This window comes from Kribbella sp. NPDC104218 (genome assembly GCF_055584105.1).
Genome location: NZ_JBVJMQ010000002.1, coordinates 323,624 through 381,294, shown reverse-complemented (window position 1 = coordinate 381,294; position 57,671 = coordinate 323,624). Strand labels below are relative to the sequence as shown.

Below are 57,671 nucleotides of genomic sequence, written 5' to 3'. Positions count from 1 at the left end.
GAGTGCGGTGGTGGCGAGCGACAGCGTGTTCATCCGGATCCGGTCCGGCATCGGGAGGTCGGTGGGCAGCTTGTAGGTCAGGCTGTCCCACAGGGTCTCGTTGTCGTGGGCATCGACGTACGTGACCACCTCGTCAGGCTGATCGGCGTAACCGGCGGGGGAGCCGTTGTAGTCGACGCCGTCACCACGGACGGTCGCTCCGGTCTCCGCGGAGCGGAACGTGAACGACCGCAGGTTCGCGGCCAGGCCCAGCTGGACCAGGTCGGTGTCGTGCGCCAGCCGTTTCGCGCGCTCGGCTTCGGAGCCGTTGATCGGGTCGCCGTTCGGGTCACTGGCCGCGCCGGAGCCGAAGCCCTGGACGCGCGGGTTGTCGTCGAACGGGCCACCGCCGCGGACGGCGTCCCGGAGGCGGTCGGAGAACGTGCCGATCCCGGTACCGCCCAGGTTGCCCTGCCGGGCCTGGACGAAGAGAGCGTCGTCCGCGACCTCGCCGAAGTTCCAGCCCTCGCCGTACAGGTAGACGCGTTTGCCGTCGACGCCGTCCTTGGCGAGTGTCAGCTTGTCGAGTGCGGCCCGCACCTTCAGCATGTTCGCCTTGGTGTGGTGGCCCATCAGGTCGAAGCGGAAACCGTCGACGCGGTAGTTGCGCGCCCAGCTGACAGTGCCGTCGACCATGATCTTCTCGGCCATGGCGTGCTCGGTGGCGATGTTGCTGCAGCAGGTCGAGGTCTCGACCTTGCCGGTCGCGTTCAGCCGCTGGTAGTACCCGGGCACCACCTTGTCCAGCACGGACGTCGGCGCCTGGCCGGCTGCGGGTGTGTGATTGAAAACCTGGTCGAGGACGACGCGCAGTCCGGAGCGGTGCAGTCCGCCGACCATCGTGCGGAACTCGGCCACTCGGGCCAGACCGTCCTTCTGAGTTGCGTACGAGCCTTCAGGTGTCAGCCAATGGAAGGGGTCGTAGCCCCAGTTGAAACCGTCCTTGGCGGCTACTGCGCTGACGCAGGCCTGCTGCTGGTCGGAGTCCGCCGGTAGCGCCTTCAGATCGCACGCAGGTGTCTGTTGGCCGGTCTCCGGGATGGAGGCGATGTCGAACGTCGGTAGCAGGTGGACGGTGTTCAGACCGGCCGCTGCGAGCTTCTTGAGGTGCTTCGTCCCGTTGCCCTGGTCAGCGAAGGCCAGATAGGTCCCTCGGTGCGCTGCGGGCACGGTCGGGTCGCTGATCGAGAAGTCCCGGACATGCAGCTCGTAGATGGTCGAGTCGACCGACCGGGCCAGTTTGGGAGCCGGAGTGTTCGACCAGAGCGCAGGCTTGCCAGCTGGGTCGTTCAGGTCGACTGCGACCGAGTGCGTCGAATCTGTCGTCAGCGCGACCGAGTAGGGATCGGTGACGACGTTCTTCTCGACCTTGCCGGTACTGGGTGCGTAGACCGTCACCTCGTAGCGGTACAACGAGTTCTTGCGTCCGCCCCTGACACTCCACGATCCGTCCTCGTTGGAGCGCATCGGCAGCCGCTGCGACCCGATGAGCAGGTTCACGTTCTGAGCGGTTGGCGCCCACAGCGTGAAGGTGGGGGTGCCGCCGCTCCAGCTCACTCCGTAGGTGCGGTTGGCCGCACCCTTGTAGACGTCGTCGAGCACGCCGGGGATCTGCACGCCGGTGGCGTCCAGGAGCCGACCGGCATCGTCGTACTGCGCTAGTCCCAGCTGGCCGGTCAGGATGCGGCGTACGTCCGCGTGGCCGAGTCTGAGTGTTGTATAGCCCGGTCGGACCGTTCTGGCGTCGTACCGCAGGCCGGCCGACGTACCGCCGATGTCGTCGGCATCGATCTTCAGACCGCCGGTGGTCGACCAGTGCAGTCGCCAGCGAGACCGCTCCGGGTTCGGGACCGCCGGTACGGCGAGGGTGTGGCGATCGAGCCAGTAGGCCTTGGCCTGGCTGAGGTCCGGCTGCGCACCGGGCTTGGACGTCGTCACAGTGAGCGTGTGGGTCGCGATGGCGTACGAGAACGTGACGACCAGCCCGTCCGCCGGGACTGTGACCGGCACGTTGTTCGCCGGGTAGCTCTCGTCCCAGGAAAGGTTGTGCGCGACCTTGGCCTCATAGGCGCCTGCTCCGATCTCACTCGTCGACCAGGTGTACGTACCGTCTCCATCGGTGTCCGTCAGCCAGGGTCGCATGCAGGCCGGATCCCAGTCGCCCGGACAGCCCAGCTCGGACTGGAACGAGCCTGGCACCGTGATGATCGGCCCTTCGGCACTGGACGTCGCATAGTGCCGTCCATGCTCGTAGTAGAACGTAATCGGGCCGTTGGGCGCGGTGTAGGAGATGTTGGCGCCGTTCTGGTTGCCTCCGGCACCGTAGTTCTCGTCCCAGTTCTTGTTCAGCGCTGCCTTGTACGCATGTTCGCCCGCGGGGATCGTGTAGGTGTGTTTCCACACCTTGTCCTTCGGGTCGAGTTCGAGCTGTGCCTGGTCGCAGTCCGGTGACCAGTCCGCCGGGCAGCCCATCTCGCTGTTGTGGTCACCGGGCACGCTCACATTGGCCGGTTGGACGACCGGTCCGGTGCTACCGCCGCCTCCCGGCTTCGGGGCGTCGCCGACCACGCCGTACGAACCGGAAACCGAGTAGTGGCCGGCGGAGTCCCGCAGGACGGCGCGGTACTCGAGCAGCGTCCCCTTCGGCACGCCGGCCACGTCCTGGAAGACGCGGTACGGCGCGTTGTCGTCAGAGCCGAGTCGCTTCCAGTCCGTCGTACCGACAGGGCGGTAGCCGAATGTCACAGTGACTGGGGTGTTAGCCGGAACGGCCGCACTGATCTCCGCACGGCCGCCGACCGTCCCACCGGGCTCGGGTGCACTCAGATAGACCGCAGGCGCCTTGTGCGGCCGCGGAACCTTGTTCCGTGCTTGGTACACGCTCACCGAGAGAGGCGCTTGGCTGAGCAGCACCCGCCCTTCACGGTCAGTCCGCACGGCCTTGGTGCCGCCGTACACCGGCTTCAGCCAGGTGTTCGGTCCGTACGTCGGAACGGTCGCTGTCTTGGCTGTGGTCGAGTTGTTGGCCACAACGACGTACTCGACGTTGTCGGCACCTAGACGACTGAACGCGTACAGGCCGGCGGAGTTGGACGAGTAGCGATGCACCTGGCGTCCGTCGGACAGCGCGGGGTACTTCGACCGCAGCTTCGCCAGAGCCGCGATGTGCTTGTACATCGGGGCATTGACGTCGAACCGGTCCTTGCTGCCGATCGTCGTCGTGCCAGTGCCGTCGACCACCTCGTCGTCGACGTAGTCCGCGGTCTTGGTGGCGAACATGTCCTGGCGGGCGTCCTTGTCGCCGCCCGGTCCGGTGAAGCCCTGCTCGTCGCCGTAGTACACGACCGGCTGGCCGCGGGTCAGGTACATCAGGGAGTGCGCCAGCTTGTCCCGGGCGAGCAGCTCCGGGCCGTTCGCACCGCCCTGCTTCAGGAACGTTCCGACGCGGCCCATGTCGTGGTTGCCGAGGAACGTCGGCAGTTGGTACGCATTGGAGTCGGCGTCGGTGTAGTAGTCGTCGTTCGCGTAGAAGTCGCGCAGCTTGGCGCCGGCATCGCCCTTGGCGAACGTCACCGCGTTCTGCTGGAAACCGAAGTCGAGCGTCGCCTGCAGCGCGCCGGCGGTGGTGTAGGTCGACATGAACTTCGGGTCCGCGTCGAAGACCTCGCCGAACATGAAGAACTTCTTCGACCCGGCGGCCTTCGCGGCGGCCAGGACCGCGGGGGAGAACTTCTGCCAGAACTCCAGGTTGACGTGTTTGACCGTGTCGATCCGGAAGCCGTCGATCCCGAGCTCGGCCCAGGTCTTGTAGACGTCGATCATCCCGTCCCGGACCCGCGGCTGCTCGGTGAACAGGTCGTCCAGCCCGACGAAATCGCCGTACTCCGCCGATTCGCCGGCGAAGGTGGAGTCGCCGCGGTTGTGGTAGAGCGTCGGGTCGTTCAGCCAGGCCGGGACCTTCACGGTCTCGTCGGCCGGGGTCTTGAAGACCGGCACGTTCGGGAACGAGGTGTTCCGGTCCAGCGCCGGGAAGGTGTCACCGCCGGCGTAGGCCTTGTCGTCGAACACGTTGCCCGCCGCATCCTTGTAGGGCGACGCCGACTTCGGGATGTAGCCGTACTGACCGGACTCGTACGCGATCACGTCCGCGGTGTGGTTGGTGATGATGTCGAAGAAGACCTTCATCCCCTTGCGGTGCGCCAGATCGATCAGCCGCTTCATGTCCGCGTTCGTGCCCAGGTGCGGGTCGATCTGGGTGAAGTCGGTGATCCAGTAGCCGTGGTAACCCGCGCTGACATCAGCACCGGCGCCCTGCACCGGCCGGTTCTTGAACGACGGAGTCAGCCACAGCGACGTCGTACCGAGCGACTTGATGTAGTCGAGCTTCTGGATGACGCCGGCCAGGTCACCGCCGTGGTAGAAGCCCTTGTCCGTTGGGTCCAGACCGGTCTGCAGCCGGTCGCCGGTCAGACCGCCGGCGTCGTTGCTCTTGTCGCCGTTGGCGAACCGGTCCGCCATCAGAAAGTAGAAGCGCTCCTTGGTGAGGTCCTGACGCAGGCTCGGCGCTGACAGCGCCTTGTCGGCCGGAGTCACCGCCGGACCGGCCAGCTGCACCGGTTTGACCGACACGACATGCGTCTTGTCGTCGTAGCTGAAGGACAGCTTGGCCGGCCCCTCGATCCGCAGTGGGATGTTCGGTCCGTTCAGGACGCCGCCCGCGCCGTAGTTCTCGTCCCAGCTGCCGTTGACCGCGACCTTGTACTCGTACGTCCCAGCCGGGACGTCGAACACCTTCGCGTACGGCGCCGCACTCCCGAGACTGCTCGCCGGGCAGGCCGGATCCCAGTCGGCCGCACACCCCAGCTCGCTCTGGAGCGACCCGGCCAGCGTGACGACCCGCTCCGCGCGCACCTCCGCCTGTGCCGGGACCTGCAGCCCCACAGCGACCATCGCCGCCGCGGCGAATCCCGCTGCCCACCGCCTGAAACCACGCATTGCGCATCCCCTCCCGTGCCGGTCCCCGGGGACGCTAGCCCGCTGTCAAGGGGCAAGGAAGGCTTCGAACGTCACAAAACCGACAGTCCTCATCGAAAGGATTGCAGAGAGGTATAGACCGGTATTTTCCTGGAGACACCCACCCGCTCGAAGGGATGTCGGTCCATGAAACTGCCCTGGTTACTCGTCGCCGCGCTCACCGCGAGTTTGCTCACGCAGGCCGCGCCGGCCGCCGCGAGCAGCGACCTACCCACCCTCACGCCCGCGCCGCAATCGGTCAGACGCCTCGGCCCGGACCTGCCCAGCGCCGGGCTCACCGTCGTCAAGGAGACCGGCGTCTCGACGCAGCGCGCGGCGTCCGCGCTCGCGGCCTGGTCGCTGCCGTCGGCGGCGGGCCTCAAGCCGGGCGGCTACGTGCTCGGCGTCGGCAAGCACGAAGGGAAGCAACTCGCGGTTCTGGTGGGCCGCGACGCGGCCGGCACCTTCTACGGGGAGCAGACCCTGGCGCAGCTGACCGCGGCCGGCTCGATCCCCAGCGTCGCGATCGTCGACGAGCCCGCATTCGCGCTCCGCGGCGGTATGGAGTCGTTCTACGGTCAGCCGTGGCGGCAGCCGGACCTGCTCAACCACCTGGACTTCCTGGGCCGGCACCGGATGAACGCGTTCATGTACACGGTCAGCGGTGATCAGCACACCGCCGGCACCAAATGGCGGGAGCGCTATACCGGTGCGGACGTCGACCGGATCCGGGAGGCGATCCAGCGCGCCAAGGCCAACCACGTGGAGTTCATCTACCGGGTCAATCCGGAGGCCAACGCCGCCCCCAGCCCGGACCACGGGATCTGTCATGCGGAGGCCGCGGAGAAGGACGCGCTGATCGCCAGGTACGAGCAGCTCTGGGATCTCGGTGAGCGGGTCTTCGCAGTCGGCTGGGACGACGTCGGCGGCCAGTTCCGCTGTCCCCTCGATCAGGACACGTTCGGCTCGGACGCCAGTCCGCTCGGCGCCGCCCAGGCGCATGTGGTCAACGACATCTACAACCGGTTCATCAAGACGCACCCCGGCGCCCGGCTGCTGACCGTCCCGACCGACTACTGGGGTAACGGCCGGACGGCGTACCGGACGCGGTTCGCCGCGCTGATCCCGCGCGACGTGGACATCTTCTGGACCGGCCGGGAGGTCATCTCGCCGACCATCACCACGGCGGACGCCGCTGAGGCGTCGGCGGCCTTCGGCGGCCGCAAGCTGCTCATCTTCGACAACTACCCGGTCAACGACTACGCCCCGAACGCCCAGCACCTCGGTCCGCTCGTCGGCCGGGACGCCGGGCTGCCGCAGCACGCGACCGGCTTCATGATCAACGAGATGCAGGAGGCGGAGCCGTCACTGATCGCCTTGGGCACTGCGTCGGAGTACGCCTGGAATCCGGCCGCGTACGACCCACAGGCGGCCTGGAACCGAGTCATCACCGAGCTGGGCGGTCCGGTCGCCGGTGCGTTGCGCCGGTACGCCGAGGTCCACACTGGGTCCGCATTGAGCAGTGATTCGTCCGCTCCGCTCACTCCGCTTGTCCGTGCCTTCACCGCTGCCTACCGCAACGGCCAGGACCTGACGGCGTCCGCGACTGCGCTGTCGGGCTTCTTGAACCGGCTGGCGGCGGCGCCGGGCGAGCTGCGGGCGCAGCTGCCCAGCAGGTCGTTCGTGCAGGACTCCGAGCCGTGGTTCGCCAGAACCGAGCGCAGAGCACAGGCGGGTGTGGCTGCCGTCCAAGCGCTGCAGGCCAAGGCTGCCGGGGATGTCGCGGGATACCGGGCGAAGCGCGAGGTGATGCACGCGGCACTGGCCGGCGGCAACACCTCCTTCCGACTGGCCGTTCCGGGCAGTCTGGACGATCTGCTCGATCTGGCTGGCGTCTCGCGCGGTACTGATGTCGTCAAACACGACAGCGGCGCCATGTCTGTCTACGAGCGGGGTCGGAACGGCCGGGTGCAGAGTGCTTGGCAGACGACTGCTGGTGGCAACTGGAGCGGCCTCTCGGACCTGCCGCCGGTAGCGGCCGCAGGAAAGCCTGAGGTGGTAGTCCGCCGGAACGGTGCCCTGACCGCGTTCGTCCGGGCCACCGACAACCGGATCTGGTCCAGCGAGCAGAGCACTGCTGGCGGTGGCTGGAGTGGCTGGTCACGGGTGCTCGACGTAGTGGTCGGCGGCGACCCGACCGCCGTCGTTGGTGACGACGGCGGGATCAGCTTGTTCGTCCGCGGTTCTGACGGCGTCCTGCAGACCTTCTGGCAGAACAACGGCTGGCGGTCCGGATCGCTCGGCGGACCGAAGATGCTCGGCAAACCGGCAGCGGATGTCAGTCTGGACGGCACGCTGGTCGCTGTGATCCGCGGCACGGACAACAGGCTCTCGACCCGCTGGCAGATCGCACCGGGTGGGGACTGGAGCGACTGGAAGACCGTGCCGGGATTCTCCACCTCCGACCCGGACCTGGTGATGAGCTACGACGGCTCGTTCAGTCTCTTCTACCGTGGTCAGGACAACGGCGTGTGGACCAGCTGGCAGCCGCATCGCGGCGCGTCGTACAGCGGGCCCAGCCGGATCGGCGGGATCACCGCGCAGGGCAACCCGGACGCGATGCTCGACAACACCGGCGGCCTGACCCTGACGGTCCGCGGCTCCGACAACCGGGGCTGGACGATGTGGCAGCTGTCTCCGGGCGGCGAGTGGCGCGCCGGCTGGCTGAACGACCAGGTGGTCGCGTTCTCCGACGTCCGCATGATCGACTCGGTCGGCGGCGCCGGGTCCGCGTTCACGATCGATGCCAACGGCAAGCTCCGGACCGCGTGGCAGTCCGCGCTCGGGTCCGGGTGGGCCGGCTGGGCCGACCTGGGCGGCTCACTCAGCTGAACAGGGCGGGCAAGGTGCTCTCGATCGGAGTGCGCAGCACACTCGTCGCTTCGTCGTCGTACGGCGTCTCCTGCGCATTCAGGATCACCAGCGGCTTGCCCGCCCGCAGTGCCACATCACACAGACCGGCCGCCGGGTAGACCTGCAGCGACGTCCCGATCGCGAGGAACACCTCGGCGGCCTCGGTCGCGGCCACTGCGGCGTCCAGCACGGCCGGATCGAGCGACTGCCCGAACGAGACCGTTGCGGACTTCAGAATGCCGCCGCACAGCTCACAGGCCGGATCGTCCTCTCCCGCATCCAGGCGGGGGAGGACGTCGGTCATCGGGATCCGCCGCTCGCACGACAGGCAGTCGACGTACCGGACCGTTCCGTGCAGCTCATGCACCAGCTCCGGCGCCGAGCCGGCTCTCTGATGCAGGCCGTCGATGTTCTGCGTGACGAGCCCGGTCAGTCGCCCCTGCCGCTCCAGCTCGACCAGCGCCTGGTGACCGGCGTTCGGCTCGGCGGTCCAGGCCGGCGCGGCGACGCGGAACTTCCACGCCTCCACGCGGACCTCGCGCCGGGCGACGTACTCGTCGATGTCGAACATCGCCTGCGCGGCCGAGTTCTTCGTCCACAGGCCCTGCGGGCCCCGGAAGTCGGGAATCCCCGAGGCGGTCGAGATCCCGGCTCCGGTCAGGACAGCGATACGTGCGGCGTCGATCACGCCTTGGACTGTAGCCAGTCCGTCGCCAGGACCGACATCATCACCTCGTCGACCCACTCGCCGTCCCACCGCAGCGCGTCGCGGAAGACGCCCTCGACGACGAAGCCGGCCTTCTCGTAGGCCCGCTGGGCGCGCGGGTTGAACGCGTACACGCCGAGGCTGATCCGGTGCAGGCCGACCGCTTCGAACCCATGGCCGACGATCAGCCGGGTCGCCTCTGTCCCGAGCCCGCGGCCCTGACCGGCGGGGCCGATGAGGATCCGGAAGTTGCAGGAGCGGTTGTCCGGATCCCAGTCGTTCAGCACAGCCTCGCCGACGACGTCCCCCGAGGCCTTGTCCACGATCGCGAGGTCCAGGCGGTCGGTCTGGTCCTTCCGGGTCCGCATCCACTCGCGGGCCCGCTCCTCGGAGACGTCCTGGTGGCTGCCGGTGAGCCGGCGGACGTCCGGGTCGTCCATGGCTGTCTTGAGCGCGTCGTAGTCGCCCTCGTCGAGCTGGCGCAGGATCACCAGGTCGCCGGTCAGCGTCGGTTTGGCAGCGAAGTCGGTCACATCGCGGAGTGTGTCAGCTGACCCGCCGGACCACATACGTATTTTCCGCCGCGCTGACCAGCTCCTGCGCCCGCATCCGGCACCAGGCCGGGATGTCCGTCGCGGCGGCCGGGTCATCGGCCAGCACAGTGATGGTGTCGCCGACAGCCACCGTCGGTAGCGCCTTGGCCAGTTTGATCACCGGGAGTGGGCACAGCAGCCCACGGCAGTCCAGCTCGAGGTTCACATCCCCACCTCGGCCCGGATCCGCTGCACGATCCCCGGCAGCACGCTGCAGAAGCGGTCGATCTCGGTGTATGTCGTCGTCCGGGCCAGGGAGATGCGGACGTTGCCGTGGGTGAGCACACCCATCGCGGCCAGGACGTGGGACGGCCGCAGCGTGCTGGACGTACAGGCGGAGCCGCTGGAGACAGAGAAGCCCTCCGCGTCCAGAGCGGTGACGAGCGCCTCGCCGTCCACGTAGAGGCACGAGAAGGTGAGGACGTGGGGGAGACAGTCCACCGGGTCGCCCACCACCTCGACGTCCGGGACATCAGCGGCCACTCGCTGACGAACCTCCGCGATCCAGGCCCGGTGCTGGGCGTTCAGCTCGCGCGCCTCGGTTAGCCGGGCCTGGAGCGCCGCAGCGGCGGCCAGCAGGTTCGGAACGTCGGGGAAGCCGGGGGAGAGGCCGTCCTCCCGCTCGTCCATCGGCCAGGCCGGCGTGAACCGGACGCCCTTCCGCACCGCCAGCAACCCGACACCGGCCGGCCCACCCCACTTGTGTGCGCTCGCCGTCAGTACCGACCAGCCTGCCGGGACGGCGTCGTGGCCGAGCGAGGCGGCGGCGTCCACAAGTAGCGGTACGTCGCCACATGCCTCAGCGGCCGCCTCGATCGGCTGCCGCGTCCCGACCTCATGGTTGGCGGACTGCAGCGCCGCCACCGCTACGCCTGGCTGCCGCACTGCGGCCCGGAAGGCGGCCAGATCGACCCGGCCGCTCATGTCCACGCCCACCTCCGTGGCCGCTGTGCCGGCGGTGTGCAGGACGGCGGAGTGCTCGACCGCGCTGTGGACGACGGTGTCGCCGACCCGCCTGCGCGCCGTGCGGACGGCGCTGAGCCCGGTGCGGATGGCCGCCGTCCCGGAGGTGGTCAGGTACAGCTCGTCCGGGCGGACGCCGACCGCCTCGGCCAGGACCGCACGGGCGTTGTCCAGCAGCAGCCGGGCGGTCCGTCCCTCGTGGTGCAGGCGCACCGGATCGGCCCACCCGGAATCCACTGCCGAGAGCAACATTTCCCGCGCGGCGGGATGCAGGACCTCCGCCGACGCGGCGTCCAGGTAGACACGCTCATTCACACGGGAAACGCTAAGGCCTACCTATGCGCGAGACGGCGAACGGTGTCCAGTAGTGTTTGGTCGTCAGTCTCACTTGGGAAGGGAAAGGCGCCCCGTGGGTTCGAACGGCACGCCCGGAGTGAAGAGCGCGGCAGGTCCTGCCGCCGCCACACGTCCGGCGAAACGGCGGCTACTGGCCGGCGCGGCAGTGGTGCTCGGCACCCTGCTGATGACCGGTTGCTCGCCGGAGACCACTGAGCAGTGGAAACGCATCGGTCTGCCCGAGGGCGCATCGGACCGGACCGAGGCTGTCCGCAGCCTGTGGGTCGGCGCGTGGATCGCGGCCATGATCGTCGGTGTGGCGGTCTGGGCGCTGATCCTGTACGTCGTGGTCCGGTACCGCAAGCGGAACGAGGACGCACCCAAGCAGGTGCGGTACAACCTGCCGCTCGAGGTGCTCTACACGCTGGCGCCGTTCGCGATCATCGGCGTGCTCTTCTTCTACACCGTCGAGCACGGCAACAAGATCACCGCGATGTCGGGCAACCCGACGCACACGGTGAACGTGGTCGGCCAGCAGTGGCAGTGGACCTTCAACTACAAGGACACCGTCGACGGTCACCAGGGCGTCTGGGAGACCGGAACGCTGGACAAGCCGGCCGAGCTGGTGCTGCCGGTGGGCGAGAAGATCCAGTTCGATCTGACCTCACCCGACGTCATCCACTCGTTCTGGGTGCCGGCGTTCTACTTCAAGCTCGACGTGATCCCGGGCCGGACCAACAAGTTCGAGCTCACGCCGACCAAGACCGGCACGTTCGCCGGGAAGTGCGCCGAGCTCTGCGGGCTCTACCACAGCCGGATGATCTTCACCGTCCGGGTCGTCGAGCGCGCCGAGTACGACGCGCACCTCAAGGAGCTGGCCGCGAAGGGCCAGACCGGGGCCGCGACCGGCGGCTCGGACGCCACGACCATTCCGGGTCACGGCGAGAAGAAGGAAGGCGAGAAGTGACGGACTTCGCCGAGCGCAGCGGCGCTGTCGGCTCGACCGCCCTGCCGCGCCGCCGCAGCAAGGGCCAGATCGCGGTCAAGTGGCTGACCACGACCGACCACAAGCTGATCGGGCACATGTACCTGATCACCTCGTTCGCGTTCTTCCTGATCGGCGGTGTGATGGCGCTGGTCATCCGCGCCGAGCTGGCCAAGCCCGGCCTGCAGATCGTCAACGAAGAGGTCTACAACCAGCTCTTCACGATGCACGGCACGATCATGCTGCTGCTGTTCGCGACCCCGCTGTTCGTCGGGTTCGCGAACGAGATCATGCCGATCCAGATCGGCGCCCCGGACGTCGCGTTCCCGCGGCTCAACATGTTCAGCTTCTGGCTGTTCCTGTTCGGCGGCCTGATCACGATCAGCGGTTTCTTCACGCCGGGCGGCGCGGCCGACTTCGGCTGGTTCGCCTACGCGCCGCTGTCGAACGCCGTCCGCTCACCCGGAATCGGCGGCGACCTGTGGATCATGGGTCTGTGGATGGCCGGTCTGGGCACCATCCTCGGCGCGGTGAACTTCGTCACCACGATCATCACCATGCGCGCTCCGGGCATGACGATGTTCCGGATGCCGATGTTCACCTGGAACATCCTGGTCACCTCGATCCTGGTGCTGATCGCGTTCCCGATCCTGGCCGGCGCGCTGCTGATGCTGGAGGCCGACCGGTTACTCGGGGCCCATGTCTTCGACGCCGCGAACGGCGGGCCGCTGCTGTGGCAGCACCTGTTCTGGTTCTTCGGCCATCCCGAGGTCTACATCATCGCGCTGCCGTTCTTCGGCATCATCACCGAGATCCTGCCGGTCTTCAGCCGCAAGCCGGTCTTCGGCTACATCGGCCTGGTCAGCGCGACCCTCGGCATCGCCGTCCTGTCGGTGGCGGTCTGGGCGCACCACATGTTCGTCACCGGAGCGGTGAACCTGCCGTTCTTCTCGTTCATGACGTTCTTGATCGCGGTCCCGACCGGGGTGAAGTTCTTCAACTGGATCGGCACGATCTGGGGCGGATCGGTGTCCTTCGACACCCCGATGCTCTGGTCGATCGGCTTCCTGACGACCTTCCTGTTCGGCGGCCTGACCGGCATCATCCTGGCCTCCCCGGCGCTGGACTACCAGCTGTCCGACTCGTACTTCGTGGTCGCGCACTTCCACTACGTCGTCTTCGGCACGGTCGTGTTCGCGATGTTCGCCGGGTTCTACTTCTGGTGGCCGAAGTTCACCGGCCGGATGCTCGACGAGCGGCTCGGCAAGCTGCACTTCTGGCTGCTGTTCATCGGCTTCCACACGACGTTCCTGGTGCAGCACTGGCTGGGCGTCGAGGGGATGCCGCGGCGCTACGCGTCGTACGGCGCCAACGAGGGGTTCACCACGCTGAACGAGGTCTCCAGCGTCGGCGCCTTCGTGCTGGGCATGTCGATGCTGCCGTTCTTCTACAACGTCTACAAGTCCCGGAAGGCGCCGCTGGTCGGCGTCGACGACCCGTGGGGCTGGGGCCGGTCGCTGGAGTGGGCGACCAGCTCGCCCCCGCCGCGGCACAACTTCACCAAGCTGCCGCGGATCCGGTCCGAGAGCCCGGCGTTCGACCTGCACCACGCCGACATCGCCCTGGCCGAGTACCCGGCCAACAAGGCCTCCGCCGACAACCTGCTGGACGCCGGTGAGGACGAGGGCCGGGTCGAGAACCTGCAGGAGAACATCGCCAAGGGCAAGACCACCGGGACCGACGGGAAGGACGAGGCGTGAAGATCGAAGCCTGGGTCTTCGGGATCCTGAGTGTGTTCGTCCTGGTCGTCACGCCGATCTACTGGCTGATGTCGGAGGACCCGACCGGCACCACCGCGCTGGTGATGACGTTCTTCCTGTCGCTGCTGGTCGCGTTCTACCTGACCATCACCGCCCGCCGGATGGACGAGCGCCCGGAGGACCGCAAGGACGCCGAGATCGCCGACGGCGCCGGTGAGCTCGGGTTCTTCCCGCCGCACTCGTGGTGGCCGCTGCACTGCGCGCTGACCCTGTCGGTCGTCGTCCTCGGCGTCGTCATCGGCTGGTGGCTGTTCATCGCCGGCTGTGCGCTCGGGATCATCACGCTGTCCGGGTTCATCTTCGAGTACTACCGCGGGGATCACGCCCACTGATCGAACGCCGTACCGAAAGCGCCGTCCGGGAGCCAACCGGGCGGCGCTTTCGTGCGTCTCAGGAACGACGGGTTACGCTGGGCGGCGGTCTACAGATGCAGGGGAGTACTGGGGAAATGGTGAGCAGGAAGCACGGCCTGGCCGTGACGGGGATCTGCGTGATGTTGCTGGCCGGCACCGCGTGTAGTGACAGCGAGCCGGGCGCCGGTGGGCAGCCGTCCGCGAGCACCACGCAGAGTAGCGGCGGGCCGAGCTCGTCGGCGAACCCCAGCGAGTCCACGAAACCGTCCGACAACCCCTCCGCGGCCAGTGTCGCGGTGGTCCCGGCCAAGGGCGCGACGTCCGTCCAGCCCGACAAGCCGGTCACCGTCACGAGCACCGGCGGCAAGCTCACGGCGGTCACCGTCAAGAGCGGCGCGGGTGACGCGCTGGCGGGTGAGTTCAACGCCGACAAGACGGTCTGGACGTCGAAGCCCGAGCTGCGGCCGAACATGGCCTACACGGTCAGCGGGACCGCCGAGGGGACGGACGGCGCGAGCGTGCCGATCAGCTCGACGTTCAAGACCCTGAAGGCGGCCAAGAACCTGAAGGCCTCCGTCGTCCCGCTGAACGGCGAGACCGTCGGCGTCGCGCTGCCGATCCAGATCTACTGGAACAACCCGATCAAGGACCGCGCCGCGGTCGAGAAGCGGCTGTCGATCAAGACCTCGATCCCGGTCGAGGGCAGCTGGTACTGGCTGAACAGCAAGCAGGTGAACTACCGGCCGAAGGTCTACTGGCCGGCCGGCACCAAGGTGACGGTGAACATCGACACCGCCGGCGTGAACGCCGGGAACGGCACCTGGGGCGCCGCCAGCCGGGAGATCAAGTTCGCGATCGGCAAGTCGGTCGTCTCCAAGGTCGACATCAAGAAGCACACGATGACGGTCACGATCAACGGCAAACTGGCCCGCACCATCCCGATCACCGCCGGTAAGTCCGGGTTCACCACCCGCAGCGGCACCAAGGTCATCATGGAGAAGTTCGCCACCAAGCGGATGGACGCCCGCACCGTCGGCATCCAGCCCGGCGACCCGGAGTACTACGACATCCACGACGTCAAATGGGCCCAGCGGGTCACCAGCTCCGGCGAGTTCGTCCACGGCGCCCCCTGGTCCAGCGGCAGCCAGGGCTCGGCCAACGTCAGCCACGGCTGCGTCGGCATGAGCCTCGCCAACGGCCAATGGTTCTTCAACCAGACCCTCCGCGGCGACCCCATCGTCGTCACCGGCTCCACCCGCTACATGCAGATGGGCAACGGCTGGGCCGACTGGAACGTCCCCTACGCCACCTACAAGAAGGGTTCCGCCCTCTCCTGAGCCCCGAGTACACCTGAGGCCCTCAGCCCCGCAGAACGGCGCTGAGGGCCTCGGTACGTCTACAGAACCAGCGCGGACGCCGAACCGACGCCGTTACCCGCCTCGTACCGACCCGCCGTCCAGGGGTTACCCGTGGTGGCGCCACTGTGCGGGTAGACCCAGCCCTTGCCGCCGCCGTCCCGGACGAACATGTCGAGCTTGCCGTCCCCGGTCACGTCCTGGAGCAGCATGACGCTCGCCAAGTTCCATCCACCGCCTGCGGCGACCACTCGGCCCGATCCGGCCAGGTAGACGCTCAGGTTGCCCGCTGCGTCCCGGCTGACCAGGTCCGTCAGCCCATCGGCGTCCACATCCCCGAGCAGGAGTGCCGTCGACGCCATCCAGTTCACACCGATGCTGTACGGCGCGTCCCAGTTCGCTGCGGTGCCGCTGCGGCCGTTGTGCGGGTAGACCCAGAGACTGCCATCAGCTGGGTACCGGGCGACGATGTCCGGTTTGCCGTCGCCAGTCAGGTCGCCCATACCGACCCAGTCCGCGATATCCCAGCCGGACTGGCCCGTCGCGTACGGCGTCAACCACTTGGCCGCATCGCCGGACTGTCCGTTGTGCGGGTACACGTGCAGTGTGTTGTCGTTGAAGATCGCTACCAGGTCAGGTCGGCCGTCGCCGGTAGCGTCGGACAGGTAGAGCCGCCGGACGATGTCCCAGCCGAACGTGTCGGTGTAGTAGCGGCGAGTCCACGGGTTCGATCCGGACTGGCCGGTGTGGACGTCGACGTACAGCTTGCCGTCCTGGCGGACGACCATGTCGGCCCGTCCGTCGCCGGTGACGTCCAGAACGGGTCCCGCGGCGGACGCCGGCGTCGCAGTGGTCAGCGAAGCGCCGATCAGCAGCGCTGCGGCGAGTAGTCGGCTGCGCATCACCGGACCTCCGATCCGTTCACGACGAGGCGAAGCCCGTCGACAGGCTTGTGGACCGTGATCCGCTGCGGCGCCTCGGCCCACGTCGTCGAGTGGGTGACGTTGAGCGTCGTCCGGTCGCTTGACAGCCGGAAGCGCAGCGACATCGGGCCATACAGCGTGGGCATCGCGTCGAAGACCGTTTCGGTGTCGGGGGAGAGCCATGCCTGCGGACAGAGCCGCAGCAGATGCAGCTCACCTGGTGCGAGGGAGTCGTCGATGACGGCGTGCCGGGCGGACCAGGTGATGAGCGGCTGCACGAAGAGCGTGCCGTACATGCCGTGCCGGTGCTCACCGGAGATGTAGGTGTCCGGCGAAACCGCTCCGGTCAGCAGACCGTAGAGCCCCTCCAGGAAGCGCCCGCGGTCCGCGCGCTGCCAGCTGTGGAACAGGTTCCAGCTGTAGCAGGGCTCACCACTGCTCTGTTCATGGTCGAGGACTACGCGGTCCAGTGCGGTGTGGTGCGCAGGATCGAAGTTGGCGACGTTCGGACCGACCCGGTAGAACTCCACGTACGACTTCATCAGCGGGTCGTCGGCAGGCATCAGACCGGCCCATACCGACATCAGTGCGCCGGTGTCGAACGCCTCAAGGTCTGGCCAGGGGCTCTCCGGCCCGAAGAACTTGCTGGGCAGCACCGGGTGCTTGGAACCGTCCGGCGCCGTCCACTTGGGCGCATCGGCGGCGGCTTGCCGCATTGCGGCCACATACGCGGTGCGGAAGCTCTCGGCGACCGCAGCGAACTCGGCTGCCCTCGGATGCCCGATCCGCCGCAGCAGCTGCACAGCGCTGGTCAGACCGCGGTAGCTCCAGGCCTGGATCGAGATGGACTGCTGCTCGACACCGGTGTCGTTGCTCTTGGCCGGCGGCATCAGCTTGTGCACGCCCTGGTGGTTGGTCGCGGCACAGGCCCGTTTGATGAAGTCGCAGGCCTTGACGATCGGCGTCGTCCATCGGTTGATGAACGCGGCGTTCCGGCTCAGCAGCGCGTGCCGGCTGGCCGCCTCCAGGATCGCACCGTGGTCGGTGATCCAGTCGAACGCCTGCAGGGACTCCGGAGTCGCGAAGAAGCCTTCCTTGCCGATCGTCGCGTACGCCGCGCCGGGCGGCGTCCGGACGCCCTGGACGGCGAGGTACAGCTCGAGGTGCGAGGCCACGACGTCGTGGTGACCGAGCAGGTCCAGGAACATGTGGCTGACCATGGAGGTCGGTGTACTCCACAGCAGGTCGTAGCCGTAGGAGCCGGACAGGAACGTCCGTTTGCCGGTGTCGGGGCTCTTCTCCGCGATGATCTCGGCCAGCTGGACGCTGCGCCGGAAGAACTGGTCGACGTACGGCTCCGGCGTCCGGATCGTCGCAGCGGTCGCGGGCTTCTTCGCCCAGTACGTCTCCGCCTGAGCGAGCGCACCGTCGTACCCGAGGGCCACCTCGGCGTCGAACTCGGCCCGCGGCTGCGGCAGCATCGGGACCAGGACGTCGACGTACGCGCCCTTGCGGACCGGGATGACCACCTTGAGGTCGTACACGCCACCGGCGACCGCGGTCAGGCTGGTGGCGCCGGGGACGCTGACCGACATCCGCACGTTTCCAGCAGCATCGAACACCCGGGCCGGCACCGGCTTCGGGCCGGGGTTGAAAACCGGCTCGATCGACAGCGCCGAACCCAGCGGCGCGGCCGAGGGCGTCACCTGCATGGTGACGAACGCCTCCTGCTGCTGTGGCGGGTCGATGTAGTGCTTGATGAACGCCTTGCTGAGCCGCAGGACGAAGGTGAAGGTGGCAGGCGCCCGCACCTCGTTGACCTGCTCGACGGAGAACCGCGTCCAGGCGTAGATCGGCTCCAGCGCCGTCTGGACGTCCGGTGCGCCACGTAGGTGCGCGAACGTGGACTGACGCAGTACCAGCCCCTCCTGCCGCCGATGTTCGGTCCAGAGCACCGGCGTGTGCTTGTCCTCCCGCCAGCCCTGGATGCCGACGCCGAAGTCGCCCCGGTGCATGTAGTACGGCGCTGTCGGCATCGGCGGGATCTTCCCGCGGTCCGGCATCACCGGCGTGACCTGGAAGTCCTTACCCCGGAACTGGTCCAGGTACGGCTTGGGACTACCCACCGGCAGCGCCACCGCCGGCTGGCACACCGTCGTCCCGTTGTAGAAGACGTCGAACCGGAACAGGTGATCCTTCCACCCCACCGGCGTCCACACTTGCCGCTGCGGCACCCACCACCTCAGCGCCTCCTGCACATTCGGCTCCACGGCCGAGCTCGCGGCCAGCGCGCCGGCGGCCACGGCGGCCGCCGGGAGCACCGCGCCGGGTCCGGCGATTCCGGCCGCGGTCGCGGCTCCGGCCAGGGACAACGCCTGCCGTCGGGACATTTCTGGTGGCACGGGCGGGCCTCCATCTCTCGAAATTTGGAAGAAGTTTCCGGCATTTCGGAAGAAGAGGCAAGCTTCTGCACGGCAAACGAAAACGCCCCGGCTCGGGTGAGCCGGGGCGTTTCGGGGGACTGTCAGTGACGGTCCGGGGTGATCTCGTGGAAGTTGTCCGAGTCGGTCAACTCGTGGAGGTCGTCGTCGTGACCGTGGGAGTGGGCCTCCTCGATCTCGGCGGCGGTGGGCTTCTGAACCGCGTCCGCGTAGTAGAAGCGGCTCAGGCGGGCCCGGAGCTTGTTGAGGGCCCGGCGCGGGGCGCGGACGCCGTTGTCGTCGGTCTCCGGGCCGACCTCGTACGGGACGAGGCGTTCGCGAGCGGTGAGCTCGTAGGCCTCGTAGTTCGAGATCGGGGTGTGCTTCTCCGAGTACGAGCCGTCGGGGGAGCGCACGATGATGCCGGACTCCAGGCCGTGCAGGAGCCGCTCGTTGTCGGCGCGCTGCAGCGAGATCGCGATCCGCCGGGTCACCCAGAACGCGACGACCGGGCCGACGAACACGGCGATTCGCAGGAACCAGGTGACGCTGTTGAGCGAGACGCCGAAGTGGGTCGCGATCAGGTCGTTACCGCCGCCGATCCAGAGCAGGCCGTAGAACGTGATGAACGCGGCGCCGATCCCGGTCCGGGTCGGCACGTTACGCGGCCGGTCGAGCAGGTGGTGCTCGCGCTTGTCACCGGTGATCCAGCCCTCGATGAACGGGTAGAGCGCGACCAGCGTCACGAAGGCCGGCGGGACGATCAGAGCCGGGATCAGCAGGTTCCAGCTCAGGGTCACCCCCCAGAACTCCGATTCGAAGCCCGGCATCAGCCGGACCGACCCTTCCAGCCAGCCCATGTACCAGTCGGGCTGCGAGCCCGCCGTCACCTCGGCCGGGTTGTACGGCCCGTACAGCCAGACCGGGTTGATCTGCAGCAGCGCGCCCATCAGGGCGGTGATGCCGAAGACGACGAAGAAGAAGCCGCCCGCCTTGGCCATGTAGACCGGCATCAGCGGGTAGCCGACGACGTTCTTCTCGGTCCGGCCGGGGCCGGGGTACTGGGTGTGCTTGTGGTACACGACCAGGAACAGGTGCACGGTGACGAGGGCCAGGATCAGGCCCGGGATCAGCAGCACGTGGACGGTGAAGAACCGGGAGACGAAGTCGTCACCGGGGAACTCGCCGCCGAAGATGAAGAAGCTCATGTACGTGCCGACCACCGGCGAGGCCTGGATCATGCCCTGGGTGATCCGCAGCCCGGTCCCGGACAGCAGGTCGTCGGGCAGGCCGTAGCCGATGAAGCCCTCGATGATGCCGAGGAACAGCATCCCGAAGCCGATCACCCAGTTCAGCTCACGCGGCTTGCGGAACGCGCCGGTGAAGAAGATGCGCAGCAGGTGCACCATCATCGAGGCGACGAACAGGATCGCGGCCCAGTGGTGGATCTGCCGCATCAGCAGACCGCCGCGGATGTCGAACGAGATGTCCAGCGTCGAGGCGTACGCCTCGGACATGTGCAGACCCTTGAGCAGGCTGTACGAGCCCTGGTACTCGACCTCGGCCATCGACGGCTTGAACCACAGCGTCAGGAAGATACCGGTCAGGATCAGGATGATGAAGCTGTAGAGCGCGATCTCGCCGAGCATGAACGACCAGTGGTCCGGGAAGACCTTGCGCAGGTTCTTCCGGCCGAGCTTGCCGATGCCGAGCCGATCGTCGACCCATTTGACCGGCGGCGGGAACTCCGCGGTCGCGGGCTTTTCCTTGGTTTCGGACACTGGTGTCACCCTCGTTCCCAGAAGCTCGGGCCGACCGGCTCGGTGAAGCCGCTTTGTGCGACCAGGTACCCCTCCGAGTCCACTGCCAACGGTAGCTGCGGCAGCGGGCGAGCGGCAGGGCCGAAGACGACCTTGGCGCTGTCGGCCAGGTCGAAGGTCGACTGGTGGCACGGGCAGAGCACGTGGTGCGTGGTCTGCTCGTACAAGGAGATCGGGCAGCCGACGTGGGTGCAGATCTTGGAGTAGCACAGGATGCCGTCGATACCCCAGTTCTCCCGCCCGGCCTGGGTGCGGATCTTGCTGGGCTCGATCCGGACGACGATCACCGCGGCCTTCGCCTTGGCGTTCTGGTACTCGACCGCGCTCTCCTCCTGCAGCGGAGCCAGGTTGGCGGGAGCGGCGTTGACCAGCTGACCGACGATCAGGTCGGACGGCTTGATCGGACGATCGGTGACGTCGTTGACGACCCGGATGCCCTTGGCCCAGATGGTGTTGTAGAGCGCCCGGCCCGGCAGCGGGCCGAGGTCACGCAGCAGGACGACGGCCGGCAGACCGAGCAGACCCATCGCGCCCAGCAGCGAGCGGCGGATCAGCTTGCGCCGGGTGAACCCGGACTCCGCCACGCCCTCCTGGAAGCCGCCGATGATATCGGCCTTCTGCTCCGGCGAGGAGTTGGCGTCGTGCCGGTACTCGACGACCTCGGTGTCGACCATCAGCTTCTTGGCCCACTGGATGGCGCCCGCCCCGATCAGGAACAGGGCCAGCCCCAGCGTGATGCCGAGCGTCATGTTGTTCGCGTTACCCGACAGCGGGCCGAACACCAGCGTCGCGTCCCGCGGGATCGCGAAGTACGCGACACAGGCGCCCAGCGAGAGCAGACCGGCCAGCGAGAACATCAGCGCGACCTGGCGCTCGACGCGGTCGGCCGCCTTCGGGTCGACGTCCTGGATCCGGTACTCGTGCGGCTCCAGACCCGGATCCGCGATCGGCTCGGCCACCTCGACCGCGCCGTGGTGCTCGTCGTCCGCCTTCACCGGCAGATTCTTCTCGCTCATTCGGCCTTCGCTCCCTTGGCCTTGACGCCCTTGGCGCCGATCCAGACCGCGACGCAGACCAGCAGGCCGATACCGACCAGCCAGCCCCAGAGGCCTTCGGAGACCGGGCCGAGCCGGCCGAGACCGAAGCCGCCCGGGTCCTTCTGCTCCTGCAGCGCGTGCAGGTAGGCGATGATGTCGCGCTTGTCCTCAGGCTGCAGCACCTGATCGGAGAACACCGGCATCTGCTGCGGGCCGGTGAGCATGGCCTCGTAGATGTGCTTCGGGTCCACGTTCATCAGCGAGGGGGCGTAGCGGCCGTTCGGCAGCGCGCCGCCCTTGCCGGCGAAGTTGTGGCACGCCGTGCAGTTCGTCCGGAACAGCTCGCCGCCGCGGGTGACCTGCTCGTCGGTGGCCTTGCTGATGTCGTACGAGTCGGTCGCGGGGACCGCCGGGCCCGTGGCGAGCGAGGCGACGTACGCGGCCAGGGCCTCGATCTCCTCCGGCGTGTAGGCGGGGGTCTTGCGCGGGATCTGCGCACCCGGCTGCATCGCGGGCATCCGGCCGGTGCCGACCTGGAAGTCGACCGCGGCCGCGCCGACGCCGATCAGCGACGGCCCGGCCAGGTCGCCCTCACCGTTGCCACCGCCTTCGGCGTTCAGACCGTGGCAGCTCGAGCAACCGACCGCGAAGAGCTTCTTGCCCTCTTCGATCTGCTGGGACTGAGCCGAGTTGTCGGCCACCGCGGCGCCGGGGGCGAAAGCGGCGTACGCCGAGCCCACAGCCAGGAGGCCGAACAGAAGCACGACGAGGCCGGCGGACCGGTGCCGTCGTCGCGCGGAGAGAAAGCGCGCCGGTGACAAGGAGGTTCTCTTCTCACTCATTTGAGCAGGTAGATGGTCGCGAACAGGGCGATCCAGACGACGTCGACGAAGTGCCAGTAGTACGACACGACGATCGCCGAGACGGCCTGTTCGTGGGTGAACTTGCGGGCCATGTACGTCCTGGCCAGGACGTACACGAAGGCGATCAGGCCGCCGGTCACGTGCAGGCCGTGGAACCCGGTGGTCAGGTAGAACACCGACCCGTACGGCGAGGACGCGATCGTGACGCCCTCGTGGATGAGCGTGGCGTACTCCGTCACCTGGCCGGCGATGAAGACCGCGCCCATCAGGTAGGTGAGGATGAACCACTCACGCATACCCCACTTGAGGACGTTCAGCGCCGAACCGACCCGGCCGACCCGGCCGTGCTCGGCCGCGAACACGCCGAACTGGCACGTCACGGACGACAGCACCAGGATCAGCGTGTTGATCAGCGCGAACGGGATGTTCAGCATCGCCGTCGAGGCGTCCCAGAGCGTCTCCGCCCCTTCCGGGACGGCGGCGGTCGTCACCGACCGGATCGTGAAGTACGCCGCGAACAGAGCGGCGAAGAACATCAGTTCGCTCGAGAGCCAGACGATCGTGCCGACACTGACCATGTTGGGACGGTCGTGGTGTCCGTGTTCACGAGACGCTGGGAGCGCGGTTGCAGTGGCCACGCCGTCATTATGTCGGTCCGCCTACGAAGTACTACGACCACCCCCATGCATGTCGGAAACTGGCGCTTTCTACTGTGGACGGGTGCTTCCCCTCCACGCCGGGCCCGGTGACCAGATCGCGCCGTTCACGCCGCAGCGGCTGCTGACCGGCTGGTCGGTCGAACCGGTGTTACTCGGTGTGATCGTCGTCATCGGCGCGATCTACCTGTACGGCGTCCACCGGCTCCGCAAACGGGGGGACAAATGGTCCCGCGGCCGGACGTTCGCGTTCGTCGGCGGCGGCCTGGGGAGCGCGATCGTGGCCACGCAGTCGGCGATCGGCGCGTACGACACGGTGCTGCTGAGCGTCCACATGGCCCAGCACATGATCCTGTCGATGCTGACGCCGCTGATGATGGCGCTCGGCGCGCCGGTCACGCTGGCGCTGCGCACGCTGCCGCTGCGGCCGCGGAAATGGTTGCTCTCCGTGTTGCATTCGGGGTTCGCGCGGGTGCTGTGCTTCCCGCTGATCGGCTTCGCGCTGTTCGTCCTGAGCCCCTGGGCGCTCTACTTCAGCGGCATCTACGACGCGACGCTGCGCTCCGCGCTGCTGCACGACCTGCTGCATCTGCACTTCATCCTGGTCGGATCGCTGTTCTTCTGGCCGCTGCTCGGCCTGGACCCGGTGCCGGGGAAGGTGATCTACCCGTTCCGGCTCATCATGACGTTCCTCACGTTGCCGTTCCACGCGTTCCTCGGGATCACGATCATGTCGGCGAACACGCTGATCGCGGAGGACTGGTACACCAGCTTCGAACGGTCCTGGCCGCCGTCCCCGCTGGAGGACCAGTACCTCGCGGGCGGGCTGTTGTGGGGCTCCGGCGACATCGTCGGGCTGGTGTTCTTCGCCGTCCTGTTCGTGCAATGGGTGCGGGATTCGCGGCGGGAGGCGCGCCGTGAGGACCGCCGGCTGGACCGCCTGGAGGAACAGGCGCGGCGGGCCGAGCAGGCGCCCCGGTAACATCTGCGGTGTCCAGTCATTTCCGCACTGAGTTTTGGGATGGATCGATGAGTCTGAAGGTGCTGGTCTACAGCGACGACCGTACGACGCGGGAGTCCGTCCGGCTGGCCCTGGGCAAGCGGCCCGCGGCCGATCTGCCCGAGCTCGAGTACGTCGAGTGCGCCACCGAGCCGGCCGTGATCAAGACCATGGACAAGGGCGGGATCGACCTGGCCATCCTGGACGGCGAGGCCGTTCCGGCCGGCGGCATGGGCATCGCCCGGCAGCTGAAGGACGAGATCTTCCAGTGCCCGCCGATCCTCGTCATCACCGGCCGTCCGCAGGACGCCTGGCTGGCGACCTGGTCGCGCGCCGAGGCCGCGGTCTCGCACCCGATCGACCCGATCCGGCTCGCCGAGGTGACCGCCGCCGTCCTGCGCGAGCGGATCGCCAAGCTGCCCGCCGTCACCTCCTGACGCAGGTGGCCGCCTACACCTGGCCGCAGATCCTCAACCCGCTGCTGCGGCGCGAGGACCTGGAGGCCGACGCCACCGCGTGGGCGATGGAGCAGATCCTGTCCGGCGCGGCCTCACCGGCGCAGCTGGCCGGGTTCGTGGTCGCGCTGCGGGCCAAGGGCGAGACCGTCACCGAGGTCGAGGGGCTGGTCGCGACGATGCGCGACTTCGCCACCCGGATCACGGTCCCCGGACGGACGCTGGACGTCGTCGGCACCGGCGGTGACCAGGCCCACACTGTGAACATCAGCACGATGTCCGCGATCGTCGCCGCGGGCGCCGGGGCCAAGGTCGTCAAACACGGCAACCGGGCGGCGTCGTCCGCGTGCGGTGCGGCCGACGTTCTGGCCGAGCTGGGCATCCCGCTGGACCTGACCGCGGCGCAGGTCGCCGAGGTGGGGGAGCGGGCCGGGATCACGTTCTGCTTCGCGCCCGCCTTCCACCCTGCCCTGCGGCATGCCGCCGTCCCGCGCCGGGAGCTGGGGGTGCCGACGACGTTCAACTTCCTCGGCCCGCTGGCGAACCCGGGCGACCCGTCCGCGCAGGCGGTCGGCGTCGGCGACGCGCGCGTCGCCGGGCTGATGGCCGGCGTGCTGGCCCGGCGCGGGATCGACGCGCTGGTCTTCCACGGCGACGACGGGCTCGACGAGCTGACCACGCGGACGACGTCCCAGATCTGGGTTGTCGGCGGGGGAGCGGTCGAGGGGCCGTTCACGCTGGACCCGCGGGAGCTCGGGATCGAGCCGGTGTCCGCCGAGGCGCTTCGGGGTGGGGACGCGGTCTACAACGCGAAGGTGGTGCGGGCGCTGCTGGACGGCGAGCCGGGCGCCGTCCGCGACGTCGTCGTCCTCAATGCGGGGGCGGCGCTGGCTGCTTACCACCCGGTCGAGGGGCCGATCACCGAGCGGATCCGCGCGGGGATGTCCCAGGCGGCCGAAGCGCTGGACTCCGGCGCCGCGCGCGACGTCCTCGACAACTGGATCGCCGCCGCGGCGCAGGTTCGCCAGGCGTAGGCCGACCGCCACCACCCACCAACCTCGTCGCGGCCGCCGGCCGCACGCTCGACGCCCACCACCGGGTTCGTGTTACCGGGTGGTGGGCGTCGGCTTGTTCAGCGGTTGATCTTGATCTGGCTCACCTTGGTGCGCCAGACCGCGGTCCACTCCGGGGTGCTGCCGGCCATGTCGCCGATCGAGACCGCGACGGTCCCGTCGCCGCGATCGATGACGGCGATCAGCACGGTGGAGAACGTCTCCTTGAGCTTCGGCGCGCTGACCGCGACCCGGGTGGTGATCTCGTGGCCCGGGTGGCCGTCGACGGTGATCGCCTTGTGCGTCGTCCCGGAGATCTTCGGGTTGTCGCCGTACAGCCCGATCAGCGCCCGCGAGCCGGCCTGCGTCGCGGCCGCCTTCAGCCCGGCCGGCGTCCTGGTCACCTTGACCTCAGGCGCCAGCTGACCGAACGCGACGTAGTTGCCCCAGTCGGCCGAGCCGTTGTAGTTCTCGTGCACGTTCAGCCAGATCGCGGCGCCGCCGAACAGCTTGGTCCGCTCGCCGGTGTTCCCCCACGCCGAGCCCATGATCGGCATCGTGTCGTTGCTCGCAGCAACAATCTGCGCGCCGACCACCCGCCCCTGCGGCGGCGGCGTCTCCGAAGGCTTCACCGTCGGATCCACCGTCTTCAGCCCCGGCGGCGGCCCCGACGGCAACGCCACCGGCGACACGGCGTCCGCCCGCGTCCAGATCCACCCCACACTCAACCCGGTCACCGCCAGCGCCGCCAGCACCAGCACCAGCGCCCCCACCAACCGAGCCCGCCGCTCCTCACTCCGCCCAGCCACCAACCCATACCCCTCAGCCTCAGGCACCGCACCCACCTCCCGCGAAAACAACCCCCCACCACCCGCCGCCCCACCCGGCGCACGCCCACCCGCAGGCTGCCTACCCGCGAACGGCTGCCCGCCACCCGGCGGTCCGTACGGCGGTTGCCCGCCTCCCGGCGTCCCACCAGCTAACGGCTGACCGTTCGGCGGCCCGTCCAACGACGCCTGCCCACCACTCGCCGCTTGCCCAGCCGCAGGCTGCCTACCCGCGAACGTCTGCCCGCCACCCGGCGGTCCGTACGGCGGTTGCCCGCCTCCCGGCGTCCCACCAGCTAACGGCTGACCGTTCGGCGGCCCGTCCAACGACGGCTGTCCGCCGCCCGGCCGACCGTATGGCGGTTGCCCGCCTCCCGGCATCCCGCCAGCCAACGGCTGACCTGCCGGCCGTTGCCCACCCGTCGGCGACTGTCCACCAGCCGAGGCGTGCCCGCCCACGGCCAACGGCCCACCAACCGGCGGACCGTACGGCGGCTGCCCGCCACCCGGCGTCCCGCCAGCCAACGGACGACCAGTCGGTTGTGGCCCACCTACCGCCGATTGCCCACCAGCTGCCGCTTGCTCGACTGCTGGCTGCCTACCCGCGGGCTGCTGCCCGCCAACCGGCGGTCCGTACGGCGGTTGCCCGCCTTCCGGCGTCCTGCCAGCCAACGGTTGACCGTTCGGCGGCCCGTCCAGCGACGACTGTCCGCCTGTTGCCGCTTGCCCAGCCGCAGGCTGTCTACCCGCGAACGATTGCCCGCCACCCGGCGTCCCACCAGCCGACGGCTGACCTGCTGGTCGTTGCCCACCCGTCGGCGGCTGTCCGCCAACCGATGCTCGACCAGCCGGTGGCCCATCCAGCGGCGTCTGTCCACTAGCCGAGGCCTGCCCACCCACGGCCAACGGCCCGCCACCCGGCGGACCGTACGGCGGCTGCCCACCGCTCTGCGGTCCACCAGCCGAAGGTTGGCCGTGTGGTGCCGGTCCGTCCAACGGCGACAGTCCGCTAGCCGAGGCGTGCCCGCCGACCAGCTGTTGCCCGTCCGCGGCCAGCGGCCCGCCAGCTGGCCGTCCGTACGGCGGCTGCCCACCGACCGGTGGTTCACCAGCTGTCGGCGGACGCCCACCTGTTGGCGGCTGCGAACCAGCCGTCGCCTGCCCGGCTGTCGCATGCGTGCCCGCGGGCGGTTGCCCGCCATCCGGTGGACCGTACGGCGATTGCCCGCCGCTTGGCGGGCCACCAGCGAACGGTTGGCCAACCGCTCGTGGCGCGTCCAACGACGGCTGCCTACCTGGCACAGCTTGCTCGGCTGCTGGCTGTCGGCCCGCGGACGGCTGCTCGCCGACTGTTCGCCCGTACGGCGGCTGCGCACCAACCGGTGGTTCGCCAGCTGTCGGCTGGCCTGCCGGTGGAGGCCAATCCAACGGCGACTGCCTAGCTGGCGCCGCCTGTTCGGTTGCGGGCTGTCTGTGCGCGGGCGGCTGCTCGCCGACTGTTCGCCCGTACGGCGGCTGTGCACCGGCCGGTGGTTCGCCAGCCATCGGCTGGCCTGCCGGTGGAGGTCCGCCCAAAGGCGACTGCCTACCTGGCGCCGCTTGCTCGGCTGCTGGCTGTCGGCGTGCGGGCTGCTGACCGCCAACGGGCGGACCGTACGGCGGTTGTGGCGCAACTCCACTCGCCTGCTGACCAGCTGTCTGCGGCCCGCCGTTCTGAGGGGGTACGCCGTGCAGCTGTCCCACGCCGGGCCCGCCGGCCTGGAGAGGTCGGCCGGGCTGCGGCTCGCCTGGTGGGCGAGTGCCGTGCGGTGGCCGGGTGCCAGGGGAGGTGATCTGCGGCCGTTCTGTGCTGGGCCCGCTGACCTGCGGTGGTTGCCAGTTGTGCGGGGGGACGGCAGGCGGGGGTTGGGTGGTGTGCGGTTGTTCCAGGCTGGGTCCGCCGACCTGTGTTGGTTGGCTGCGGTGTGGCTCGCCTGGTGCCGGAGTGCTGTGCGGTGCGGGGGTGCCAGGGGAGGGGGCCTGTGGCTGTTCTGGGCTGGGGCCGCCGGCTTGGGGTGGTTGCCAGTTGTGTGGGGGCACGGCAGGCGGGGGTTGGGTGGCGTGCGGGTGTTCCAGGCTGGGTCCGCCGACCTGTGGTGGTTGGGTGCGGTGCGGGTCGCGTGGTGCCGGAGTGGTGTGCGGTGGCTGGGTGCCGGGGGAGGGGGCTGTGCCGGGGGCGCCGAACTGTGATGGGTGGCTGCGGTGTGGCTCGGTTTGGGCTGGGGTGGTGTGGGGCTGTTCGCCGGGCTGTGGGGCCTGGGCGTGGGGTGGCTGAGCGGCTGGGGGTGGTGGGGCTGGGGATTGGCCGCCTAGGACGTCGGTGGGGAGGGGGTCTTCGGCGGGGGTTTCGGCGGACCAGTAGTCGGCGCCGGTGGGGGGTGCGGGTGCGGGTGCGGGGGTGGGGTCGGGGCGGCGGTGGGGGGTTACGGGGGGTGGGGCGGCGTGGCGGCCGGTGCGGCGTGGGGGCGGGGTCTGGTTGTTGTCGTTGTCAGCCAACGTTGAGTCCCTGGTAGGCCCGGCTCTCGGCGGCTTTCAGGTCCGGCCGGGTGGTGGGGATGTCGCTGATGTAGGCGACGGCGGTGCCGTCGCCGAGGGCGAAGACGGCGACGGTGAGGGTGAGGGTGCGGGCCTGCACCTTGGCCGAGGTGGCGGTGACGGTCTGCTGGACGAACCAGCCGGACTTGCCCGAGCGCTGGACGGCGGCGTTCGGCCCGGCCTTGGACGTGACGCCGATATCGCCGTACAGGCTGGTGCGGACCTCCTGCGCGAGCCGCAGCGCGGTCGCCTTCGGATCGCCGCCGAAACCGGAACCGTTGCCCAGGGCACCGACGAAGATATCGGCGTACCAGTCGTTACGGCCGTCGAATTTCTCCTGCAGGACGACGTACTGGCCGCTCGAGTTGAGCAGTTGCGGGACGAGGCGCTTGCGGTCCGACCAGCCGCCGGTCTGGCGCGGGAACGAGATCGCGTCCGCGGACACCCGCTCACCCTCGTGCAGTTTCGGGTCCTTCGACTGGCCGGGTTTGGTGGACGCCGTCGGCTGGGTCGTCGGGTCGCCCGGACCGGCCTGCTTGTCGTCACCCGACCCCTTGATCAGGAACACCGCGGCCACGATCAGCATCACCACGGCGATCGCCCCGCCGATCAGCAGCGGCAGCTTCGCGCCGGAGCCGCCACCCCCGCCGCCGGAAGACTTCTTCTTGGCGCCTCCGCGCTGCCCGCCGCCACTCGACGACACCGCCGGCCCGGCACCCCACCCAGCGGCCTTCGGCTCAGCAGTCGGCGCACCACTCCACGCCCCGCTCTTGGCCTCCGGCGTCGCCGTATCCGCGCCCCAAGCCTGCTGCGCGCCGGCCCAAGGCCCACCCTGCTCACTGCCCTGCGACTCCGGCGCCCCACCTCCCCAGGCGCTACCGCTCTGCTGGGACGACGTCTGCTCCGCTCCGCCACCCCAAGGCCCACCCTGCTGTCCCTCGACAGCCGTCTGACCCCACGGCCCGACGTCCCCCTGCTGCCCGGTGCCCCAGGCGCTGGCGCCCTGCTGAGCTCCGTCCGGCTGCGCAGTCCAAGAGGTAGCGCCATCGCCCCAAGGCGCACTGTCTCCAGCCGACGTAGCGCCCACCGCCGTCGTGCCGTCGGCCGTCTGTGGGGTGCTGTCCGGCTGCGTCCCCCAGCTGTCAGCGGACGGCGGCGTCGCGTCCGGCTGCGCTCCCCAAGACTCGGCCGACTGAGGCGTGCTGTCGGGCTGCTCGCCCCAGGGCGTCGTGCTCAGTTCGATGGTCTGTTCGGTCGGGTTCTGCGCGCTGGCCGCTACGCCCCAGCTCTGCGGGCCGGGCGTCTCCTGCAGCTCCGGGTCGACACCCCAGGCGGACTGCACCTGCGTCGGCTCGTCATCAACCGGCGTCGGATGCGGCTTGCGCACCGGGTTCGGCGTCTCGGTCCAGCTCACCGCGGACCAGCCTTGCCCGTCATCAGCAGTCGGCTGCGGCTCCGGCGCCGCGTTCACCTCAGTCGGCGCACTGGACGCCGACCCGCCACCCCAGCTCGGCGCATCCGGCGTCGGCTCGGGCTCGACACCCCACCCGACAGTCGGAGCCGGCTCCACAGCCCCGGCGCCGTCACCAGTCTCGACACCCCAACTGCCGGCCGCACTCACCGCAGCCGAGTCTTCACCAGTCTCATCCGTGGACGCCGGAGTCGGCGCCAGCCGCAGCTTCCACCCAGTCGGCGCAGCATCCGCCGGCGCAGGCCCAGCAACCTCAGCCGATCCCGCATCAGTAGCCGGCTCATCCGCACCCGGCTCCGGCACCGGACGCTGCGTCCAGTGCTCAGGCGGCGCGATAGCAAGCTCCGGCGCACCCCATGTCGCCCGAGCCCGCTCGAACGGCGTCAGCCCGTCGCCCGCCGTGCCGTCGTCCTTCGGCCCGTCGTCCCCAGTCGCAGCCACGGCCGTCAGCCGCGGACCGCTCTCAGCCGGCTCCGGCGTCGTCCACCAGCCGCTGTCGGTCGAGCCCGCCGAAACGCCGCCACCGGACGCCGTGGCGCCCCACACCGGCGCCTGGACCTCCGCGACCTCGGCCGACTCCGCTACCGGAGCAGCAGGCTCCTCGGCGCCCTCCTGGTCGGTGCGGTTGGTCCACTGCTTCCCGTTCCACCAGCGAATGGTGTCGGGCTGTCCGGTCGGATCCGGATACCAGCCGGCGGGAGGATTGCTCATGCGTTCACCGTAACTTCAGCTCGTGTCAGCGCGGGCCCGGAAATGACCTCAGACGCCGTCCTCCTGGCCGAGGCTGAACGCGGCCTCCAGGTCGTGCGACGAGTAGGCGCGGAAGGCGATGTGCGTCTCGGTGCTGAGCACGCCGGGCACCCGGTTCAGGTGATCGGGGATCACCGTCGCGAGATCGTCGTGACGGGCGACCCGGATCATCGCGATCAGGTCGAGCCCGCCGGTCACGGAATACACCTCGCTGACGCCCTCGATCGCCGCCACCTGCTCGGCGACCTCCGGGATGCGCGCGACATCGGCCTTGATGAACACGATCGCGGTGACCATGTCGTCCTCTCCCTCGAAATCCCAACCCGCCGAAGCATAGTTGGCCGCACTCGGGTCAGCTGGCCCGCGCCGGGCCGAGCGGCCGCATCCGGCGGCGTTCGGACGGGTGCTGCAGGTCGTTCCCGGCGTTGTCGAGCCTGGTCAGGTGCCGGCCGGCACCGGTGATCGGGCAGCTCCACGTACCGTCCACCTCGACCAGGCGAATACCGGGCTGGTCCAGCCAGCGCAGGATCAGATCCAGCTCTTCGGGGGACGCCGAAGCGACCGGCCCGACCCCTGGCAGCACCGTCTCCGCAGAGGCGCGCAGCATGTCGAGATAGCGCCGCGGGTCGTTGCCGCGCGGGCTGATCCCGGCCGCGGCCAGCCGCCCGCGCCGGATCACATGCAGCTCCCAGCCGCCGTCATCGGTCCGCCGGGCCGCGCAGATCTCCGCGCACCCGGTCAGCGACGCCATCCGCTGCATACGGGCCGAGCTGCGCACGAACGCGCTCAGCCGGTCCCGGTGCACGGCGGCGTCCTCGAACCGCTCGCCGGCCGACAGGACGTCGATCCGCTGGTCGAGCGCCTGGATCACCGGCGTCGGGTCGGCGATCAGCGCCGTCCGCAGCTCGTCGACGAACTGGCCGTACGAATCCATCGAGATCCGGCCGTCGCACGGCGCCACGCAGCGGCCCATCTCGGCCAGGACGCACGGCGACAGCGACGGACGCCGCGACATCCGCGCCGTGCACTGCCGGATCGGGAACGCCTCGTGCAGCGCGGCCATCGCCCGCTCCGCGGTCTTCCGCGAGCTGAACGGGCCGAGGTAGCCGCCGTCGCCGTCCTTCAGCTGTTTGACCAGGGACAGCCGCGGGAACGGCTCGACCGTGACTTTCAGCCAGTGCTGCCGCTCGGGGAACTTCGACCGCCGGTTGTACCGCGGCTTGTGCTCCGCGATCAGCCGCAGCTCGCGGACCTCGGCCTCCAGCGACGTCCCGCACTCGATCCCGCGGACGCCGGTCGCGATCCCGACCATCTCGCCGATCCGGCTGCGCGTCTCGGACGCCGTGAAGTACGAGCGGACGCGGTTGCGCAGGTCCTTCGACTTACCGACGTACAGGACCTCGCCGCGGTCATCGGTGAACAGGTACACGCCCGGCGCGTGCGGCAGCTGCTCGGACAGGTGCCGCTTCGCGCGGACGGCGGGCGCGACCCGCGACGAGAACGTCTGCAGATCCTCCAGCGTCTGGACGCCGAGCGATCCGACCCGCTCGAACAACCCGTGCAGGACGTCGACCGTCGCCCGCGCGTCGGACAGGGCGCGGTGATTCGGGGTGACCTTCGTCCGGAAGAGTTTGGCCAGCGTCCCGAGTTTGCAGTTCGGCGCTTCGTCCGGCGTGATCACCCGGCGGGCCAGCAGCGCGGTGTCGACGACGGTGAAATCGGGCCAGTCGTACCCGTGCACGAGGCTGTCGTGTTTCAGGAAGCCCATGTCGAACGGCGCGTTGTGCGCCACCATGACGCAGCCGCGGGCGAACTCCAGGAACGCCGGCAGCACCGAGCCGATCCGGGGTGAGGCGGCAACCATCTGGTTCGTGATGCCGGTCAGGACGGCGATGAACGGCGGAATCGGGTCGGCCGGGTTGACCAGCGTCTGGAACTCGCCGATCACCGCGCCGCCGCGGACCTTGACCGCGCCGATCTCGGTGATCCCCGACTCGCCCGGCGCGCCCCCGGTCGTCTCCAGGTCGACGACGCAGAACGTGAGATCGCGCAACGGCGTCCCCAAGTCGTCGAAACTCGGCTGGACACCGCGGATCGGCGTCAGCGGTTCCGAGGCCGGCGGGCGCATCGGGCTGGTCATGGCGACGACGCTAGAAGCCGTCACCGACAATTCCGCGGGTGACACGCAGACACGTGGACTAGGCTCTAGGTATGCGTACACAGGCGATCACCGCGAAATCGGCCGTCGCGCCGATCCGTTGTGGTCTGCATCACGGACTGCGGACCGGTGACTGAGGCCGGCACCGCCGCGAGCTCCGCCGCTACGACTTTGCCCGAACCGGTGCGGCAACGTGTTCTGACCCTGGCCGCGCAGGCCCTCGGTCAGCTGCCCGCGACCGACATACCGGCGCCGCTGCGGCGGTTCGCCAGCTTCGCGCCGGCGAAACGCGCGAAGCTCTCGGCGTCCGTGCTCGGGCCGATTCTGGAAACCGACGAGCATTTCCGGCGGCTGACCGCGTTCCAGGTTCGCCGTGAGCACCAAGAGCTTGGGGACGCCGTTGCCGAGGGCATCCCTGTTCCGGCCGCGGACCCGGTCGAGATCGCCGCGCTGGCCTACCTGTTGCGTCCCGACGACTGGGAGCTGCGGGTCGCCGACGCGGCTCAGGTCGCCGTCGAGACACCGAGGGCGGACTCCGAGGCGGTCGCGCGGCTGAGCGACCAGCTCGATCAGGCGCGCACCGAGACCCGCCAAGTCCGCGAACGGCTCCGCGAGCAGGTGAACGAGCTCAAGACCGAGAACGTGACGCTGCGCCGCAAGCTGAACGAGGCCCGCCAGCGGATCGGCGGTCTGCAGACCGACCTGGCCGCACGCACCACTGAGGCCGAGACGGCCGACGAACGCGTCGAAGCGGCTCGCAGCGAGGTCGAGCGCGAGGTACGCCGGTTGCGGGCGCGCATCACCGAGCTGGAGGCGATCGAACACGCGGCTCGGCGTACAGCAGGCCAGGAACGCGAGATGGCCTCCACCCGCACCCGCCTCCTGCTCGACACCGTCCTGGAGGCCGCCAGCGGTCTCCGGCGCGAGCTGGCGCTCCCACCGGGCGGTGAGCTGCGTCCAGCGGACACAGTCGCCGGTACGGAGCCCGATGCGGCCCCAGTAGGCCGGACGGCGCCAGAGGACGACTCGTCGCTGTTCGACGAGCTCCTGTCCCTTCCGCAGGTGCATCTGATCATCGACGGCTACAACGTGACCAAGACGGCCTGGCCGACCTCGCCACTGCACTCCCAGCGCCAGCGCCTCGTCACCGCGCTCGGCGCCCTGGTGGCCCAGCGCCGCATCGAAGTCACCGTCGTCTTCGACGGCGCCGAGCTCTCCGGCCCTGTCCAGCTCACCGCGCCCCGCGGCGTCCGGGTCCGCTTCAGCCCGGCCGGCGTCATCGCCGACGAGGTGATCCGCCAGCTCGTCCGCGCCGAACCGCCCGGCCGCCCGATCGTCGTCGTCTCGACCGACCGCGAGGTCGCCGAGAGCGTCGCCAAACTCGGCGCCCGTTCCCTGGCCGCCACGAGCCTGATCAGCCGCATCGCCCGCACCTGATCCGCGGTCCGCGCCGAAAACTGTCGGCGGGGTTCTCTAGCGTCCTTCTCAGCCGGATGCAAGTCCGGATCCTTCCCCCTTTGGAGGACGCTGTGCTGATCGACTGCGACGCCTGTGTCATGCGTGGTCCCGGCTGCCAGGACTGTGTGGTCACCGTCCTCCTCGGCCTGACCGCCGACCCGCCCCCCACCCTCCGCATCGACGACGACGAGCAAGCCGCCCTCACCGCCCTCGCCAACTCCGGCCTCGTCCCGCCGCTCCGCCTCGTCCATGCCGTGGAAAGCCTTCCCCGCGAGGATTCCGACGTTAAGTTTGGATCAAACCCGAGGGGCGAATTGCGCCGGTCACAAAACGGTCACTAGGGTTACGTCTCGTTGCCTCAGGGTGCCGGTTGATCGGATCGGCCGGGCAGCGTTTGAGCCGAGTGAGTGACCTTGCGGGTCCTTCGGGCGTTAAGCCTGTAGGCGGCGTGGTTGACGGGGACGGCGTCGAGCAGAGGAAGGGACCGACCGGGCTGTGTCCACCGGACGCATCAACCGCACCAAGGGAATCGCCCTCGCCGCCATCACGAGCACCGCTGTCGCAGCGGGTGTGCTCTTCATCCAGTCGGGCGCCGACGCCGATCCGAAGCTGAGTCTCGAAGAGGCGAAGAAGCAGGTCGCCACGTTGCAGGAGAAGGCGGCCGCCATCGGCGAGGACGCCAACGACCTCCGCGGCGGTATCACGGCCTCCCAGACCCGGTTGAAGGCCCTGCAGGCGGGGATCGACAAGCAGCAGCGCCAGGTCGACGGCGTGAAGCGGCAGATCGGCTCCCTGGCCGTCGCGGGCTACCAGACCTCCGGCATGTCGACGACGGCGCAGCTGCTGCTCTCGCAGAACCCGGACCAGTTCCTCAGCCAGGCCTCCACGGCGCAGGCTTTCGCCGGCCAGCAGAACGCCGCGCTCCGCAAGTACCAGGAGGCGCAGGGCAAGCTCGCCGACCTCCAGGCCGGCGCGCAGACCGAGCTGGCCGCGCTGAAGGCCGTCCAGGGGCAGCAGGACAAGCTCAAGGCCGAGGCCCAGTCGAAGCTGGACGCCGCCGAGAAGGTCCTGAGCAAGCTCAGCGACGCGGAGCGGGCGCGGCTGCGCGACGAGGCCGAGAAGGAAGCCGAGAAGGAGCGCGAGAAGCGCCCCAGCCGCGATGGCGACCGGATGGACGACGACGAGGACACTCCGGTCCCGGCCAACGGGCGTGCGGGCGTCGCCGTCCAGACCGCGATGAACCAGCTCGGCGACCCGTACGTCTGGGGTGACGAGGGGCCGAACTCGTTCGACTGCTCCGGTCTGATGCTCTACGCGTGGAAGAAGGCCGGCGTCTCGCTGCCGCACTCCTCGAAGGCGCAGAAGAGCTCGGGTGGCCGCCCGGTCAGCAAGAGCCAGCTGATGCCCGGCGACCTGGTCTTCTTCTACAGCCCGGTCAGCCACGTCGGGATGTACATCGGCAACGGCCGGATGGTGCACGCGCCGCGGTCCGGTAAGCCGGTTCAGACGGCCTCCATCGACACGATGCCGTACAACGGCGCCGTGCGGCCGGGCTGACCTTCCGTCTTGCGTTACGCACCGGCTCCGGGGTCTCATCCCCGGAGCCGAGTCGTTTCACGACCATCCGGGTGTTCTACTGTCGGAGGAGGCACGTAGTGTCCCGCCTGACTGGGGCAGGTGAGCAGCGAGGGGCCGAAGTGATCGACGACCAGGGCGACACACTGCCGCTGCCTGCCGTCGAGCAGCCGCGTCCCGATCCCGGTGGCCGTCCGCCCGCCGGGCCGCCGCCGATCCCGCCGACGCCGTCCGGCCCGCGGCCGCCGGTGGGGCCGATCGCGAAGAAGGTCGCCATCGGCCTCGCGATCTGTCTGGTCGCCGGCGCCGGGTACGCCGGGCTCCGGCAGGTCGCCGACGCCCCCGCCGACCCGAACGCGCCGACGGGCACCCAAGGTCCGCAGACCTCGTCCACGCCGGACGATCAGGCCGCGGACGGCGTCCGCCGGGCGACCGCCGGGGGAGAGGTCCTGCAGAAGATGGCCGAGGCCGTCGCTGCCGAGAACCGCAGCGACTTCCTGGACACCATCGACGACCGCTCCACCGCCTTCCGGACGACGGCGCGGATGGTCTACGCGAATCTCGAGAAACTGCCGCTCGGCGTCTTCCAGTTCCGGTACGTCAGTGACGACACCGCCGCGCTGGCGCCGGATCGGCTGGCCGAGCTCGGCGGCGCCGAGGCGTGGCTCGCGCAGGTGGAGGTCTCCTGGCAGCTGAAGGGCTACGACCAGAAGCCCGCGCGCGCGATCCTGCCGGTGACGTTCGTCCGCCGCGACGACGGCAAGACGTACGCCGCCTCGTTCTCGGATCGCTTCGTCGCCGGGCAGCGCCGTCCGGTCTGGACACTCGGTGAGCTGGATGTCGCCGAGGGCGACCGCAGCCTGGTGATCAGCCTGAACTCCGCAGCCCAGGCGAAGGCATACGTCCCGCTCGCGGACCGTGCGGTCACCTCGGTCAGCAAGGTCTGGGGGAAGTCCTGGCCGCAGAAGGTCGTGGTCGTGCTGCCGGCCAAGCAGTCCCAGATGGAGAACGTGCTCGGCGCCGCGCCGAACACCTACACCCAGATCGCCGCCGTCACGATGGCCGAGCTGGATGCGCCGCAGATCGGCGCCCCGGTGCGCATCGTGGCGAACCCGAAGCTGTTCGTCGAGCTGGGGAAGCAGGGCCGCCGGATCGTTCTCACCCACGAGACGACACATGTGGCCTCGACGGCGACCGCCTCCCCGGTGCCGCTCTGGCTGGCCGAGGGGTTCGCGGACTACGTCGCGTTCGAGGCTGTCCCCGTGCAGGACGAGTCCGCGGCGAAGGAGCTGTTCAAGGCGGTTCGCGCTGGGCGGGTGCCGACGGCGTTACCCGACACGAAGGCGTTCGCCGCCTCGTCGTCCAGCCTGCCCGAGGCGTACGAGTCGGCGTGGCTCGCCTGCCGGCTGATCGCCGAGCGCGAGGGCGAGGACAAGCTGATGAAGTTCTACCGCGCGGTGCACACGTCGAGAAGCGCGGACGGGCTGTCCGATGCCTTCAAGACGCACCTGGGGATGACCGAGCAGCAGTTCGTCGCCGAGTGGCAGAAGTACCTCAAGGAGCTGGCTGGTGTCTGAGCGGGCGCCGCGCGTCGTCGCCGTCCTGCTCGCCGCCGCGCTGGTCGCGGTGATCGTCACCACGACGCCGTGGCAGCTGATCGCCGTCCCCGAGCCCAACCCGGCGCTCGACTTCACCGCCGCCGAGATCGCCCGGCAGAACGCGTTCCGCGGCGAGTTGTTGCCCTGGTCCACCACCTCGTGGGTGTTGTCGGTCGCCGTCCCGCTCGCGATCGGCTTCAGCCCGCTCGGCGGCCGCTTGTACGACGCCGTCCGGATCAGCCGCTGGTACGTCGGCGTCCCGGTGCTCGTCTTCGGATTGGGGCTGATCACCAGCCTGGTCACCCTGCCGACCGACGCGCTTGCCGAGCGAGTCAGCCGGAAGTACGGCTTGTCCGTACAGGGCTGGGGATTGTGGACGCGGGATCGCGCGGTGAACTGGTTGCTGATGTCGCTGGCGCTGGCCGTGATCGCGCTCTGCCTGGTCGCGCTGGCGCGGCGCTGGCGGACGGGCTGGTGGTTGCCGGCGGCAATTGTCACCGCGCTGCTCGTGCTCGGGGTGTCGTTCGCGTACCCGGTGCTGGTCGAGCCGCGGTTCAACCAGTTCAGCTCGATGCCCGCTGGTCCGCAGCGAGACGACTTCTTCAAGCTGGCCGCGGACGACGGCGTACCGGTCAAGGACGTGCTGGTCGCGGATGCCTCGAAGCGGACAACCGCCTTGAATGCTTACGTTTCCGGCTTCGGATCGACGCGCCGGCTGGTCGTCTACGACACGCTGCTGACGAGCGCACCGCCCGCGCAGGTGCGGTTGGTCGTGGCGCACGAGCTGGGTCACGCGGCCGAGGATGACGTCCTGCACGGCACGCTGATCGGGACGCTCGGCGCGGCGTTCGGCGTCGTCCTCCTGCGGTTGTTGCTCGGGGCAAGGCTCGCCGATCCGCGGCGGATCGCAACGCTGCTCGCGCTGATCACGGCCGCGACGGTCGTCTCGGCGCCCGTACAGAATCTGATCAGCCGGCGGATCGAGGCGCGCGCCGACTATCACTCGCTCCAGCTCACCAAGGACCCGAGCAGCTTCGTCGCCATGCAACACGATCTCGCCGTCACGAACATCTCCGGCCTGTCGCCGAGCCGCTGGCGGTACTGGATGTTCGCCAGTCATCCGACGACGCCGGAGCGGATCGCGATGGGCCGGGCCTGGGCGGCCGAACACGGTACGCCGATCCCGCCGCGATGACGGTCCTGGTCGTCACGAACGACTTCCCGCCGCGGCAAGGTGGGATCGAGACGTTCGTCCGATCGGTGTGCGACGAGCTGCCGTCGGTGGTCGTCTACACGTCGCGTGAGGCGGGGGATTCGGCGTACGACGCGAGTCTGCCGTTCGCCGTTGTCCGCGATCGGTCGCGGATGTTGTTGCCGACGGCACGGGTCGCGCGGCGGGCGGTCGAGCTGATGCGTGCGTACGACGCCGACCGGGTCCTGTTCGGCGCGGCGGCGCCGCTGGGGCTGCTCGGGCCGGCGCTGCGGCGGGCCGGCGCGCGGCGGATCGTCGCGATGACGCACGGGCACGAGACCTGGTGGGCGCGCCTGCCGGGCACTCGGCAGGCGCTCCGCCGGATCGGCGACGCGGCCGACACCGTCACTACGGTCTCGTCGTGGTGCGCCGAGCAGATCGCCCCCGCGTTGTCACCGGACGCCGTACGCCGGATGCGCCGCCTCACTCCGGGCGTCGACACGACCCGCTTCCACCCGGGTTCCGGCGGCGCGGAACTCCGCGCATCGCTAGGCCTGGAAGGGATTCCGCTCGTTGTCTGCGTGTCCCGGCTGATCCCGCGTAAAGGCCAGGACACCCTGATCCGGGCCTGGCCCCGAGTCTTGGCCGCGGTCCCCACCGCCAAGCTCCTCCTGGTCGGCGGCGGTCCCGATCGCACCCGCTTGGAAGGCCTGGCCGCCCGCCTCCGCGACCACATCATCTTCACCGGGCCCGTTCCCTGGCCGGAGATCCCCGCCTACTTCGACGCCGCCGATGTCTTCGCCCTCCCTACCCGGACCCGCCGCCTCGGCCTCGAGCCCGAAGCCCTCGGCATCGTCACGCTCGAAGCCTCCGCCACCGCCAAACCCGTCCTCGTCGGCGACTCCGGCGGCACCCCCGACACCCTCCAACACGCCAGAACCGGCTACCTGGTCGACCCCTACAACCCAGCCGCCGTCGCAGTCCGCCTGATCGACCTCCTCCGCGACCCGACCCACTCCCAAGCCCTCGGCCAAGCCGGCCGAACCTGGGCCGAGTCCAACTGGAGCTGGACCGCCACCGGCGCCACCCTCCGCGAGCTACTGGACATTTAGCTGGTGCGGTCGTGTACTCTGCGTTTCATGCATTCGATGTTCAGCCTTGTAGCAGCCGTACGAGCTTCGCGCTCTCCGGCTGCCGCTGCCTGACATCTTCTTCCACCACCGGCGACCGGAAACGGTTCGCCGGTGTTGTTGTTTCCAGCGCCAGGTGACTCGGTTCCGGTCTTTCACGACAAGGACCAGAGACCATGACCACCACCCTGCAGAAGTCCGTCACCCGGACCTTCATCGACTTCTTCCTCGACCGCGGCCACGTTCCGACGACCGGGTCCACGCTCATTCCGCGCCTGGGTGATCCGGTGCTGTTCACGACGTCCGGGATGCATCCGCTGACGCCGTACCTGGAGGGCGAGCCACATCCATTGGGCCGCCGGCTGACCGGTATCCAGCGCTGTCTGCGGACGACGGACCTGGACGAGGTGGGCGACTCGACGCATCTGACCGTGTTCGAGATGCTCGGCTCGTGGTCGCTCGGCGACTACGGCAGCCCGCAGACCCTCACCTGGGGGTTCGAGCTGCTGACCGGCGGGTTCGGGATCGACCCGAGCCGCTTGTACGTCACGGTGTTCGGCGGCGACGATCAGGTCCCGCTCGACCAAGAGTCGCTGCGGACCTGGCAGGACCTCGGCCTCCCGATCGAGCTGACCACCGACGACAACTGGTGGTCGAACGGCCCGACCGGTCCGTGCGGCCCCGACTCGGAGATGTTCGTCTGGACGGGCGATGGCGATCCCGAGGGGACGCCGACCACCGACGACCGCTGGGTCGAGGTCTGGAACCACGTGATGATGCGCTACCGACGCCACGACGACGGCTCCTTGGAGCCGTTGCAGCAGCAGAACGTCGACACCGGCCTCGGCCTGGAGCGGCTGACCATGCTGCTCGAAGGCAAGGACTCCGTCTACGACACCAGCCTGTTCGAGCCCTGGATGCGGCACATCCCGCAGCTCTGGACGCTCGACGAGACGTCGCGGCGGATCGTCATCGACCACCTCCGCTCGAGCATCGTGATCGTCGGCGACGGCGTCCACCCGTCGAACACCGGCCGCGGGTACGTCCTGCGCCGGCTGCTCCGCCGGGTGCTGACGCTGCTGTGGCAGGGCGACGAGTCCCGCTCGCTGTCCGAACTGCCGATCGAGCTGTTCGAGCACACGCTGAACCACTTCCACCAGGGCGAGACCGTGACGCTCGTCCGGCGGATCCTGATCGACGAGGAGATCCGGTTCAGCAACCTGCTCGACCGCGGCCGCAAGATCCTCAGCCACGAGCGGTTCCACAAGCAGCTCGACGAGACCGACTACGAGTACCTGCACGAGACCCACGGGCTGCCCCGCGAGCTGGTGGATTCCCTCAGGTGAGGCTGGGATCCAGGACGTCGGTGGGCGGGGCGGGCACCTCCGGGGGCGCGACCTTCCCCACCGACGACTGGGCCACGAACGCGCCGAGCAGCACGATCGCGCCGCCGATGAGCTGGTTGGTCGTCAGCCGCTCGTTCAGCAGGATCAGCGCGAACAGGCTGGCGGCGACGACCTCGATGTACGCGACGGCCCCGGCGATCGCGGCCGACAGCCGTTGGACGGCGGCCGCCCCGGCCAGGTAGGCCACGACCGTGCTGACCACGATCAGCCAGGTCGCCATCACCCAGCCCGGCGCCTGCCGCTCGCCGATCGCGATCGTGTCGGTGAGTACGTGCCACGGCGTCTGCCACGGTACGGCGATCAGCGTCAGGACGACGGCGCCGACGACGGACCCGGCCGCCGTCATCACCAGCGGATCGGCGACCCCGGTCAGCTTGTCGATCAAGATGAAGTACGTCGCCTGGCACGCCGCCGCGGCGAGCCCGGCGAGCAGCCCGATCAGGTCGAGCGTCAAGCCGGACCAGACTTCGGCGACGGTCGCCAGCCCGAGCAGCGCGATGCCGACGCCGATCGCGGCCGACCGCGGTACGGAGACCTTCTGGCCGAACTTCAGCCACAGCACCACCAGGACCGGGCCGGAGAACTCCAGCATCAGCGCGACCCCGACCGGCAGCCGGCTGGCCGCGATGAAGAACAGCGTCTGGCAGCCGGCGATCCCGGTCAGCCCGTACAGCACCAGCGGTTTCCACGACGCCCGCGCCGCGCGCAGCCCGGCCCGCCCGCGCAGGGCGAGCACCAGCGGGACGAGCAGCAGCGCCGCCCCCAGAATCCTGACCCACGCGGCCTGTTGCGGCGTGAAACCGGCGCCGATCAGCGCCTTCGCGAACGGCCCCGAGCCACCGAATGTCACGGCTGAGAAGACCGCGAAACCGAGCCCCACCGACTTCGTGCTGTACATGAGCATAAGCTCTCATGCTCATTACATCGCTGTCGAGAGTCATCTCACCGGATGCCGCCTCAGTACATGACCAGGCCGCCCGAGACGTTCAGATCGGCGCCGGTCACGGACGCGGCGGTCGCCAGATAGCTGACCGCTGCCGCGACCTCCTCCGGTGTGGTGAACCGTTCCAGCGGGACGCCGGCCAGCATCTCGGCGCGGACGGCGTCGGCGTCGCGGTCACTCACCTCGGCCTGGGCCTCGATCACCCAGTCGAGCCGCGGCCCGGCGACGAAGCCGGGGGAGACGACGTTCACCCGGATGCCGTGCGGGCCGCATTCGGCGGCCAGCGTGCGAGCGAGGCCGACGAGCGCGAGCTTCGATGCGGCGTACGGCGTCCGGCCGGTCAGTGGCCGTTTGCCGGTCATCGAGCCGATCAGGACGGCGCTCCCGGAGCCACGCTCGATCATGCCGGGCAGGAACGCGCGCAGGGCGAGGAAGGTGCCGGTGACATTGACGTCCAGGGTCTGCTGCCAGTCCGCGCGGTCGAGGGTCCACAGCGGGCCGGACGGCCCGCCGATGCCGCTGTTGCAGACGACGACGTCCGGCGTCCCGATCAGTTCGCGTGTTTGCTCGCCGAACGACTCCACCGATTGCTCGATGCTGAGGTCGACGCCGACGACGTGCGCCCGGTCGCCGATCAGAGCGGCGGTTTCTGCCAGGGCGGCGAGGTCCCGCCCGCCGAGGACGACCTCGGCGCCGTCCGCGGCCAGCCGGACGGCGATGGCCCGGCCGATACCCCGACCGGCGCCGGTGATCACGGCGGTCATCCGACCGCTCCCAGGATCCGCCGGTACACAGCGTCGCGGCGCTCGGCCAGGCCGTCGGCATCGGCGTACTCGAAGAATCCGGCGCCGGACTTGGCGCCGAGCCGGCCGGCCCCGACCATGGCCTCGATCCGCTCCGGTACGGCGAACCGGTCGCCGTACTGCTGATGCAGAACGGTCAGGATGGCGCTGTAGACGTCCAGACCGGCCATGTCGGCGACCGCGAATGGCCCGTACGCCGGTAGCCGCACACCCATCGTGCGGCGGACGACGGCGTCCAGGTCCGCGGGGCTGATCAGACCTTCGTCGACACATGCCAGCGCCTCGAGGAAGAGGGCCAGTTGGAGCCGGTTGGCGACGAACCCGACGCAGGCGGCGACTTCGATCGGCTCCTTGCCGGCTGCGCTAAGGAGCCGAAGGACGTCGTCGACCGGCTGCCGATCGGTCTGTTCGGTCCGGGCGACCTCGACGCCCGGAATGGTCTCGGCCGGGTGGAAGAAATGCGCCGCGAGGAAGCGCTCCGGGCGGGTGACGGCGGCGGCCAGCTGGTCCAGCGGCAGTGCGGAGGTGTTGGTCGCGATGATCGTGGTCGGCCCGGTCGCCGCGCTGATCGCCGCGAGGACGTCGAGCTTGAGGTCGAGCTGTTCCGGGATGGCCTCGATCACCAGCTCGGCGTCCGCCACGGCTTGTGCGAGATCCGGCGTCCCGGTGACCGGTGCCGGGGGAGCGGGCTGGCGGGCGGCGATCTGGGCCAGGCTGCCGGGGAGCCGGTCGGCGGTGTCGACGACCGTCACCTCGTGCCCGGCGGCGGCCAGCACGGCGGCGATGCCCTGCCCCATGGTTCCGGCTCCGACGACGGCGACTCTCATGGCGGCTCCCTGGTCCTGGCGGCAGACTGCGGAGCCTCAGGATATATCTAAATACCGGGAATTATATCTCGTATTTCGAATCGTCTCAGAGGATGTTGACGGCGCGCGCCGCGACCACCGCGATCGTCAGCAGCGCGATCGCGGACTGGATCGCCATCAGCACCTTCACCCGGGCGGTCAGCGGCATCGTGTCGGTCGGGCTGAACGCCGTCGCGGCGGTGAACGCGACGAACAGGTAGTCGGTGAACCCGGGCAGCCAGCGCTCCCAGCCGGGGAGGTCGACGGTCATCTGCGGGAACAGCAGGTCGGCCCGCTCGGCCGCGCGCTCGTGCTCGGGTGCGCGGGCGAACGGGCCGCCGCGATCGACCTCCCAGTACCAGACGCCGAAGGCGACGACGTTCGTCACCCAGATCAGCACGGCTGCCTTCACCAGCACCAGACCGTTGTTCGCATCGCCAGAGTTCAGATAGCCGATCAGCTCGGCCAGATAGACCGCGTTCGCCAGCACGAGGACGCCGAGCAGCGCCAGCTCGACCCACCGCAGCCACGGCTCGTCGCGGCGCAGGTGGAACGGGTTCATCCAGACCAGCGGCAACAGAAGCAGCCCACCGAGCGCCGGCATCACCCACCGCGGAAACATGGCGATCTGCGTCGGCACCAGCAGCTGCAACACCAGTACGGCGACCACCGCCAGCGAAGCCGGCCAGCGCCGGATATGCCGCATCCCCTCGTTCACAAGCCCTCCTCCAGCCGGCCGACGCGTCAACCCCAGCCTGCCCCAACTCGGCCCGCCAGCACCGGACCCGACGCGCCACCGCCCCGCGTCGCCGGTCGGGCACGCGGGGGCGGCGGGATGCGGGTTACTGCAGCCAGCGCTGGTTAGCGCTCCCGTTGGCCGGAAGCGTGTAGACATCGCCGCCGCCGTTGCTGTCGAGGCAGCGGCCGCTGGCGCCGTACCTGATCGTGGTGTCAGCCGTGGGGTCAGGCGCTGGCGCGGATGATGAGGGGGGCGGTGACGAGGCGGCCGGGTTCGTCGGGGGCGCCGGTGAGTTCGTGGAGGGCGCGGTCGAAGAGGGAGGCGGCGATGTCGCGGAGGGGGATCCGGGCGGTGGTCAGGGGAGTGTCGAGCATGCCGGCGAAGGGGAAGTCGTTGAAGCCGGTGACTGCGACGTCCTGGCCGATCTGGAGGCCGCGGCGTTGCAGGGCGCGCATCGCGACGACTGCGAAGGCGTCGTTGTCGGCGACGAGAACATCCGGGGGAGCGCTCTCCGACACGTACTCCTCGACTGCCGCCAGGGAGCCGAAGGTGCGGACGTCGGTGCGCGGGAACGCGCTGGTGAAACCGGTCTCGCGCTGGTGGATCCACGGTAGGGAGCCGTTGGTACGCAGGTAGAGAGCGCTCTCTCTGCCGCTCTCCCGCAGGTGCCGGGCGATCCCGGCCATCGAGGTCTCGTTGTCCACGTCGACCCAGCACTGCCGGTGCCGCGGCCCGGTCCGGCCGAAGGCGACGAACGGGAAGCGGCGCCGGCTGAGGAACTCGATCCGCTCGTCGTTCGGCATCGTCTCCAGGACGACGATCGCGTCGACCTGGCGAGCCGCGATCAGCTTCTCGTAGAGCGCGATCTCGGTCGCTCCCGCGGTCGGGGTGGTGACGTGGACGCCGTACCCGGAGCTCGCGGCGGCCTGCACCAGGCCGCTGAGCAGACCGTGCAGGAAGCCGCCGAGCCCCGGGTTCTCGTCCTCGAGATAGAGCGGCAGCCCGATCACCTGGCTGCGCCCCGACGACAGCGCCCGCGCGGCGTGGTTCGGGATGTAGCCCAGCTCGTCGATCGCGGCCTGCACCGTCCGAACTGTCGGGTCACTGACCCGATGTGGCGCGTTCAGCACGTTCGACACCGTCATCGCCGACACCCCGGCCAGCTTCGCGACATCCGCGACCGTCGTCCGCCGTCGCCGCTGCTCCACCACGCGCGAGCCCCCTCAGTTCCGTTCGATCCTGGCCACCCCGGCCACCGGTACGTCGACCACCCACAGCGCGGGCGGAGTCGTCGTACTCCGGGACACCTCGGCCCCAGAGCAGTCCGACACTACGAGCTCGACCGGCCCGGGACCGGCACCTTCGACCAGGAGTCGCGGCTCGCCGCCGCCGTTCACCAGCACCACCGACCGATCGGACTCCGTCAGCCGCACAACCGGATCGCTGTAGGCAGCCACCACAGTCGTCTCCCCAACAGCCCGCACCTGCGAGTAGCGCGCATCCGACCGAGACGGCACCAGGACGCCGTGCTGCAGCACAGCCCCCAACTCACGAGTCAGCCCGAGCCAGTACCGGACGACCCGATCGTGCTCGGCCGGCAACGCCTCCAACTCCATCGACACCTGCGGCGTACTGAACAGCGCGCCGATGAACTGCTGCGCAACCGTCTCCGGAGCCGCCGACGGATGCCACATCAGCATGTCCGAGTGCACGGCCCGATCGCCGGCCAGCAGCCGGGTGTCGATCGTCCGCACGCGGTTCTCGACCGGATCCAAAGCGCAGTCTCCGGCGCGCAGGAACGTGCCGAACTGCCAGAGCCGCGGGTTCACGTAGTCCTGCCGGAACTCGATCAGCACCTCGGAACGCAGCCGCTGCAACTCGTCCCGGACCGCCTGCAGCAATAGCTCGACGCCTTCGTCGATCGACGAGCAGTCGGCATCCGGCGCGTCGGGCACCGGCCCGTCCCACGCCCACGAGTCGATGAAGTCGATCTTCAACCCGTCGACACCCCAGTCCCGCACCGGGCGGACGCAGCACTCGACCAGATGCTCGCGCACGTCGGCGTACCGCGGGTCCAGCACCGCGACCACCTCGCTGTCGACGAAGCCGAGCGTCCGCGTCTGCAACTGCTCCCACGCCTTGGAGTGGACGCCGATCAACGGCGGCGCGATCCACAACACGTACTGCAGCCCGGCCTCGTGCACCCGGCGCACATGCGCCGCCATGTCCGGGAACTTCGTGCTGGTCGGCTCCCAGTCACCGCAGAACGCGTAGCCGCGCGCCGTGCTGTCGGTCTGCCAGCCGTCGTCGACGATGATCGCCTCGTACCCGTACGCCGCGCTGGCGCGTGCGTGGTGCTCGACCCGCTCGGCCGTCACATGCTGATGGTCGCTGTACCAGGTCGAGTACATCGCCGACCGCGCCAACTCCGGGACGACGGCCATCCGGTCGCCCAGCTCGGCCGCCCAGGCCGCGGTCACCCCGCGCAGCGCCTCGGCGAAATGCACCTCCCGCAGATCGACCCGCAGTACGAACCGCGGCACGCCGTCGGTCGGCTCGACATCGTCGACGAGCAACTCGATCAGCTGCTCACCGGTCTCCTCGTTCACCCCGATGGCGAACTCGCAGCCGCGGACGAACGCCGACAGCGAGACCGTGGTCAGGCTCCGATCGCGGACGTCGACGAGACTGCCGACCGGCGCCGACCGCACCGACCGGATCCGCCGCCGCGAGCCCCAGTCGGTCGGCAGCTCGCGGCGCGCGCCCTGACTGGCCCGCCACAGCGTCACGGCCGGCCCGGTCGGCCACGTCCAGCGCAGGGTGACCGGGGCATCGGCCAGCACCTCGAACAGCAGCACGCCGGGCTCAGAACTCGGCAGCTCCGTGACCGAGCGCGCGCCGTCGGCGCTGCCGGTCCGGTGTGAGCGGCCGTCGGGAGAGCGGATCTCGAATTTCGTCACGAGCCGGACTATAGCGGTAAAACCGGCCCCGCCGAAGTATTGACGAAATTGGTCTAATGTACTTACTTTAGCTAGGAATTTTACCGCTAATATGAGGAGTGTCCGTGCTCGCAGTGAGCTCTGACTCCAGCTATCTCGAGCAGGCCTTCGGCTGGGCCCGGGACCGGGCTCTGGCCTGGGTGCGGACCGGCCCGGGCAACCTGCCGTCGTACTGGGCCGGCTACCCGTCGCGGGAGCTGTTCTACCTGCGCGACGTCGCGCACCAGGCGGCCGGCGCGCACCTGCTCGGTCTGGACGCCGAGAACTTCGCGATGCTCCGGCATTTCGCCCGCTCCGCGACACCGACCCGGAAGTGGTTCCCGCTCTGGGCCTTCCATTTCGACGGCCGGATCGCGGCCCTCGACTACCACTCCGACGAGCACTTCGTCCGGGAGATCCCCGCGGTGTTCGACCTGACCTACCGGGCGCTGGAACAGTACGACTGGACCGGCGACCGCCGATGGCTCGACGACCCCGACCTGGCCGCCTATTACCGGAGCTGCGTCGGCGACTTCGTCACCGCCCACGATTCCGACGGCGACGGCGTCCCCGAGGCGGGCGGCACCGCCGACATCTTCCTCGGCACCGCCACCTACAACGAACGCGAGGCCCCGCTCCTGATCGCGGGCGACGGCCTCGCCGCGCAGTACGCCGTCCTCCGCAAACTCGGCCGGGACGCCGAGGCCGACCGGCTCCAGGCGATCTACCGAACCTGGTGGCAGGGCGACCACTTCGCCCGCGGCGTCACCAAGGACGGCCTCGACTTCGACTGGGGCCTGGAGTCGCACACCCTTGCCGCGCTCTTCGGCCTCAGCGGCACGGGAGAGCGCTCTGAACGGTTCTTGGACTACCTCGAAGCCCAGATGGCGGCGAACCCGCCGCTGAACATCGAGTCGAAGAGCTACTACCCCGAGCTGCTCTTCAAACACGGCCGCGACGAGTCGGCCTGGGCCTGGACCAAGCACCTGATCGACAGCCGCGACGACTACCCGGAGATCTCGTTCACCGTCGTCGAGCATCTGGTCGCCGGTCTGCTCGGACTCCGGCCGCGCGCGGGCGACGCCGTCCTCGCGGTCGACTCCCATCTGCCGGCCGAGATCGGCGTCCTGACCGCGGACCATCTCCGGGTCGGCGGCTGGGACCTGCGCATCACCCAGGAAGCCCGGCACGCGACCGAGATCACCGTGCACAGCGGCCCCGGCCCGCTGACCGTGATCGTCGCGGGCCAACCCCACATCCTCGACCCCGGCGGCACCGCCCGGGTCAGCACATCCCCGAAGGACCCCTCATGAAAACTTCTGCCCGCCTGCTCCCCGCCGCGGTGGCGCTGCTGCTCGCCGCCGGTTGCGCGACCGGCAACCAGCCCGCCTCGAACGCCGACAGCGACTCCGCCGAGATCACTTTCTCGTTCTGGGGAACGAACTCCGAGGCCGCGTCGCTGCGGGCGATCGCGGCCGCCTTCGAGCAGGCCAACCCGGGTGCGAAGGTGACCACGAACTGGATCCAGTCCGACTACGAGCAGAAGATCCAGACCTCGATCGCCGGCGGCACGCAGTCCACCGTGATCGAGATCAGCAACACCAGCCTGGCCGGGTTCGCGCCCAGCTTCGCCGAGCAGCAGGTCGATCCGGCGAAGTACGTCCAGCCGAACATCTCGTCGTCGATGCAGTTCGAGGGTAAGTACTACGCGACGCCGTTCGCCGCGAAGCCCAAGGTGATGGCGATCAACGTCGACGCGTTCCGGGCCGCGGGCATCCCGTTGCCGAGCGCAACGACGCCGCTGACGCTCGACGAGTTCAAGACGCTGGCGGCCAAGCTGTCCCATGGCGAGGGGAAAGCGCGCGTCTACGGTTCGAGCAACCTCTGGTATCGCGGCTGGCTGACGGCCGCGGGCGGCGGCTACTTCAACACCGACGCGACCGCGTGCACGTTCGGCGACGAGACCGGTGTCAAGACCGCGCAGTACGTCGTCGATCTGCAGCAGGCGAAGTCCTCGCCGACCTCGCTGGACATCCAGGGGCAGGACCAGGCGCAGTGGTTCGCCGCCGGGCGGCTGGCCACCTTCAGTGACTTCGGCCCGTGGACGGTCGCGGACTTCGCCAAGATCAGCAAGCCGAACTGGACGCTCGTCCCGGTGCCTGGCAAGGGGTTCCCGATGGAGGTCGACGGGCTCGCGATCAGCAAGACCGCGAGCGGCAAGCAGCTCGAGACCGCCAAGAAGTTCGTCGAGTTCGCCGGTACGAGTCAGGCCGCGCAGGACCAGCTGATCCAGGGCAACACCGCGCTCGGCGTCCCGGTGATCGCAGCGTCGACGCCGACGCTGGAGAAGGTGCTGCCGGCCGACCGCAATCTGGCCGCCTTCACCACCGCGCTGAAGGCCGGTGAGGTCGGGGTCTCGGTACCGCGGGAGGCGCAGCTGTCCGGGGACGCCGAGAAGGGGATGACCAGCTACACGGCGCTGGGCAGCGGTAAGGACGACGTCGCGAAGGTGCTGCCCGAGCTCGCCGCCAAGTGCACGCAGGCCCTGAAGAAGTGAATCCCACCGTCGGCTGGATCCGGGACCTCGCGGCCGCCTGGGGCGTCCCCGGCGTCCTGGTGCCGCTGGTCCCGTTCCTGCTGCTCCTGATCGCCCTGTACGCCGTCATCGGACTGGCGGCGTACGGGGTGCGGCGCCGGTGGCCGCGCGCGGACAAGGCGATTGCGTTCTGGCTGTTCATCTCGCCCTGGCTGATCGGCTTCGCGATCTTCACGGTCGGCCCGATGGCGTCCTCGATCTACGTCAGCCTGACCTCGTGGGACCTGATCACCCCGCCGCGGTTCGTCGGTTTCGCCAACTACACCGAGGCGTTCCAGGACCCGCGCGTCGGCCAGGCCCTCAAGGTCACGCTGCTGTACGGCGTGATCAGCGTTCCGCTGCAGACCGCGCTCGCCTTCGTGGTGGCGCTGCTGCTGAACACCGAACTACCCGGGATGCGGTTGTTCCGAACCATCTGGTACCTGCCGAGCCTGGTGTCCGGCGTGGCCCAGATGGTCTTGTTCCTCTGGGTTTTCAACCCGCAGTACGGGCTCGCGAACGACGTCCTCGGCAAACTCGGTATCGAGGGGCCGGGCTGGTTCAACGATGCCTCCTGGGCGCTGCCGACGGTCATCCTGATGAGTCTGTGGACGGTCGGCGGCGCGATGGTGATCTACCTGGCCGGGCTGAAAGACGTCCCGCCGAACCTGTACGAGGCCGCGGCCATCGATGGCGCCGGGCAGCTGCGGATGTTCTGGCATGTCACGCTGCCGCAGATGTCACCGATCATCTTGTTCAACGCGCTGACCGGGATCATCGGCTCGCTGCAGATCTTCACCCAGGGCTTCGTCACCAATGGCGGCCCGAAGGACTCACTGCTGTTCTTCGTCTACTACCTGTACGACAACGCGTTCCAGAACTTCCGGATGGGCTACGCGTCCGCCCTGGCCTGGATCCTGTTCGTCGTCATCCTCGCCCTGACCGCGGTCACGTTCCGCGGCAGCGCGTTCGCCGTGTACTACGAGACCGAGCTGACCACGCGCCGGAAGCGGAGAGCCCGATGAGACGCCGCAGCACGCTGACGACCGTCGTCCTGTACGTCGTCCTGGCGGCCGGCTCGGTCGCGTTCGTGTACCCGTTCCTGTGGATGATCGCGACCTCGCTGCGCTCGCTGGCCGGGGTCGGCAGCTCCGGGGCGAGCGTCGTCCCGCGGGAGTTCCTGTGGGACAACTACGTCCGCGCGGTGACGTCGTTCCCGTTCTGGCGCTACACGCTGAACTCGGTGCTGACGACGCTGATCCCGATCGTGGGCACAGTGCTGTCGTGCTCGCTGGCCGGGTTCGCCTTCGCCCGCCTGCGGGTCCGGTTCTCGGGTGTCGTGTTCGCCGTCGTCCTGGCCACGATGCTGCTGCCGGGGGAGGTGACGATGGTTCCGCAGTTCATGCTCTTCAACAACCTCGGCATGATCGACACGCTCTACCCGCTGATCCTGCCGGCGTTCTTCGGCTCGCCGTTCTTCATCTTCCTGTTCCGGCAGTTCTTCGCGCGGATGCCGGGTGAGCTGGCGGACGCCGCGGTCGTCGACGGATGTGGCTGGTTCCGGACATTCTGGTCGGTCTACCTGCCGCTGGCCCGGCCCGCCGTGGTGGCGGTGTCGATCCTGTTGTTCATGGGCTACTGGAACAACTTCCTCGGCCCGGCGATCTACATCAACTCCGACCAGTGGAAGACGTTGCCGCTGGCCCTGGCCGGTTTCCAGTCGGTGAACGGCACCGACACGCCGTTGCTGATGGCAACTTCGGTGCTGATCACCCTGCCCTGCTTGGCGTTGTTCTTCGCGGCACAGAAACACATCACGCAAGGGATTACCTTCACGGGCGGAAAGTAGCCGAAGGGTGGCGTTCGGTAACCGAACCATGGACAGCATTGGTCTACTTCCTTTAGCGTGTGCGCACCTTCTGCCTCCGCCCTCCCGTGAGGCACCGCCCCCCACAGAAGGAGGAATCAATGGCGCGCAAGCTGTTGATGCTGTCCGGCCTGGCCAGCGTGGTCGTTGCCGTCGTCACCTATGCCGCACCGGTCTCGCTGGCCGGCGTCGTCGACGACAAAGCACCGGTCACGATGGCGGCCTCGTCCCCATCCGCCCACTCCGAAACCGAATCCGACCACGCCGAAGGTGCGTCCGCGCCGCACGGCACGACTGTCGCCCCGATGCCCGCAAGCCTGAAGGGCAAGGCGAAGGTGATGGCACCGCCACCTGGCGGCTGGCCCGTTCCGAGCCAGCGCAGCTACACCATCACCGCTTCCTGCTCGCAGCACGCATCCGCCATCCGGCAAGGTGCAGCGGCGTGGCAGGGGCTCACCGAAGGTGGCGGCACCCCGATCGAGTGCCGCAACGGCTACATCACCGACTGCGGTGGCGGTAGCAACGTTGTCGGCTGCAACTGGGGAGCCGGCCAGCGCATCGCCTTGTACATGGGCGGTGTGAACGACGACGCGCTCCTCGTGGCGCACGAGTTCGGCCACAACTGGTACGGCCACTCGACGGTGCAATGCGCCGCGTGGGACAGCCCCACGACGGTGATGTCGCCAACCATCTGTAACTGACCGCAGATGGGTCCCGGCCCACACCTGCCGGTGGACCGGGCCCCACGCGTCAGTCGCGGCCCAGAATCCCTTGTTCGTAACCCTTCGCGACCGCCGCGGCCCGATCGTTCACCCCGAGTTTGGTGAACACGTGGCTCAGATGCGTCTTCACGGTCGCCTCGCTGATGAACAGCTCGCGCGCGATCTCCCGGTTCGAGGTCCCTCTCGCGACCAGCGCCAGCACCTCCCGCTCACGCGCCGCCAGCGGTGCGGCAGCCGGCTCGCGGACGGCGGAGACCAGCCGCGACGCGACCGCGGGGGACAGGACCGTCCGCCCGGCCGCGGCCTCGCGGACGCCGGTGAACAGCTCGTGCGGGGGAGCGTCCTTGAGTAGATAGCCGGTCGCACCGGCCTCGATCGCGGGCACAGTGTCGGTATCGGTGTCCCAGGTGGTCAGCACGAGCACCTTCGCCCGTGCGCCGCGTCGGCGCAGCTCTGCGATCGCTTCGAGCCCACTGCCGCCAGGCATCCGCAGGTCCATCAGGATGACGTCCGGGTCGTGCTCCGCGGCCAGTGCGACGGCCTCGACGCCGTTGGACGCCTCGGCGAGCACAGTGAATCCGCCTGCGGACTCGAACATGCCGCGCAGGCCGTTCCGGACGACGGGATGGTCGTCGACCAGCAGTAGCGAGATCACGTCGTCCCCTGTCATCGTTCGTCGACCACCAACGGTACGCGCGCGGAGACCGCCGTACCTCCACCTGGCTCCGCCTCGACAACCAGCGAGCCGGCGAGCCGTTCGGCTCGTGCACGCATCCCGTCCAGCCCGAAACCGCCGCTGTCGGATCGGCCCGGCAAGCTGAGCGGATCGAACCCGACGCCGTCGTCCCGGACGTCGAGCGTCACCTCTGTGTCCATGAAGCTCAGCGTCACGCCGACTCTGGACGCCGAAGCGTGTTTCGCCACATTGGCGAGCGCCTCCTGCGTCACGCGGAGCAGCGTCGCCGACAGCTCGCCGTGCAGACGGTGCGTCGTCCCGGTGACAGTGCAATCAGCGCGGACGCCGGTCCGCTCGGCCCACTGGTCGACCGTCTTGCGGAGTACTTCGGGCAGCGCATCGGACGACAGCCCTTCTGGCGCGAGGTTCTGCACCGAGCGCCGGGCCTCGCCGAGACTGTCCCGGGCCAAGTCGGTAGCGCGGGCGATATGGTCCTTGGCGACCGCGGGATCGCTGGTGGTCTCGACGGCTTGCAGCTGAGCGATGATGCCGGTCAGACCCTGCGCGAGCGTGTCGTGAATCTCTGCGGCCAGGCGACGCCGTTCGTCGGCGACACCCGCCTCACGGGCCTGCACGAGCAGCTGGGCCTGGAGGGCGGCGTTCTCGGCCTGGGCCTGTTCGAGCTGGGCGATGGCAGCGGCACGCGCTTCGGAGCGCTCCTCGGACTGCTCACCGAGGTGCCGCACGAAACCCAGCAGGGCGTTGTTGACGATCAGCAGGAAGCCGAACACGATCCAGCCGATCGGACCGTCGGTGGGGATACCGCCGACCTGTGCGAACGAGATGGGGACGGAGCAGACAAACAGGCCGAGGCGCTGCCCGGTCCGCGATCGGATCATGCCGTCGGTGTCGAAGTACCCCGCTGCGACGTAGAACGCGAAGAAGCCGTTCAGCAGGGCCAGGGTCGCGGCGAGCGCCCAGCGGAGCACGAAGTACGCCAGGGTGAGGTTGTTCGGCTTGGGGTGCCGGGGGCTGATCCACAGCCAGGTGAGCTGGAGCAGCAGCGCACCGGCAACCAGCACGGTGGCAGTGGTCTGCTTCCACTGCTCCGGCATGATCAGGCTGGCGGTCGCGTAGCCGAGCACGGTCGACAGCACGAGCAGCGCCAGCGGCGCCAGCTTGGTGAACAGCCGCTGATGCCTGTCCAGGTTGCCGAACTCTGCTGTCACCACCTCAGTCTGCCCTGCCGCTACTCCCACCGGAACCAGCGCACCGCACCGGCCGACAGAACGACCGCCCAGCCCGCCAGGACGCCGAGATCCGCCCAGGCCGGCCAGTGCCCGGCCGCTGCGTCGCCGAGCGCCTGAGCGGCAGCGCCGAACGGAGTCAGCGTGACGATGCGCGCCATCAGGTCCGGCATCGCCTGGACCGGCAGCCACATCCCGGCGCAGAACAGGCTCGGGAAGAAGGTCGCGGACCCGATCGCGGTGGCCACCTTCGCCGTCCGGGCGATCGCGGTGATGAGCGCGCCGAAGGCAAGTGCGGCGGCCGTCGTGAGCAACAGCGCAAGCGTGTACGCCAAGGGCTGGCGCGGCAGGCGGACGTCGTACACCAGGCGGCCGACAGTCAGACAGACCAGAGCCGAGAACAGAGCGATCCCACCGGTCAGAACCATCTGCGCCGTCAGTAGCGCGGACGGCCGGACCGGAGTCGTCGACATCCGGCGCAGGATGCCGCGTTCGCGGTAGCCGGTGATGACCGGCGGCATCGTCTGCAGACCGGTCATGATGACCGCGACCAGGACCAGCACGGGGACGTAGACGTCGATGGTGCGCAGACCGCCGAGGCCGGCACTGGGCTCCCGGAAGGCCGGGATCAGCCCGAGGATGACCAGCAGGATCGGCGGGAAGCCCAGCGCCCAGAACAGGATTCCGGGCTCGCGGCCCAGCAGTCTGGCCTCGGAGCGCAGGACGGCGGCGTACGGGCCGCGGGGGACCGCGATGGCGGTGGTCATCGGTTGGCTCCGGTCAGGTCGAGGAAGGCGTCGTCCAGCGTGGCGTCGGTGACGCGGAGCTGGTGCGCGGTGATGTGGTTGCGGACGAGCAGCGAGATGACCGCGTTGACGGTCTCGTCGCTGCCCGCGAGCGTGATCCGGTCGCCCTTGTGCTCGACCGAGACCAGCGCCGGCAGCGCGGCGAGCTGCTCGTCGTCGAGCGGCGCGGACGGCGTGAACGAGATCACCGTCGAGCCGGCCGATCGGGCGATCAGGCCGCTCGGCGTGTCGAGCGCGGTGATCCGGCCCTGGTCGATGACGGCGATCCGGTCGCAGAGCCGCTGCGCCTCGGCCATGAAATGGGTGACGAGCAGGACCGTGACGCCGCGCTCCCGGACCTCCTCGACGACCTCCCAGGTCGCGCGGCGGGCGCGCGGGTCGAGCCCGGTCGTCAGCTCGTCGAGGACGACGACGCGCGGGTTCCCGATCAGGGCGAGGGCGATGAACAGGCGTTGTTTCTGGCCGCCGCTGAGGACGCCGAAGCGGGTGTTCAGCCGCGCGGTCAGCCCGAGCCGCTCGGCGAGCTGCCGCCAGTCGGCCGGTTCGGGGTAGAACGCGGCGTACAGTTCGAGCGCCTCGCGGACGGTCAGTTTCGCCTGCAGCTCGCTCTCCTGCAGCTGCGAGCCGAGGAGCTGGGTGACGGCCGCGTGGTCGGCCACCGGGTCCAGACCGGCGACGCGGACGCGTCCGCCGTCCGGCACCCGCAAGCCCTCGACGCACTCGACGGTGGTGGTCTTACCGGCGCCGTTCGGGCCGAGGATGCCGAAGATCTCGCCCTCGGCGACCGTGAAGGAGATGTCGTCGACGACGGTTCGCCCGCCGTAGGACTTCCGGAGATTGCTGACTTCGACGACCGGTGGCGTGCTCATGGCTCGAGCCTGCCGGACGGTGCGGGGCCCTCGCATCGCCCGTTGAGCTCGACCCGGGATCAGCCGATCGGCTGATCGGTGATGGTCGCCCCGGATTCGCGCAGCCGGCGGACGGCGTCCGCGGGATCGACCAGGCCCTCGGGCATGTGGATGCCGGGGGCAACTACGTCGCCGCGGAGCGTGAGCAGCCGCTCGACGCTGAGCGCGATCCCGACCGCGGTCGCCGGACGCTGGCCGCCGGGGTGGACGAGCTGGACGGTCCGGGCCAGCGGTGCGCCCTCGTGGTCGCTGCCGCGCAGCTCGATCCGGACGTCGTGCGACGGGTCGCCGCCGGCCCGCCGTCCGGACGACTCGCCCATCGCGAACGCGAACCGGACGTCGCGCGCCCCGGTCGCCAGCGCGACACTCGGGACGTCGAGGATCCCGGCCAGCTGGCCGGGGAGGACGACGCCGTCGGCCGCCCGGACGTCGACGTCCACCTCCGCGGTCCAGGTGAAGACGCCGTCCTTGCGGATCATCGCGGTCGGGGCGGCGTCGGCCCACCGGTCCATGTCCGCGGCGGAGGCCGGACCGCCGGCGTCCTTCTCGTCGAGGACGGCGGCGATCTCGAGCGCGTCGACCCGGCCGAACGCGCGGGCGGCGTCCATCGCGGTCAGGACCGCGATGCCGGCTCCCCAGTGGCTGCCCACGACGATCGGCGCGGCCGTCGGCCGCTGACCGCTCGCGACCACCTCGGGGGCGATATCGGACATGCCGCTGGAGATGCTCAGGTACGGGATGCCGTGGTCCTGGGCGTAGTGCAGGCCCTGCAGGTGCTTGTCCCAGACGGTGGCCACGACGGCGGTGTACCGCGCGTCCTGGGGGAGGCCGAGGCCCTGGCGGGACAGGTCGACGGTGACGGCGGACGCCGTCCCGAGGTTGGTCGCGACCTGCTGCGCACGGCTCAGGTCGCGGCCGGCGATCGTCAGCGGCAGGTCGCGGTACCAGCTCCGCAGCATCGCGGCGGTACTCGACCCGGCCTGGCCCGAACCGCCCAGCATCAGTACGGAAGTCATCATCAGCTCCTTAGCTACATTGTGTAGGTTACAAGTTGTAGCTTAAGCTGGGGGCAGCCGCAAGGAGGACCATGACGACCCGTATGCCGAAGCAGGCCCGGCGCG

48 protein-coding genes (2 of these 48 running past the window's edge) are annotated in these 57,671 nt (G+C 69.4%); 21 read left to right on the top strand and 27 right to left on the bottom strand.

The window, feature by feature from the left end:
• Nucleotides 1–5,034: the 5' portion of a pullulanase-type alpha-1,6-glucosidase gene (gene pulA, locus ACZ6ZD_RS17790; RefSeq protein ID WP_465673329.1), read on the bottom strand. Its footprint begins 600 nt before the window's first position; 5,034 of the gene's 5,634 nt are visible here — the first part of the coding sequence; the start codon lies at nucleotides 5,032–5,034; its stop codon lies off the left edge, out of view.
• 165 nt (nucleotides 5,035–5,199) lie between these two features.
• On the opposite strand from pulA, the gene ACZ6ZD_RS17785 reads away from it, so the two are divergent.
• Complete coding sequence (locus ACZ6ZD_RS17785) at nucleotides 5,200–7,944, top strand: beta-N-acetylglucosaminidase domain-containing protein (protein WP_465673327.1); 2,745 nt, start codon at nucleotides 5,200–5,202, stop codon at nucleotides 7,942–7,944.
• Here the strand turns inward: ACZ6ZD_RS17785 and ACZ6ZD_RS17780 are convergent.
• Genes ACZ6ZD_RS17780 through ACZ6ZD_RS17765 form a run of 4 tightly spaced genes read right to left on the bottom strand, consistent with a single transcriptional unit; the run spans nucleotide 7,937 to nucleotide 10,542 of the window.
• Nucleotides 7,937–8,653 carry an SIR2 family NAD-dependent protein deacylase gene (locus ACZ6ZD_RS17780; RefSeq protein ID WP_465673325.1) on the bottom strand — a complete coding sequence of 239 codons (717 nt, stop codon included), beginning with the start codon at nucleotides 8,651–8,653 and terminating at the stop codon, nucleotides 7,937–7,939. The genes ACZ6ZD_RS17785 and ACZ6ZD_RS17780 overlap by 8 nt on opposite strands.
• Entirely contained in the window at nucleotides 8,650–9,204 is a 555-nt protein-coding gene (locus tag ACZ6ZD_RS17775) for a GNAT family N-acetyltransferase (RefSeq protein ID WP_465673323.1), read from the bottom strand. The genes ACZ6ZD_RS17780 and ACZ6ZD_RS17775 overlap by 4 nt, the downstream gene beginning before the upstream one ends.
• A gap of 13 nt (nucleotides 9,205–9,217) precedes the next feature.
• Nucleotides 9,218–9,430 (bottom strand): sulfurtransferase TusA family protein, encoded by a 213-nt coding sequence (locus tag ACZ6ZD_RS17770; protein WP_465673321.1) that lies wholly within the window; start codon nucleotides 9,428–9,430, stop codon nucleotides 9,218–9,220.
• Nucleotides 9,427–10,542 carry a cysteine desulfurase family protein gene (locus ACZ6ZD_RS17765; RefSeq protein WP_465673319.1) on the bottom strand — a complete coding sequence of 372 codons (1,116 nt, stop codon included), beginning with the start codon at nucleotides 10,540–10,542 and terminating at the stop codon, nucleotides 9,427–9,429. The genes ACZ6ZD_RS17770 and ACZ6ZD_RS17765 overlap by 4 nt, the downstream gene beginning before the upstream one ends.
• 94 nt (nucleotides 10,543–10,636) lie before the next feature.
• Here ACZ6ZD_RS17765 and ctaC point away from each other — a divergent pair, with 94 nt between their 5' ends.
• From ctaC to ACZ6ZD_RS17745, 4 genes are all read left to right on the top strand, one after another.
• A complete protein-coding gene (gene ctaC, locus ACZ6ZD_RS17760; protein ID WP_465673317.1) occupies nucleotides 10,637–11,530 on the top strand; it encodes an aa3-type cytochrome oxidase subunit II in 894 nt (297 codons plus the stop codon).
• A 41-nt stretch (nucleotides 11,531–11,571) separates the two neighbouring features.
• Complete coding sequence (gene ctaD / locus ACZ6ZD_RS17755; protein WP_465676062.1) at nucleotides 11,572–13,308, top strand: aa3-type cytochrome oxidase subunit I; 1,737 nt, start codon at nucleotides 11,572–11,574, stop codon at nucleotides 13,306–13,308.
• Entirely contained in the window at nucleotides 13,305–13,700 is a 396-nt protein-coding gene (locus ACZ6ZD_RS17750) for a cytochrome c oxidase subunit 4 (RefSeq protein ID WP_465673315.1), read from the top strand. Before ctaD ends, ACZ6ZD_RS17750 begins: the two co-directional genes overlap by 4 nt.
• A 116-nt stretch (nucleotides 13,701–13,816) precedes the next feature.
• The gene (locus ACZ6ZD_RS17745; RefSeq protein ID WP_465673313.1) at nucleotides 13,817–15,058 is read left to right on the top strand and encodes a L,D-transpeptidase; all 1,242 of its coding nucleotides are present in this window, start codon (nucleotides 13,817–13,819) and stop codon (nucleotides 15,056–15,058) included.
• Nucleotides 15,059–15,117: 59 nt separating this feature from the next.
• On the opposite strand, the gene ACZ6ZD_RS17740 is transcribed toward ACZ6ZD_RS17745, so the two are convergent.
• The 6 genes from ACZ6ZD_RS17740 to ctaE all read right to left on the bottom strand — a co-directional run bounded on the left by ACZ6ZD_RS17740 (nucleotide 15,118) and on the right by ctaE (nucleotide 22,777).
• Complete coding sequence (locus ACZ6ZD_RS17740) at nucleotides 15,118–15,978, bottom strand: FG-GAP repeat domain-containing protein (protein WP_465673311.1); 861 nt, start codon at nucleotides 15,976–15,978, stop codon at nucleotides 15,118–15,120.
• On the bottom strand, nucleotides 15,978–18,401 hold the full coding sequence (locus ACZ6ZD_RS17735; RefSeq protein ID WP_465673309.1) for a hypothetical protein: 2,424 nt from the start codon (nucleotides 18,399–18,401) through the stop codon (nucleotides 15,978–15,980). Before ACZ6ZD_RS17735 ends, ACZ6ZD_RS17740 begins: the two co-directional genes overlap by 1 nt.
• Before the next feature lie 122 nt (nucleotides 18,402–18,523).
• A complete protein-coding gene (gene qcrB, locus ACZ6ZD_RS17730; protein WP_465673307.1) occupies nucleotides 18,524–20,209 on the bottom strand; it encodes a cytochrome bc1 complex cytochrome b subunit in 1,686 nt (561 codons plus the stop codon).
• The gene (gene qcrA, locus ACZ6ZD_RS17725) at nucleotides 20,206–21,255 is read right to left on the bottom strand and encodes a cytochrome bc1 complex Rieske iron-sulfur subunit (protein ID WP_465673305.1); all 1,050 of its coding nucleotides are present in this window, start codon (nucleotides 21,253–21,255) and stop codon (nucleotides 20,206–20,208) included. Before qcrA ends, qcrB begins: the two co-directional genes overlap by 4 nt.
• Complete coding sequence (gene qcrC / locus ACZ6ZD_RS17720; RefSeq protein WP_465673303.1) at nucleotides 21,252–22,118, bottom strand: cytochrome bc1 complex diheme cytochrome c subunit; 867 nt, start codon at nucleotides 22,116–22,118, stop codon at nucleotides 21,252–21,254. The genes qcrA and qcrC overlap by 4 nt, the downstream gene beginning before the upstream one ends.
• The gene (gene ctaE, locus ACZ6ZD_RS17715) at nucleotides 22,115–22,777 is read right to left on the bottom strand and encodes an aa3-type cytochrome oxidase subunit III (RefSeq protein WP_465673301.1); all 663 of its coding nucleotides are present in this window, start codon (nucleotides 22,775–22,777) and stop codon (nucleotides 22,115–22,117) included. Before ctaE ends, qcrC begins: the two co-directional genes overlap by 4 nt.
• A gap of 82 nt (nucleotides 22,778–22,859) precedes the next feature.
• Between ctaE and ACZ6ZD_RS17710 the strand changes: the two genes are divergently transcribed.
• The 3 genes from ACZ6ZD_RS17710 to trpD are packed head-to-tail and all read left to right on the top strand — an operon-like array spanning nucleotide 22,860 to nucleotide 25,284.
• Nucleotides 22,860–23,777, top strand: a complete 918-nt coding sequence (locus tag ACZ6ZD_RS17710; protein WP_465673299.1) for a cytochrome c oxidase assembly protein — start codon at nucleotides 22,860–22,862, stop codon at nucleotides 23,775–23,777.
• A gap of 47 nt (nucleotides 23,778–23,824) precedes the next feature.
• Nucleotides 23,825–24,232: an Rv3143 family two-component system response regulator gene (locus ACZ6ZD_RS17705; protein ID WP_465673297.1), complete on the top strand. Its 408-nt coding sequence runs from the start codon at nucleotides 23,825–23,827 to the stop codon at nucleotides 24,230–24,232.
• A gap of 5 nt (nucleotides 24,233–24,237) precedes the next feature.
• Nucleotides 24,238–25,284, top strand: coding sequence for an anthranilate phosphoribosyltransferase (gene trpD / locus ACZ6ZD_RS17700; protein WP_465673295.1), 1,047 nt, complete (start codon nucleotides 24,238–24,240; stop codon nucleotides 25,282–25,284).
• Nucleotides 25,285–25,382: 98 nt separating this feature from the next.
• Here trpD and ACZ6ZD_RS17695 read toward each other — a convergent pair whose 3' ends face one another.
• The 5 genes from ACZ6ZD_RS17695 to ACZ6ZD_RS17675 all read right to left on the bottom strand — a co-directional run bounded on the left by ACZ6ZD_RS17695 (nucleotide 25,383) and on the right by ACZ6ZD_RS17675 (nucleotide 33,064).
• Entirely contained in the window at nucleotides 25,383–26,138 is a 756-nt protein-coding gene (locus ACZ6ZD_RS17695; protein ID WP_465673293.1) for a hypothetical protein, read from the bottom strand.
• A 542-nt stretch (nucleotides 26,139–26,680) separates the two neighbouring features.
• Nucleotides 26,681–26,989 carry a hypothetical protein gene (locus ACZ6ZD_RS17690; protein WP_465673291.1) on the bottom strand — a complete coding sequence of 103 codons (309 nt, stop codon included), beginning with the start codon at nucleotides 26,987–26,989 and terminating at the stop codon, nucleotides 26,681–26,683.
• 1,667 nt (nucleotides 26,990–28,656) lie between these two features.
• A complete protein-coding gene (locus ACZ6ZD_RS17685; RefSeq protein ID WP_465673289.1) occupies nucleotides 28,657–30,885 on the bottom strand; it encodes a DUF2510 domain-containing protein in 2,229 nt (742 codons plus the stop codon).
• Between the two features lie 48 nt (nucleotides 30,886–30,933).
• Nucleotides 30,934–31,221 (bottom strand): Lrp/AsnC family transcriptional regulator, encoded by a 288-nt coding sequence (locus ACZ6ZD_RS17680; RefSeq protein ID WP_171670351.1) that lies wholly within the window; start codon nucleotides 31,219–31,221, stop codon nucleotides 30,934–30,936.
• Between the two features lie 55 nt (nucleotides 31,222–31,276).
• Nucleotides 31,277–33,064 (bottom strand): DEDD exonuclease domain-containing protein, encoded by a 1,788-nt coding sequence (locus tag ACZ6ZD_RS17675; RefSeq protein WP_465673287.1) that lies wholly within the window; start codon nucleotides 33,062–33,064, stop codon nucleotides 31,277–31,279.
• 201 nt (nucleotides 33,065–33,265) lie between these two features.
• On the opposite strand from ACZ6ZD_RS17675, the gene ACZ6ZD_RS17670 reads away from it, so the two are divergent.
• The 7 genes from ACZ6ZD_RS17670 to ACZ6ZD_RS17640 all read left to right on the top strand — a co-directional run bounded on the left by ACZ6ZD_RS17670 (nucleotide 33,266) and on the right by ACZ6ZD_RS17640 (nucleotide 41,381).
• Nucleotides 33,266–34,519, top strand: coding sequence for an NYN domain-containing protein (locus ACZ6ZD_RS17670; RefSeq protein ID WP_465673285.1), 1,254 nt, complete (start codon nucleotides 33,266–33,268; stop codon nucleotides 34,517–34,519).
• 92 nt (nucleotides 34,520–34,611) lie between these two features.
• Entirely contained in the window at nucleotides 34,612–34,881 is a 270-nt protein-coding gene (locus tag ACZ6ZD_RS17665) for a hypothetical protein (RefSeq protein WP_465673283.1), read from the top strand.
• Between the two features lie 154 nt (nucleotides 34,882–35,035).
• Nucleotides 35,036–36,097 carry a C40 family peptidase gene (locus tag ACZ6ZD_RS17660; protein WP_465673281.1) on the top strand — a complete coding sequence of 354 codons (1,062 nt, stop codon included), beginning with the start codon at nucleotides 35,036–35,038 and terminating at the stop codon, nucleotides 36,095–36,097.
• A 98-nt stretch (nucleotides 36,098–36,195) separates the two neighbouring features.
• The gene (locus tag ACZ6ZD_RS17655; protein WP_465673279.1) at nucleotides 36,196–37,692 is read left to right on the top strand and encodes a hypothetical protein; all 1,497 of its coding nucleotides are present in this window, start codon (nucleotides 36,196–36,198) and stop codon (nucleotides 37,690–37,692) included.
• Nucleotides 37,685–38,908, top strand: coding sequence for a M48 family metallopeptidase (locus ACZ6ZD_RS17650; protein ID WP_465673277.1), 1,224 nt, complete (start codon nucleotides 37,685–37,687; stop codon nucleotides 38,906–38,908). The genes ACZ6ZD_RS17655 and ACZ6ZD_RS17650 overlap by 8 nt, the downstream gene beginning before the upstream one ends.
• Complete coding sequence (locus ACZ6ZD_RS17645; RefSeq protein ID WP_465673275.1) at nucleotides 38,905–40,017, top strand: glycosyltransferase family 4 protein; 1,113 nt, start codon at nucleotides 38,905–38,907, stop codon at nucleotides 40,015–40,017. Before ACZ6ZD_RS17650 ends, ACZ6ZD_RS17645 begins: the two co-directional genes overlap by 4 nt.
• Before the next feature lie 194 nt (nucleotides 40,018–40,211).
• Complete coding sequence (locus tag ACZ6ZD_RS17640; protein ID WP_465673274.1) at nucleotides 40,212–41,381, top strand: alanine--tRNA ligase-related protein; 1,170 nt, start codon at nucleotides 40,212–40,214, stop codon at nucleotides 41,379–41,381.
• On the opposite strand, the gene ACZ6ZD_RS17635 is transcribed toward ACZ6ZD_RS17640, so the two are convergent.
• The 6 genes from ACZ6ZD_RS17635 to ACZ6ZD_RS17610 form a co-directional block, all read right to left on the bottom strand.
• On the bottom strand, nucleotides 41,374–42,339 hold the full coding sequence (locus ACZ6ZD_RS17635) for an EamA family transporter (RefSeq protein WP_465673270.1): 966 nt from the start codon (nucleotides 42,337–42,339) through the stop codon (nucleotides 41,374–41,376). The genes ACZ6ZD_RS17640 and ACZ6ZD_RS17635 overlap by 8 nt on opposite strands.
• Before the next feature lie 59 nt (nucleotides 42,340–42,398).
• Nucleotides 42,399–43,148: an SDR family NAD(P)-dependent oxidoreductase gene (locus ACZ6ZD_RS17630; RefSeq protein ID WP_465673268.1), complete on the bottom strand. Its 750-nt coding sequence runs from the start codon at nucleotides 43,146–43,148 to the stop codon at nucleotides 42,399–42,401.
• A complete protein-coding gene (locus ACZ6ZD_RS17625; protein ID WP_465673266.1) occupies nucleotides 43,145–44,014 on the bottom strand; it encodes a 3-hydroxyacyl-CoA dehydrogenase family protein in 870 nt (289 codons plus the stop codon). Before ACZ6ZD_RS17625 ends, ACZ6ZD_RS17630 begins: the two co-directional genes overlap by 4 nt.
• A gap of 85 nt (nucleotides 44,015–44,099) precedes the next feature.
• Nucleotides 44,100–44,750: a hypothetical protein gene (locus ACZ6ZD_RS17620; protein ID WP_465673264.1), complete on the bottom strand. Its 651-nt coding sequence runs from the start codon at nucleotides 44,748–44,750 to the stop codon at nucleotides 44,100–44,102.
• Between the two features lie 245 nt (nucleotides 44,751–44,995).
• Nucleotides 44,996–45,982 carry a LacI family DNA-binding transcriptional regulator gene (locus ACZ6ZD_RS17615; protein WP_465673262.1) on the bottom strand — a complete coding sequence of 329 codons (987 nt, stop codon included), beginning with the start codon at nucleotides 45,980–45,982 and terminating at the stop codon, nucleotides 44,996–44,998.
• A 12-nt stretch (nucleotides 45,983–45,994) separates the two neighbouring features.
• Nucleotides 45,995–47,731 carry a glycoside hydrolase family 36 protein gene (locus ACZ6ZD_RS17610; RefSeq protein ID WP_465673260.1) on the bottom strand — a complete coding sequence of 579 codons (1,737 nt, stop codon included), beginning with the start codon at nucleotides 47,729–47,731 and terminating at the stop codon, nucleotides 45,995–45,997.
• A gap of 113 nt (nucleotides 47,732–47,844) precedes the next feature.
• Between ACZ6ZD_RS17610 and ACZ6ZD_RS17605 the strand changes: the two genes are divergently transcribed.
• The 5 genes from ACZ6ZD_RS17605 (at nucleotide 47,845) to ACZ6ZD_RS17585 (ending at nucleotide 52,892) form a co-directional block, all read left to right on the top strand.
• Nucleotides 47,845–49,062 carry a hypothetical protein gene (locus tag ACZ6ZD_RS17605; RefSeq protein ID WP_465673258.1) on the top strand — a complete coding sequence of 406 codons (1,218 nt, stop codon included), beginning with the start codon at nucleotides 47,845–47,847 and terminating at the stop codon, nucleotides 49,060–49,062.
• A complete protein-coding gene (locus tag ACZ6ZD_RS17600; protein WP_465673256.1) occupies nucleotides 49,059–50,306 on the top strand; it encodes an extracellular solute-binding protein in 1,248 nt (415 codons plus the stop codon). The genes ACZ6ZD_RS17605 and ACZ6ZD_RS17600 overlap by 4 nt, the downstream gene beginning before the upstream one ends.
• Entirely contained in the window at nucleotides 50,303–51,349 is a 1,047-nt protein-coding gene (locus ACZ6ZD_RS17595; RefSeq protein ID WP_465673254.1) for a carbohydrate ABC transporter permease, read from the top strand. The genes ACZ6ZD_RS17600 and ACZ6ZD_RS17595 overlap by 4 nt, the downstream gene beginning before the upstream one ends.
• Nucleotides 51,346–52,173 (top strand): carbohydrate ABC transporter permease, encoded by an 828-nt coding sequence (locus tag ACZ6ZD_RS17590; RefSeq protein ID WP_465673253.1) that lies wholly within the window; start codon nucleotides 51,346–51,348, stop codon nucleotides 52,171–52,173. The genes ACZ6ZD_RS17595 and ACZ6ZD_RS17590 overlap by 4 nt, the downstream gene beginning before the upstream one ends.
• Nucleotides 52,174–52,292: 119 nt before the next feature.
• A complete protein-coding gene (locus ACZ6ZD_RS17585; protein WP_465673251.1) occupies nucleotides 52,293–52,892 on the top strand; it encodes a hypothetical protein in 600 nt (199 codons plus the stop codon).
• Between the two features lie 49 nt (nucleotides 52,893–52,941).
• Here ACZ6ZD_RS17585 and ACZ6ZD_RS17580 read toward each other — a convergent pair whose 3' ends face one another.
• From ACZ6ZD_RS17580 to ACZ6ZD_RS17560, 5 genes are read right to left on the bottom strand one after another with little or no spacing between them, the layout of a single operon-like run.
• On the bottom strand, nucleotides 52,942–53,583 hold the full coding sequence (locus ACZ6ZD_RS17580) for a response regulator (protein WP_465673249.1): 642 nt from the start codon (nucleotides 53,581–53,583) through the stop codon (nucleotides 52,942–52,944).
• On the bottom strand, nucleotides 53,580–54,818 hold the full coding sequence (locus tag ACZ6ZD_RS17575) for a sensor histidine kinase (RefSeq protein ID WP_465673246.1): 1,239 nt from the start codon (nucleotides 54,816–54,818) through the stop codon (nucleotides 53,580–53,582). Before ACZ6ZD_RS17575 ends, ACZ6ZD_RS17580 begins: the two co-directional genes overlap by 4 nt.
• Before the next feature lie 20 nt (nucleotides 54,819–54,838).
• The gene (locus tag ACZ6ZD_RS17570) at nucleotides 54,839–55,603 is read right to left on the bottom strand and encodes an ABC transporter permease (protein ID WP_465673244.1); all 765 of its coding nucleotides are present in this window, start codon (nucleotides 55,601–55,603) and stop codon (nucleotides 54,839–54,841) included.
• Entirely contained in the window at nucleotides 55,600–56,511 is a 912-nt protein-coding gene (locus tag ACZ6ZD_RS17565; protein WP_465673242.1) for an ABC transporter ATP-binding protein, read from the bottom strand. The genes ACZ6ZD_RS17570 and ACZ6ZD_RS17565 overlap by 4 nt, the downstream gene beginning before the upstream one ends.
• Before the next feature lie 59 nt (nucleotides 56,512–56,570).
• Complete coding sequence (locus ACZ6ZD_RS17560; RefSeq protein WP_465673240.1) at nucleotides 56,571–57,566, bottom strand: saccharopine dehydrogenase; 996 nt, start codon at nucleotides 57,564–57,566, stop codon at nucleotides 56,571–56,573.
• A 71-nt stretch (nucleotides 57,567–57,637) separates the two neighbouring features.
• Here ACZ6ZD_RS17560 and ACZ6ZD_RS17555 point away from each other — a divergent pair, with 71 nt between their 5' ends.
• A protein-coding gene (locus ACZ6ZD_RS17555) for a TetR/AcrR family transcriptional regulator (protein ID WP_465673238.1) crosses the window boundary here: on the top strand, nucleotides 57,638–57,671 show its start. Its footprint extends 539 nt past the window's final position; only the first 34 of its 573 coding nucleotides appear in the window; its start codon is at nucleotides 57,638–57,640; its stop codon lies beyond the right edge, outside the window.

Bases quoted from the DNA above. Each gene is read 5' to 3' on its own strand.
- ACZ6ZD_RS17685 (WP_465673289.1), bottom strand. From the start codon at position 30,885: ATGAGCAATCCTCCCGCCGGCTGGTATCCGGATCCGACCGGACAGCCC.
- ACZ6ZD_RS17645 (WP_465673275.1), top strand. From the start codon at position 38,905: ATGACGGTCCTGGTCGTCACGAACGACTTCCCGCCGCGGCAAGGTGGG.
- ACZ6ZD_RS17745 (WP_465673313.1), top strand. From the start codon at position 13,817: ATGGTGAGCAGGAAGCACGGCCTGGCCGTGACGGGGATCTGCGTGATG.
- ACZ6ZD_RS17580 (WP_465673249.1), bottom strand. From the start codon at position 53,583: ATGACAGGGGACGACGTGATCTCGCTACTGCTGGTCGACGACCATCCC.
- qcrA (WP_465673305.1), bottom strand. From the start codon at position 21,255: ATGAGCGAGAAGAATCTGCCGGTGAAGGCGGACGACGAGCACCACGGC.
- ACZ6ZD_RS17635 (WP_465673270.1), bottom strand. From the start codon at position 42,339: ATGTACAGCACGAAGTCGGTGGGGCTCGGTTTCGCGGTCTTCTCAGCC.
- ACZ6ZD_RS17740 (WP_465673311.1), bottom strand. From the start codon at position 15,978: ATGCGCAGCCGACTACTCGCCGCAGCGCTGCTGATCGGCGCTTCGCTG.
- ACZ6ZD_RS17570 (WP_465673244.1), bottom strand. From the start codon at position 55,603: ATGACCACCGCCATCGCGGTCCCCCGCGGCCCGTACGCCGCCGTCCTG.
- ACZ6ZD_RS17585 (WP_465673251.1), top strand. From the start codon at position 52,293: ATGGCGCGCAAGCTGTTGATGCTGTCCGGCCTGGCCAGCGTGGTCGTT.
- ACZ6ZD_RS17785 (WP_465673327.1), top strand. From the start codon at position 5,200: ATGAAACTGCCCTGGTTACTCGTCGCCGCGCTCACCGCGAGTTTGCTC.
- ACZ6ZD_RS17630 (WP_465673268.1), bottom strand. From the start codon at position 43,148: ATGACCGCCGTGATCACCGGCGCCGGTCGGGGTATCGGCCGGGCCATC.
- ACZ6ZD_RS17625 (WP_465673266.1), bottom strand. From the start codon at position 44,014: ATGAGAGTCGCCGTCGTCGGAGCCGGAACCATGGGGCAGGGCATCGCC.
- qcrC (WP_465673303.1), bottom strand. From the start codon at position 22,118: ATGAGTGAGAAGAGAACCTCCTTGTCACCGGCGCGCTTTCTCTCCGCG.
- ACZ6ZD_RS17560 (WP_465673240.1), bottom strand. From the start codon at position 57,566: ATGACTTCCGTACTGATGCTGGGCGGTTCGGGCCAGGCCGGGTCGAGT.
- ACZ6ZD_RS17640 (WP_465673274.1), top strand. From the start codon at position 40,212: ATGACCACCACCCTGCAGAAGTCCGTCACCCGGACCTTCATCGACTTC.
- ACZ6ZD_RS17600 (WP_465673256.1), top strand. From the start codon at position 49,059: ATGAAAACTTCTGCCCGCCTGCTCCCCGCCGCGGTGGCGCTGCTGCTC.
- ACZ6ZD_RS17590 (WP_465673253.1), top strand. From the start codon at position 51,346: ATGAGACGCCGCAGCACGCTGACGACCGTCGTCCTGTACGTCGTCCTG.
- ACZ6ZD_RS17675 (WP_465673287.1), bottom strand. From the start codon at position 33,064: ATGACCAGCCCGATGCGCCCGCCGGCCTCGGAACCGCTGACGCCGATC.
- ACZ6ZD_RS17705 (WP_465673297.1), top strand. From the start codon at position 23,825: ATGAGTCTGAAGGTGCTGGTCTACAGCGACGACCGTACGACGCGGGAG.
- ACZ6ZD_RS17565 (WP_465673242.1), bottom strand. From the start codon at position 56,511: ATGAGCACGCCACCGGTCGTCGAAGTCAGCAATCTCCGGAAGTCCTAC.
- ACZ6ZD_RS17680 (WP_171670351.1), bottom strand. From the start codon at position 31,221: ATGGTCACCGCGATCGTGTTCATCAAGGCCGATGTCGCGCGCATCCCG.
- ACZ6ZD_RS17690 (WP_465673291.1), bottom strand. From the start codon at position 26,989: ATGGGCCACCGGCTGGTCGAGCATCGGTTGGCGGACAGCCGCCGACGG.